The organism is Bradyrhizobium stylosanthis, from assembly GCF_001641335.1.
Lineage (GTDB): Bacteria > Pseudomonadota > Alphaproteobacteria > Rhizobiales > Xanthobacteraceae > Bradyrhizobium > Bradyrhizobium stylosanthis.
On record NZ_LVEM01000001.1, the window covers coordinates 2,408,882 to 2,454,055 of the forward strand.

42 protein-coding genes and 4 pseudogenes (1 of these 46 running past the window's edge) are annotated in these 45,174 nt (G+C 60.1%); 20 read left to right on the forward strand and 26 right to left on the reverse strand.

Annotation, left to right across the window (positions count from 1 at the left end):
- A protein-coding gene (locus A7X65_RS11665) for a conjugal transfer protein TraG (protein ID WP_063684673.1) crosses the window boundary here: on the reverse strand, positions 1-684 show its 5' portion. Its footprint begins 1,341 nt before the window's first position; only the first 684 of its 2,025 coding nucleotides appear in the window; its start codon is at positions 682-684; the stop codon falls past the left edge of the window.
- A 626-nt stretch (positions 685-1,310) separates the two neighbouring features.
- Between A7X65_RS11665 and A7X65_RS11670 the strand changes: the two genes are divergently transcribed.
- Positions 1,311-2,414 carry a Fic family protein gene (locus tag A7X65_RS11670; protein ID WP_063684674.1) on the forward strand — a complete coding sequence of 368 codons (1,104 nt, stop codon included), beginning with the start codon at positions 1,311-1,313 and terminating at the stop codon, positions 2,412-2,414.
- A gap of 222 nt (positions 2,415-2,636) precedes the next feature.
- Here the strand turns inward: A7X65_RS11670 and rlxS are convergent, their stop codons facing one another.
- Positions 2,637-4,604: a relaxase/mobilization nuclease RlxS gene (gene rlxS, locus A7X65_RS11675; RefSeq protein WP_063684675.1), complete on the reverse strand. Its 1,968-nt coding sequence runs from the start codon at positions 4,602-4,604 to the stop codon at positions 2,637-2,639.
- Positions 4,605-5,149: 545 nt separating this feature from the next.
- Positions 5,150-5,915, reverse strand: a pseudogene (locus A7X65_RS11685) (transposase); the annotation flags it as partial.
- Between the two features lie 522 nt (positions 5,916-6,437).
- Between A7X65_RS11685 and A7X65_RS11690 the strand changes: the two are divergent.
- Positions 6,438-7,268, forward strand: a complete 831-nt coding sequence (locus tag A7X65_RS11690) for a hypothetical protein (RefSeq protein ID WP_063684676.1) — start codon at positions 6,438-6,440, stop codon at positions 7,266-7,268.
- Positions 7,269-7,366: 98 nt separating this feature from the next.
- Complete coding sequence (locus A7X65_RS11695; protein ID WP_167358233.1) at positions 7,367-9,064, forward strand: alpha/beta hydrolase; 1,698 nt, start codon at positions 7,367-7,369, stop codon at positions 9,062-9,064.
- A gap of 93 nt (positions 9,065-9,157) precedes the next feature.
- On the opposite strand, the gene A7X65_RS11700 is transcribed toward A7X65_RS11695, so the two are convergent.
- The 10 genes from A7X65_RS11700 to A7X65_RS11740 form a co-directional block, all read right to left on the reverse strand.
- Positions 9,158-9,697, reverse strand: a complete 540-nt coding sequence (locus A7X65_RS11700; protein ID WP_063684678.1) for a S26 family signal peptidase — start codon at positions 9,695-9,697, stop codon at positions 9,158-9,160.
- Positions 9,687-9,905, reverse strand: coding sequence for a helix-turn-helix domain-containing protein (locus A7X65_RS11705; RefSeq protein ID WP_063684679.1), 219 nt, complete (start codon positions 9,903-9,905; stop codon positions 9,687-9,689). Before A7X65_RS11705 ends, A7X65_RS11700 begins: the two co-directional genes overlap by 11 nt.
- A 192-nt stretch (positions 9,906-10,097) precedes the next feature.
- Positions 10,098-10,916 (reverse strand): DUF2285 domain-containing protein, encoded by an 819-nt coding sequence (locus A7X65_RS11710; RefSeq protein WP_063684680.1) that lies wholly within the window; start codon positions 10,914-10,916, stop codon positions 10,098-10,100.
- 97 nt (positions 10,917-11,013) lie between these two features.
- A complete protein-coding gene (locus tag A7X65_RS11715; RefSeq protein ID WP_063684681.1) occupies positions 11,014-11,337 on the reverse strand; it encodes a DUF736 domain-containing protein in 324 nt (107 codons plus the stop codon).
- Between the two features lie 1,384 nt (positions 11,338-12,721).
- The gene (locus A7X65_RS41625; RefSeq protein WP_156527732.1) at positions 12,722-12,871 is read right to left on the reverse strand and encodes a hypothetical protein; all 150 of its coding nucleotides are present in this window, start codon (positions 12,869-12,871) and stop codon (positions 12,722-12,724) included.
- A 349-nt stretch (positions 12,872-13,220) separates the two neighbouring features.
- Complete coding sequence (locus A7X65_RS11720) at positions 13,221-14,180, reverse strand: ArdC family protein (protein ID WP_082884916.1); 960 nt, start codon at positions 14,178-14,180, stop codon at positions 13,221-13,223.
- A 534-nt stretch (positions 14,181-14,714) separates the two neighbouring features.
- The gene (locus tag A7X65_RS11725; RefSeq protein WP_063684683.1) at positions 14,715-15,251 is read right to left on the reverse strand and encodes a cysteine hydrolase family protein; all 537 of its coding nucleotides are present in this window, start codon (positions 15,249-15,251) and stop codon (positions 14,715-14,717) included.
- Positions 15,252-15,284: 33 nt separating this feature from the next.
- Positions 15,285-16,097, reverse strand: a complete 813-nt coding sequence (locus A7X65_RS11730; protein ID WP_245323398.1) for an acyl-homoserine-lactone synthase — start codon at positions 16,095-16,097, stop codon at positions 15,285-15,287.
- A 19-nt stretch (positions 16,098-16,116) separates the two neighbouring features.
- Positions 16,117-16,845, reverse strand: coding sequence for an autoinducer binding domain-containing protein (locus A7X65_RS11735; RefSeq protein ID WP_063684684.1), 729 nt, complete (start codon positions 16,843-16,845; stop codon positions 16,117-16,119).
- Between the two features lie 154 nt (positions 16,846-16,999).
- Entirely contained in the window at positions 17,000-18,523 is a 1,524-nt protein-coding gene (locus tag A7X65_RS11740) for an aldehyde dehydrogenase family protein (protein WP_063684685.1), read from the reverse strand.
- 191 nt (positions 18,524-18,714) lie between these two features.
- Here A7X65_RS11740 and A7X65_RS11745 point away from each other — a divergent pair, with 191 nt between their 5' ends.
- On the forward strand, positions 18,715-19,779 hold the full coding sequence (locus A7X65_RS11745; protein ID WP_063684686.1) for an alcohol dehydrogenase: 1,065 nt from the start codon (positions 18,715-18,717) through the stop codon (positions 19,777-19,779).
- A 49-nt stretch (positions 19,780-19,828) separates the two neighbouring features.
- Here the strand turns inward: A7X65_RS11745 and A7X65_RS11750 are convergent, their stop codons facing one another.
- From A7X65_RS11750 to A7X65_RS11775, 6 genes are read right to left on the reverse strand one after another with little or no spacing between them, the layout of a single operon-like run.
- Positions 19,829-21,010, reverse strand: a complete 1,182-nt coding sequence (locus A7X65_RS11750; RefSeq protein WP_063684687.1) for an ABC transporter substrate-binding protein — start codon at positions 21,008-21,010, stop codon at positions 19,829-19,831.
- Positions 21,007-21,780 (reverse strand): ABC transporter ATP-binding protein, encoded by a 774-nt coding sequence (locus tag A7X65_RS11755; protein ID WP_063684688.1) that lies wholly within the window; start codon positions 21,778-21,780, stop codon positions 21,007-21,009. The genes A7X65_RS11750 and A7X65_RS11755 overlap by 4 nt, the downstream gene beginning before the upstream one ends.
- Complete coding sequence (locus A7X65_RS11760; RefSeq protein WP_063684689.1) at positions 21,777-22,538, reverse strand: ABC transporter ATP-binding protein; 762 nt, start codon at positions 22,536-22,538, stop codon at positions 21,777-21,779. Before A7X65_RS11760 ends, A7X65_RS11755 begins: the two co-directional genes overlap by 4 nt.
- Complete coding sequence (locus A7X65_RS11765) at positions 22,535-23,386, reverse strand: branched-chain amino acid ABC transporter permease (RefSeq protein WP_063684690.1); 852 nt, start codon at positions 23,384-23,386, stop codon at positions 22,535-22,537. The genes A7X65_RS11760 and A7X65_RS11765 overlap by 4 nt, the downstream gene beginning before the upstream one ends.
- Entirely contained in the window at positions 23,386-24,300 is a 915-nt protein-coding gene (locus A7X65_RS11770; protein ID WP_063684691.1) for a branched-chain amino acid ABC transporter permease, read from the reverse strand. The genes A7X65_RS11765 and A7X65_RS11770 overlap by 1 nt, the downstream gene beginning before the upstream one ends.
- Before the next feature lie 51 nt (positions 24,301-24,351).
- Positions 24,352-25,287 carry a polysaccharide deacetylase family protein gene (locus tag A7X65_RS11775; RefSeq protein ID WP_063684692.1) on the reverse strand — a complete coding sequence of 312 codons (936 nt, stop codon included), beginning with the start codon at positions 25,285-25,287 and terminating at the stop codon, positions 24,352-24,354.
- An 83-nt stretch (positions 25,288-25,370) separates the two neighbouring features.
- On the opposite strand from A7X65_RS11775, the gene A7X65_RS11780 reads away from it, so the two are divergent.
- The 5 genes from A7X65_RS11780 (at position 25,371) to A7X65_RS40520 (ending at position 29,680) form a co-directional block, all read left to right on the forward strand.
- Entirely contained in the window at positions 25,371-26,066 is a 696-nt protein-coding gene (locus tag A7X65_RS11780; RefSeq protein WP_063684693.1) for an isochorismatase family protein, read from the forward strand.
- Positions 26,056-26,820: a maleate cis-trans isomerase family protein gene (locus tag A7X65_RS11785; RefSeq protein ID WP_063684694.1), complete on the forward strand. Its 765-nt coding sequence runs from the start codon at positions 26,056-26,058 to the stop codon at positions 26,818-26,820. The genes A7X65_RS11780 and A7X65_RS11785 overlap by 11 nt, the downstream gene beginning before the upstream one ends.
- 36 nt (positions 26,821-26,856) lie before the next feature.
- Positions 26,857-27,489: a MarR family winged helix-turn-helix transcriptional regulator gene (locus A7X65_RS11790; protein ID WP_156527734.1), complete on the forward strand. Its 633-nt coding sequence runs from the start codon at positions 26,857-26,859 to the stop codon at positions 27,487-27,489.
- Between the two features lie 75 nt (positions 27,490-27,564).
- Positions 27,565-29,079 carry a 4-hydroxyphenylacetate 3-hydroxylase family protein gene (locus tag A7X65_RS11795; protein WP_063684696.1) on the forward strand — a complete coding sequence of 505 codons (1,515 nt, stop codon included), beginning with the start codon at positions 27,565-27,567 and terminating at the stop codon, positions 29,077-29,079.
- A 100-nt stretch (positions 29,080-29,179) separates the two neighbouring features.
- A complete protein-coding gene (locus A7X65_RS40520) occupies positions 29,180-29,680 on the forward strand; it encodes a flavin reductase family protein (RefSeq protein WP_082884895.1) in 501 nt (166 codons plus the stop codon).
- 40 nt (positions 29,681-29,720) lie between these two features.
- Here the strand turns inward: A7X65_RS40520 and A7X65_RS40525 are convergent, their stop codons facing one another.
- Entirely contained in the window at positions 29,721-29,987 is a 267-nt protein-coding gene (locus A7X65_RS40525; protein WP_082884919.1) for a metal-sensing transcriptional repressor, read from the reverse strand.
- Positions 29,988-30,822: 835 nt separating this feature from the next.
- On the opposite strand from A7X65_RS40525, the gene A7X65_RS11815 reads away from it, so the two are divergent.
- From A7X65_RS11815 to A7X65_RS43825, 6 genes and pseudogenes are all read left to right on the forward strand, one after another.
- Positions 30,823-32,799, forward strand: coding sequence for a carbohydrate porin (locus A7X65_RS11815; protein ID WP_063684700.1), 1,977 nt, complete (start codon positions 30,823-30,825; stop codon positions 32,797-32,799).
- A gap of 14 nt (positions 32,800-32,813) precedes the next feature.
- The gene (locus A7X65_RS11820) at positions 32,814-34,547 is read left to right on the forward strand and encodes an ABC transporter permease (protein WP_063684701.1); all 1,734 of its coding nucleotides are present in this window, start codon (positions 32,814-32,816) and stop codon (positions 34,545-34,547) included.
- A gap of 13 nt (positions 34,548-34,560) precedes the next feature.
- Positions 34,561-35,865, forward strand: coding sequence for an ABC transporter ATP-binding protein (locus tag A7X65_RS11825; RefSeq protein WP_063684702.1), 1,305 nt, complete (start codon positions 34,561-34,563; stop codon positions 35,863-35,865).
- Between the two features lie 366 nt (positions 35,866-36,231).
- Positions 36,232-36,483 (forward strand): annotated as a pseudogene (locus tag A7X65_RS43815) (hypothetical protein); the annotation flags it as partial.
- A pseudogene (locus tag A7X65_RS43820) lies at positions 36,365-36,622 on the forward strand (IS256 family transposase); the annotation flags it as partial. The pseudogenes A7X65_RS43815 and A7X65_RS43820, both read left to right, overlap by 119 nt.
- Positions 36,623-36,708: 86 nt before the next feature.
- Entirely contained in the window at positions 36,709-37,008 is a 300-nt protein-coding gene (locus A7X65_RS43825) for a transposase (RefSeq protein ID WP_430642908.1), read from the forward strand.
- Here A7X65_RS43825 and A7X65_RS42620 read toward each other — a convergent pair.
- The gene (locus A7X65_RS42620; RefSeq protein ID WP_167358183.1) at positions 36,893-37,147 is read right to left on the reverse strand and encodes a hypothetical protein; all 255 of its coding nucleotides are present in this window, start codon (positions 37,145-37,147) and stop codon (positions 36,893-36,895) included. The two genes, A7X65_RS43825 and A7X65_RS42620, sit on opposite strands and share 116 nt — an antisense overlap.
- Positions 37,148-37,693: 546 nt before the next feature.
- Between A7X65_RS42620 and hspD the strand changes: the two genes are divergently transcribed.
- The 5 genes and pseudogenes from hspD to A7X65_RS43100 form a co-directional block, all read left to right on the forward strand.
- Complete coding sequence (gene hspD / locus A7X65_RS11835) at positions 37,694-38,149, forward strand: small heat shock protein HspD (RefSeq protein WP_063684703.1); 456 nt, start codon at positions 37,694-37,696, stop codon at positions 38,147-38,149.
- Positions 38,150-38,219: 70 nt separating this feature from the next.
- A complete protein-coding gene (locus A7X65_RS11840; protein ID WP_063684704.1) occupies positions 38,220-38,540 on the forward strand; it encodes a hypothetical protein in 321 nt (106 codons plus the stop codon).
- A gap of 19 nt (positions 38,541-38,559) precedes the next feature.
- The gene (locus A7X65_RS11845) at positions 38,560-39,063 is read left to right on the forward strand and encodes a hypothetical protein (RefSeq protein ID WP_063684705.1); all 504 of its coding nucleotides are present in this window, start codon (positions 38,560-38,562) and stop codon (positions 39,061-39,063) included.
- A gap of 82 nt (positions 39,064-39,145) precedes the next feature.
- The gene (rpoH, locus tag A7X65_RS11850) at positions 39,146-40,036 is read left to right on the forward strand and encodes an RNA polymerase sigma factor RpoH (RefSeq protein WP_063684706.1); all 891 of its coding nucleotides are present in this window, start codon (positions 39,146-39,148) and stop codon (positions 40,034-40,036) included.
- 96 nt (positions 40,037-40,132) lie between these two features.
- Positions 40,133-40,249, forward strand: a pseudogene (locus tag A7X65_RS43100) (SOS response-associated peptidase); the annotation flags it as partial.
- 420 nt (positions 40,250-40,669) lie between these two features.
- Here A7X65_RS43100 and A7X65_RS11855 read toward each other — a convergent pair.
- From A7X65_RS11855 to A7X65_RS40550, 5 genes are all read right to left on the reverse strand, one after another.
- Positions 40,670-42,400, reverse strand: coding sequence for a recombinase family protein (locus tag A7X65_RS11855; protein ID WP_145658384.1), 1,731 nt, complete (start codon positions 42,398-42,400; stop codon positions 40,670-40,672).
- Positions 42,401-42,684: 284 nt separating this feature from the next.
- Positions 42,685-42,882, reverse strand: coding sequence for a hypothetical protein (locus tag A7X65_RS41630; protein ID WP_156527735.1), 198 nt, complete (start codon positions 42,880-42,882; stop codon positions 42,685-42,687).
- A gap of 328 nt (positions 42,883-43,210) precedes the next feature.
- A complete protein-coding gene (locus tag A7X65_RS11860; protein WP_063684708.1) occupies positions 43,211-43,630 on the reverse strand; it encodes a hypothetical protein in 420 nt (139 codons plus the stop codon).
- A 7-nt stretch (positions 43,631-43,637) separates the two neighbouring features.
- The gene (locus A7X65_RS41635) at positions 43,638-43,895 is read right to left on the reverse strand and encodes a hypothetical protein (RefSeq protein ID WP_145658380.1); all 258 of its coding nucleotides are present in this window, start codon (positions 43,893-43,895) and stop codon (positions 43,638-43,640) included.
- Between the two features lie 948 nt (positions 43,896-44,843).
- A partial coding sequence (locus A7X65_RS40550; protein ID WP_156527736.1) for an amidohydrolase family protein occupies positions 44,844-45,174 on the reverse strand: 331 nt, incomplete at its 5' end.

Genomic DNA, 45,174 nt, shown 5'->3' on the forward strand with positions numbered 1-45,174 from the left:
GATATTCTGGACATCGCGCACTTCGGCCGCACCTTTGCGAACCTCGAGCAGGGGATTGTAGCGGGCGCTATTCGGATCGGTGGGGTTGAACAGGAGACAGTGCGAGAAAGTCGAGCGCCACCCTGCTGTCAGTTGCCAGTTCTCGCCCTTGATATCGTGAACCACGGCCGAGGAAGCCCACGAGAGAAGCGTCGGCAGTACGAGCCCGACACCCTTGCCGGAGCGCGTCGGCGCAAAGCACATAACGTGCTCTGGCCCATCGTGACGCAGATAGTTCTTCTCGATGCGTCCGAGAAATACGCCCTGGGCAGCAAAGAGCCCCGCAGCCTCGATTTCCTTTGAGCTTGCCCAGCGCGCGGATCCGTATGTCGTCACCAGTTGATTTTGGCGCGCACGCCACACCGAATTGACGATCGCAAACAACGCGCCAGCGACACCGCCGGTAGCGGCGATCACGCCGCCCTCTTCGAATATCTCCGGCGCGTAAGCCTCGTAGGCGAACCACCATTCGAACAATCGCCAAGGCAGATAGACGGGATAGCCGGTTATCAGAAACCACGGCTCACCCAGCCGCGGCTGAAATCCGAGCGCCGCCGCGGTCCATTGCGTCGCTCCCCATGTAGACGCGACAACGATACCGAAGACGACCGTGATCTGGCCGACGTAGATTTTTGCCGGAAACATTTCCGCCCCACTCAACTCTCGCGAACGAGCGCGGCGAGATGAAAAGCGGGAGTGAGCCGAGCATTCAACCTGAATAAAAATCGGCTCCGGCGAAGAGATCCTCGTGGATCAAACGCATCACGGAGTGATCGTGGATGGAGCAGTCTCGGCGTGCTTCAGGAAGCGGCTCAATAGGCCGTGAATGTCATGATCAATTTGGACCAATAATCCGACTTGCTTTGATTTGCTCATGCACTGGCGCTCGTGGGCATTGAGAGGACGAATCGATCACGTTGATCGATCGCAGATGTTTGACTGCGTTTAGACCGAGTGTCCGAAAACGGCGGCGCCTTAAACTCACTTTGCGAAACGAGTATCAGCGGCGCGAACGAGCTCGCGCGCAGCCATAGCCATCGATGGTCGTCCGTGGTGGCGAAATTTGCGCCAACGTCGTCTGTCGTGCAGCTTTGGGAGTGTCGAGCGAAGCCCGAGAGCGCGGCGGCAAATAGAGGCCAAGGGATCCAGCCGGCAAGATGGGCGGTCCCTTCCATGCGGAGATTAGGCCCCATATTCTCCGCATATTTTGCGGATAATAACCTTGCGGTTGCGGAGAAAAGCCGCCATATTCTCCGCATGGAGTGCGGAGAATGCCTGATTATATCCATCAACTACCTGATTGGCCTCACTTTTCCTGGGATTCCGATGCCCTGGTGAAGCCGCTCGCGGCCGTTCGGCTGCGCCAAGGACAGCTCATCGGCCGGATGCAGGCGCTTGGCTTCCCCCAGCAGGAACAGGCTGTCCTGACGACCCTGACAGAGGAAGTGCTCAAGTCCAGCGAAATCGAGGGAGAGAAACTCGACAAGGAAGCAGTTCGCTCTTCGCTCGCCCGCCGCCTCGGCATGGACGCAGGCGCCCTGCCGTCGGCGGATCGCAACGTCGAGGGGGTGGTCGAGATGATGCTCGACGCCACCCAGAAATTCAAAGCCGAGCTTACGGCAGAGAGACTTTTCGGCTGGCATGCGTCGCTGTTTCCGACCAGCCGCAGCAATATGAAGAAAATCGCTGTGGGAGCCTGGCGCGATGCCTCGGCAGGACCGATGCAGGTCGTCTCCGGCGACTATGGGCGCGAGCGCGTGCACTACGAAGCACCGGTCGCCGACAAGCTCGACGCCGAGATGACTGCGTTTCTCGACTGGTACAACACCGAAGAGAACATCGACCCGCTCATCAAGGCTGCGATCGCGCATCTCTGGTTTGTGACCATCCATCCCTTCGAGGATGGCAATGGACGCATCGCGCGCGCCGTCGCCGACATGTCGCTTGCCCGCTCTGAAGGGATACCTCAGCGCTTCTACAGCATGTCGGCCCAGATACGCGTGGAACGGAAGACCTACTACGACATGCTGGAGAGCACGCAGAAGGGTGATCTCAACATCACGCCGTGGCTTGAGTGGTTCTTGGGCTGTCTCGACCGCGCCTTCAGTGGCGCCGAAACCATTCTCGCGGCCGTGCTCGAGAAAGCGGACTTCTGGAAGCGGCATGTCACAGCACAGATCAATGACCGACAGCGCGACATGCTGAACCGCCTACTGGACGGCTTCGAAGGCAAGCTGACATCGAGCAAATGGGCGACGATCGAGAAGTGTTCGCCCGATACCGCCCTGCGCGACATTCAGGGTCTCGTCGATCAGGGCATTCTCGCCAAGGACGAGGGCGGAGGCCGCAGCACGAGCTACTCCCTCGCCTTCTGAAGGCCGTCGCAAACGAGCACAGCGATCAGCTGCGCGCTTGGCCACGGCGGCGGCCGAAGGCCCCTCGTCGCGGAAAGAGCGGGACCAAACGCATCGGCTGATTACACTATTTCAGCAAGAATAGTATAGCCAGCCGCGATATCAGCACATTGCAATCAACTCAGAAGACTTCTCGCGAGCGGATTCGCAAGAGTTGAACCGTCTGGCGAACTTCGTCGCCTCTCAGCGTCCTATCCCTCGCTTGATCCCAATCGACCAGGAGATGCCTTCCCCGCCAACGCTTCCGGAGACCATTTGCCCACGCACCCGCTCCAACACTGGTCGCCACGGCACCAGCGCGAACTCATGAGATCGCTCGATCAGGGCGAACCGCCCGCTGTTCAGCGTCAGCATGCGCCGGTAGACGCCCTCGATCTTGCCACCGGCCTTGACGTCGACATGTTCAAGGCCACTGCGCGCGGATATGTCGGCCGCGGTCCTTGCCAGCTCGCGCGCCTCAAGCGTCTGGAGCATGTTCCGGGCAAAACGTATCTGGCCGGCTTCCTCTCGCGCCAACCCCTGCTCGATCAGCCATTGCCGTCTTGTTCGGAGCGCTGTCTCCACCTCCGCCCCAAAGCCGGTCGACGCGAGCTCGGCCGGCTCCTTCCCAACAAGCGTGCGATCGAGCCAGGTAGAACCCAGCGCCTGCGGCAGATCCTCGAGCCGTTGCCATGACAGCACCGCGGCCCGCACCGGATTGTTCCTTTGCTGCAGCTTCTCGTATTCAAGCGCCCGGTCCAGATAATCCCGCCCCACGTTCCAGCTGCCATCGGCAAGGCGGCTGACCATCCCTTCGCGCCGCATCGCCTCCAGGCGCCGCACGTGCGATCCGACATATTCACCCGATGCTTGCGGGTCGAATTCCCGATGCAGACGGTCGCTGTAGATGCCGTCATGGCGAGCGGCGACGCTAGCGATCGTCCGATCGATTGCGCGCGGTTCAGCGGCGCGCGACCTGAGCTCCAGAATCGTGTTGCGGACAGGCGCCTCTTCGTTGGCACGAAGGCTACCGAGTTCGGCATAATGCGTCCGCCCGTCCACCCCATCGATCACGACATAGCGGCGCTCCGTCAGTTCGTCCGCAAAACCTTCGCCGACGACCCGCCCGACCAGACGCTGACCGTCTCGCTCCGGATCGAAGATCGAATAGTCGCCAGCCGCCCGCGTAATTCCCGCCGCGGCCATCTCGCGGTGCATAGTCTTGACGATGTCGCCGCGTTCCCCCATGCGTCTGAGCTTTGGCTCTAACTCAGGGTCGATCCGCCAACGCCCGGGCTCACACTCTTCTGCCAACCCCATCCGCTCCAGGGTTCGCAGCCGTCCGATCCGCGCCGTTTGCCAGACTGGCTCCCGTCCAGACAGAGCCCCAAGCTCCAGAGCTTCGCTGGGGGCATCTCGGAGGATGCTCCTGTCAAGACGCGTGAACCGCTCGGCCGTGATCTCCTGCTGGAGCTTGCGCGCGACCTCGATCTCCGTTTCCGGACCGAACTCTCGCGTGATGAGTTCGGCGGCCCGCGACCGAAAGCCGTGAGCGATATAGTCGCGTGCGATGACGAGGTCGTTTCCTTCCTCATCCTTGCCGCGCAAGACGACGTGCGTATGGGGATGACCGGTGTTGAAATGATCCGCGGCGACCCAGTCGAGCCTAGTGCCGAGATCCTGTTCCATCTGCCGCATGAGATCGCGGACGAACGGTTTCATGTCCGCGAACTCGGCGCTGTCCTCCGGCGCCACGATGAAGCGAAACTGGTGACGGTCGCCAGCGCTGCGTTCCGTGAAGGCGTTGGCATCGGCGCGGTCGGCCTCGCCGGCATATAGTTCGCCTGGTGTGCCCTCGCGCGTGACACCGTCGCGTTGGACGTAACGAAGGTGCGCGCGAACGGCACCTGTCTCCCCTGACTTGATGCGGACGATCCGGGCCTTGATGACGACACGGCGCTGCCCCTGGCTCCGTCCGCGTCCGGCCAGCACTGCACCTTGCGCATGGCCGCGGCCTATGCGGCTGCCCGTAAACGACGAAGCGCTTCGCGCACCCGGACCAGCCTTGGCTGCTTCCTGGCGGATGCGTCGAAGATAGCTGGTCGCTCTCTTGACTCGGCGGTTGCCGATCCGCCCAAGCTTTACGTCGAAATCGTCGTCGATCTCTCGCATGGCATGCGTCCGCCGTTTGGAGAAATTGCCGATATGTGAAGCCGACGCGCGTTCGCCAAGACGCAGACGCAATTGCGCACCGCCATTGCACTGGATCGAACATGGCGACAGCAGAGATCCAAGATAGCGCTAAAATCTAGGATGTGCAGACAACGGCTTAGGCGCCCCCTAGGGCCAGTGCTTTTATCTTGCCCTCTTAATCGGTCGTCTGATCCGCTTCATCTCAGCCATTGTCGCTTCCTCTCTCTGCTGTGACAAGACCTTTGCGTCGACGCCACAAAGCCGCATGACGAGCGAGAGTCCGGGTGCGCCGTGCACTCTTGCGCGCTCATCGACGGCACAAAATCGCTGCAGCAAGGCAGCGCGGGCGCCGTCGCGGCGCATCTTTCCATCGGTGTGACGGAGCCACATCACAGGCACTCCCGCGTGGTCCAGGCGCCCCGCAAAGGGCATGGCCACAGGCAAGATAACGTGCGTTCCGTCGTCGTGGATCTGCACCAGGTCTCATCCGCCCGTGGCGGAGCTCCGCGTTCGAAACAAGATGGTCATCGCCTCGATCTGCTCCTCACATCGCGCTTGCAAGGCTCAGGCGTGAGCCCCAGCAGCTTGCGCTCCTTGGCCTTGGCGCGCGCCTTGAGGTCCGCATCAGGCACGTCCGGATTGCCGCAATAGAACGTGCCATTCGCCCACATCGCGTGCATGATGACAGCGCAGTTTGCGCACCACCGCGACCGTTGCCTTACGGTGCGAACTCGGTTTGGCGAGCGACAGCCCACAGCTTTTGACCTTGTCCTGCTTCTTGTAGTGGGTCAGAAGCCCGCTCGTCGCCTCGTACAGCGCGCGCCACACATCGCCGTCGCCCGCCTTGCTGATCCACCCCTGCATGTCGATCGAGGCGCCGACTGCCAGCGCCGCGAGGTCAGGCCAAAATACGCCGCGACGTCGCGCGGGCGCCCGAATCAAGGAGGATCGTCAATTGCGGTCATGAAGCTCAAGGCCGCAATGGGGCCGGCGCCCGGAAACTGCATGAACCGCCGGCACAGTTCGTGGCCGGCGCCGCGTTTCACCACCAGATCATGCAGCCGGCAGTATTCTTTCCACAGCGCCGCGCCCATTCAGCATGCCGTCGATCAGCTCGCTGACCAATGCGTCACCCTCCACCGCCTCGCGCATGGCCTGGGCAAAACCGCCGCGCCCGAACCGGTTTAGGCGGATGCCAACGCCTTCAGCGAGTGCCGGACCGCGTTCTCCCGGTTCAAAAAATTTGCGCTTCAGATTGCGCTGGAGGGTCAACAACAGTTGCAGCCGGTAGCACGGTTAGTATTCGGACCTGGGCGTGCCCCGCCTACGCGCTTCTGCGACCGGCGCAAGCCCCCTACCTTTGCACAATCAGTGCTTGAACATTCTACTTGCAAATCTTGTGACTGTGTTTAGCCTGTTCTTCATATTCCGGTCATGGCGCTTCGGGGGGAGCGGTCAATGCCAGACGACTATTCGGTATTTGATAGAATGCGTTTTGGGCTTCATGCGGTCGTCAACCAATTCAGAAGCCAGCCCACCAATGAACAAGTCAACGCGGCAATTGCATCGGTAGAAGCTGCATCTAGAGGAGAAGCAACCGCAGCTCGAGGCATGTGTTTGGTAATCTTTCCAGGCACCGATCATGCGGACGTTTGCCGAAACGGAATGACAGACGATGACTGCCAGGCCCTCGCAAAATCCCTTGGAGGGTTCTGTCGCGCCGTTAGGCCAGGTTCGGTCTGTCCACAATAAATTGCGTTTCTATATTGCCGCTCAGCACAAGAGCGGAGCGGTGGCCGTGGGGATGGCACGATGCGTATTGGCTTCAAATTGCGTGTCCTGTCTTCCGGCGTGCTTTCGATGCTGCTGGCTGGGTGCGCGGCGATTCTGCCGAATTTCGACGTCCCCAGCGACATGCATGGAGCTCCCTCGACGGGCACCATAGTGCAGCGGATAAAGTGCGAGCTCATCGATCTCATTCGCGATGACGTTCCTGAACCGTACAAACACCGGACTGTCCTGCTCGCCCTCGACTACGAGGTCGCAATGCTCCTTAGTTTGGACGTCAACGACACTGGTGGGCTGGCACCATCGGTCAACCTTCCTTACAGCAACTTTGCCTTCAATATCGGAGCCAATCTCAATCAATCTCGGGAGGACACCCTCAACATCAACTTGAGCTACAACATGAGAGAACTCGCTCACCGGTGGGACAAGGACCGAGATCTGTCAATCTGCCCGGCAATGGACACGAATTTGGCGGGAAATCTCGGCTTGAAGCGGATCGTGACCGCGGCACTCGAGACCCCCGATATGGTCGAAAATGCTGACCTCTCGGCGACGGGCGGAGAGTTTGGCGGAATTGTCAATTTCACTCTCACCCGCAATCTCAATTCCACGGGGCCTACCTGGACACTCACCCACTTTGTTGGCCCCGGTAATCTTGCCTCGCTATCCAGGGTCAACACCGACAAGTTGAGTTTTGGCTTTGCCGTAGGCAAAAACGCAGGGAAGCCATTTAAGTCCCATGAAGTCACGCCCCGAACGAATTTTGCAGGAGCAAATCGGGTGCTTCAGCAGCAACTCCTGAACAATTTGGGTACGCAGCTGAGTGGAATTCGTAACCTTCCAAGGGTCCCCTAACGAGCGAACACATAGCCAGGTCTGACGTCATGTGCGTATTCTTGCACACTATCGCGAACTGCTTGGAGCTAGGACGTCCACGGTGGAGGAAAGACGCCATGACGTCGTTTTGGAAGGCATTTTTTCTCGTTGCAACGATCTTTGCCCTGCCAGCTGGCGATCCCGTCCTGGCGCAGGGTAAGCCGCCTGAAGCCTCGCCGACCGCCGCGACAAACATTTCGGCGACATCTTGTAAGACACCACTTGCCCAGCTTTCTGCGGCCGGTTTTACCCTAGCCTGTAACAAGAGAGTGCCGACCGGAACGTTTCTTGGCGCCTATCTTATGGGGGGCGCTGATGGTCTCAGCGAGTGCGTGAACCGCTGTACGGCGGACGGCCGTTGCGTCGCCTTCTCGCTCGATAATCGCGACAGCGCGAAACGCGTTTGCAACCTCTATGGCTCGATCGAAAGCCAGTCCGATGCGCAGGACTGGATACTTGGGCTCCGCATTCCCGAGAAGCCGGTGTTTCGGACCTCCCCGATCGGCCGCGGTGCCGATGTCAGCTGGTTTCAAGATTCACCTACACCGCTTTCCCCCGTGAAGAAGGGAACCTTGGATAATATAGTGGTCAAGAATTGGAGCAACTGGAAGAGCACTCCCGGCCCCTTTGGCCAATCCTCAACCATATTTCACTCGGGAACGATCGCCTCCATCACCGGAACAAAAGCCCCGACAGATACGGGATCATGGATCAATATCCCAGCTCCGACAGATCCAAACATCGTAGTCATCGACGGCAAGCCGCTAGTCCCAAGCTCGGAGGTCAAGAACCGTCAGCCAGTGTATTACGCGACCGATCGCACGTTGAAGCCGGGTCCGCTGACGGAAGCATCGTTTACTGATGATCCCGCACTTCAGCTCACTTTTGGCTACGCTGTGGTGAGCATCCCGAGCAATCACGTGATTGGCAATGTCGAAAGGCCTAAATTCAAATGGTACAAGCTCGGCGTCGAGGCCGAGACCGACGCAAACGCCTTCCGTGTGAAGGTTATTGCCCCCCTTGATCGTACGGCATTCCTCGGCCAATTGAGGACCGCCTCCGACAGTATCATGCTGTTCATCCACGGTTACAACGTTTCCTTTACCGACGCGATCTTCAAGGCCGCCCAGATCGCCTTCGATGCAAATTTTGCCGGGACAGTCGTGGTGTTCTCGTGGCCGTCGGCCGCCAATCTGTTCATGTACGACAAGGATTGGCAGACGGCCGAGGCCGCCTCACCTCGCCTCGCCGAGCTTTTGCAACTTGTCTCATCCGAGATTGGAAAGAAGAACATCTACGTTGTCGCCCACAGCATGGGTAACGAAATTCTCGTCAACGCCTTGCAGCAGAGCGCACTGAGCAAGGTGCCGATCGCGATTTCGGAACTCGTCATGGCGGCTCCCGACGTGGACAAGAACGTCTATATCAGCAAAGCTGACCAGATTCGCGAGGTAGCCAAGAACATCACGCTCTATGCTTCTGCTGCCGACAAGGCTTTGCTGGCATCGGGCGACAAGACCTTCGGAACGCGCATAGGATTTGTTGGGCCGAGCGGTCCAAGTATTTTCCCCGGAATCGAAACAATCGACGTGACTGCGGTAGGAGATGACATGTTCGGTCTCAACCACAGTACATTCTCGGCCAGCCGAGCGGTCCTGGATGATGTCGGGCGCTTATTGCGATCGCTTTCTCATCTGTCTCCTGATAACCGAACGCCAACGCTCCGTCTGATGCCGGATAGGCAGCACGTTCAGTATTGGCTGTATCCGCCTTGATGCCCCCTGGTCAGTTCATTTCGTCCAACGCCGGCAGCTTTATTGAAGCCGCGTGCGACAGTGGCTTCAATCCCGGAGCTTCAATGGCAGCAGTCAGCCCTCAGGAGCCCACGTCCAGATTGACTTAGCGACACCCAGAATGTCGCACCGCATTACCGGTCCGAAATATCTGGAATCGAACGAGGACGGATGCGGCTGCATCAGGAAAAACTCGCCCTCGACGAGCCTGAAGCAACCCTCCCAGGACGGCAGCGGTCGCCCTTCCCGGTCCTTCTCCGAGACTTCGGCGGTGACCTTGCCGTTGATGGATATCGATCCAATCGGGTCTTTGGCGCGGCAGACTTCGTCGCCAGCGCCCGCCACGACCTGCTTAAGGAGTGGCACCGGCGCCGGCAGGATCTCATGGGCGAGGATCAGGAGTTCGATTGTCGGCGGCGGCTTGTAGACGGCGAGTTCACCACGCGCCGGCACGCGCGGTTCGACGTAATAGAAGCCGAGCGGCGCGCTGCCGGAGGCGTTGTAGATCACCACCGGTTCCTGGGGTGCGAACGACACCAGGGCAGCGATGGTGCCCGCGGACATGGCCGACAAAGCGGCCAGTTGGCGCCACGGTCTGTTGCGATCAATCAGCATCGGAGGTCGACCTCCGCTTGCTGGCTTCCGAATATTGGACGAGGTCTTCGATGTGGTAGCGGACGTAGCGCCCATGCTTGCGGTAGGCCGGCCCTCGCCCGTCGACGCGCATTTTCTCGAGTGTGTTCTTGGTCAGCCGCAGCCAGGCGGCAGCCTCCTTGGTATTGAGGAAAGGCTTGTCGGCAGCCTTGTCATCCTGTCCCGTCATTGCAGAAGTGTTCCTTCTTAGCACACGCAACCCTTGGGTGTGTGAAGAAGCGTCGTCCGATCGGGAGCGGTTTAGGGAGTGGCGAAGTTTCGCCCGGCTAACTTCGCCACTGTGCAGGCTTAAAATTGATCTAACAAGCGAATGGCAAAGCCAGCTAGCCCAAGCCCCGGCTAGTCCAGGGCCAGTTCAAGCCTAGCCCAAGAGGTCGCGATAACTGCCATTCATGAGCTCGGTGCCTTTGGCGACGAGCCTGCGGGTTCGGTCCTTCAAAAATTGACTATGGCTGCGCCATTCTTCAGTGACTTTCTTCTCTCCGAAGACCGCAACAGCGATCTGCCGATAGGTCTTGCCGCGAAGGCTTTCATCGAGCGCGATCAGCGCGTGCTGCAAACGCTCGTCATTCGCAAATGGCGGCCTTTGCACCTTCTGGAAACCTGGCTCGGTGAAGCGCTTCAACTGCTTCAAGAGTTCGGTCTGGGCGGAGATATCGGCGAGGTCACGCAGTTCAAACACCGGCGCGAAGGGCGCAGTGAGGATGGGCAGGCCGTGGATTTCGAGGGGGATGTGAACCCCGCCGCCTTTCATCAGCACCAGCGGAACACCGTCGGCACCGATGACGGCGTGGCGGTCCACTCGGAAATTTCCCAAGGCAAATGGCGCGGTTTTGCTCTCGGGTCTTGGCCTTGTCGCGTTCAAGCGAACGACCCGTTTGAGCGCATTGGCGTGCCAGAACACGGGTGTCTGGTCGGCACCGAGACGGGGGTCAGCGAACGCGAAAAGGCCCCATTTCTCGGCGCGGGGGAAGCGCCGTCGCAGGCGCAAAAGGCGTGTGCCATCGATCAAGGTGATCCATGGCAGATGCCGGGGCACGGAGGCGCGCCAGTCGGTTCTGTAGTCCTCGTTTCTGCGCAAGAACTCCCACGCCCAGTCGCTACCATCGTAGGCGGCAGGATTGCAGACAATGGCAATATCGCCGGCGTCGCGGTGTGCATGCGTGGCGGGATTGGTCAATGAAAGCCCCAATGAGAACGTCCCACCTTTAATCGTTCTGGCCAATTGGGGCTAGAGAGCAGCCCCCGCGCGAGTTGCTCGCGGGGGCCGCTTGTCGTCAGTCGGCCGGATTCCAGATCAGGGCGAAGACGCTGTCGTCATCCTGGCCCGCGGCTCGTCCGAGATTGGCGTAGAGCTTGTGGGGACCGAACTCGGGCGCTGCCAGCGACAGGCTCACATAGTCCTTTCGGCTGTTCTCGCCGCGCCGGATCCAGCCTGCTCCGATCTCGACGCCCTGGGTCACGACGCGGAAGTCGGGATGGGTGTCGGCGCTCTTGTCGCGATTAGGGATGATGTCGATGTCGGCCCGGATGGAGACGGTCTTGAGCTGGCCCTTGTAGCTGCCGTTGTCGTTCTTGGTGACGTATCCGATTGCGGTCATGGTCTTGTCCTTTTGTTGCTCCCGAGAAGCCGATCCCCTCGCGATGGCATGACCGTGATGGGAAGCGTAGCGCCTTCGAACCCGCGGCCTTCCCGCGGGGCGTAGCGCATGCGAAGCACCTGAGCTGACAGCTTTTTTGAAGCGTAGCGGCCGCGAGGAGCCGGACTTGTCCGGCGGGGAAAAAAGCTGGCGGCATGGGTTTCGGCAGGCGGGGCGCTTCCCATAGGTCCCTCAGCCACGCGCAGTGAGATCGGACCCGCAGGCAACAAAAGGACACCATCAGGACTATCCGATCGACTGTCACCGAAGCTACGACCAAAACAAGGCCAGGTCTCAACGTGTTCTGCATACAGGCTCGGCGACCAAAGACCCTCGCCAATGAGCGTCCGATCCCCACCCCGACCTCACGACATGCCCCCGGGGTATCGAGATCGGAGCAGTCTGATCGGGTGTGGTAAGAACCGCGGAAAGGACTATGTGAGCCTGTCGCTGGCAGAGCCCGCGTCCGGTCCCCGCAATCCATCCGACCCCGATGATCGTCATGACAGGGAATGATAATCCCCTCCCCGGATCTGGCGATCGCCGTCTCTGACAAAGCTCGGCCCCAGGCAAGTCTGGCGGGGGCCGCTCTCATCTGCGGTCCCGTGAGACGAGTGCGAACACGTTCATCGCTCGCGCATGCGCCAACGCAAAGGCTCTGTCGGAGACTCGAACGCGAACGGACAAGGTGCGCCGGTGTCAATCAGACAAATCCAATGTACACTGTTTCCCATGCAAGCCGATTCCCGGTTTGCTTTCCTTTGAGAATTGACGGAGGGCACATGGCCAAGAAAGCGAAGAAGGCGAAGAAGGCTGCGGCGAAGAAGACCGTGAAAAAGGCCAAGAAGAAGTAGACCTTCTTCTGATGATCTAGCTTTCATTCCAGCCAAGTTGCCGTTTGCGCATTGCCGCACTGAAGATCCTCGGCGTTGGCCGGAATGATCGCTCAAATCGATGAGCCGGATCGGGCGCACTGGGCGTCGCGGTCCGGCTTTTCGTTTCTCCAGCGTCGGCGAGACGCGACGCGCGACGTACACGCTGCCTCCCCGCTCTCAAGCCGTGCGGGAGCAAATCCAAAGTTTGCAACATAAGTTCACTTGTGACCTTCGCCGAGCTTACGGGTGCGGATTCTGAGGAAGTGCAACTGGCCAGGCTCTCGCGGGCGGAGGAAGTACGCCGAACGACCGAGGAATACGCGCAATACCTCCGTGAGGTCATCCGCAGGCTCGGCCGCAAGTTCAACTGAGATCGGCTGCATTGCTTCGACCGAACAGCTGTTTCGCAATCTTTTGGCGAAACCGGATCGCGAGTTGTCTGTCGAAATCGCTATCCAGTAAGTTTCGCCCTAGTTGAACCCCCTCACGACCACTGCGAGGCATGAGACCAGAACGGCTGTCGAGGTCAGCGTCGAGACGCTGACGACGATCTGCGCAAGGCAGATGCGCCTCAGCTTGGTCGTGTGAGGCTCGGGAAAGACCTTCGACAGGTCAGCCATGGTCGGCTCCATGATGCGGTGCATCGTACCGCCTGGATCGACTCTTAGTGCGAGTCGCCCGGGTCCCTTCCGCCTATATTTGCGGTCACCCGGATTGACTCGCGCGCGACTCGGAGCCGGTCGAATAAGGGCGCAGCGCAAGCGCTTGCGCCCGAATCGTCGACCTCAGCCCCCACGTAAACAAAGGATTAATGATTTCGCAGGGGCGCGCAAGGAGAAGGGTCTTGCTGGGTCGTATTGGCCGATCGGAAACGCCGACATCGTTGCCGCGCGCTTTGGAGAGCGCGCGAAGCCAAGAGCGAGGCGCGAGCGGAGCAAGCGGCGACGGCGGGGCGCGTCTGCGCCCCGTTCAGGGCGCCCTCGCCTCCACGGCAGCGACGCGATTGTTTGCGCCGAACGCGAGCAGGAAATCGGCCGCTTTGGATGCCTTGCTCGCGGCCTGAAATATTGCCCGATTGTCCTCGCGGAGCACGCTCAGCCATGAGCCGAGGTAATCGGCATGTCGGACGGTCGGTTTGATGGTGAGCGCGGCGCAGATAAAGGCTGCGGTCAGTTCGGCGACGAGTTCTTCCTTGGCGTAGGGCTTGGAGCCGAACGGCCCCGACAGGTCGCGCTCGAGGCGGCTGGGGTGACCGGTCCAGTGTCCAAGCTCGTGAAACAGCGTCCGGTAGAAGTTGATCTGCTCGAAAAAGGCAGGCTGCGGCGGGATATGAACGCAATCCATGGACGGGGCGTAGAAGGCCTCATTGCCGCCGATGCGGATATCAGCGAGTGTTGCGGCCGCCAGCGCCTCGGCCTGCGGCACGATCTGACGCTCCGGCGCGGCTTGTGGCTCCGCGCGCAGCTCGTCCGGAAGGTGTTCGCATTGATCGACGTTAAAGACGGTATAGCGGCGCAGGAACGGGATGGCCGCTTCGCCCACTTCCGCCTCGCCATGGCTCGACTGCAGCGTTCCATCCTGCCCGCGCTTCGGAATAAAGCGATCGGCGTAGCAGACTGTCACTCCGTGCTCCCCCTTGCGCACGGAGGCGCCAAGGTGCGATGCCTGATTGAAGGTGAGCCAGCGTTGGGATGTGAAGCCGTTCTCACAAAGCCTCCCCCAGAGGATCAGGATGTTGATCCCGGAATAGGCTTTGCTTGTTGCCGCGTTCCGGGGCAGCGAGAAGGCATGGCTATCGCCTCCCCCTCCCCAAGGCCGGGCCCAAGGAAAAATGCCCGCCTCCAGATCGGCGATGATTTGCGTTGTGATCTCCTCGTAGAGGTTCCTTTTTGGCTTGGCCGTTGAAGCGCTCTTGTTCTTTCCGCTCATGACAGTCTCCATTCGCCTTCTTCCGCGCCCTGCCCCCGGAAGGCGGGGTGGGCGGCGAAGGGCGACCGGACAGCCCCGAACGCCAGAGGCGGGCCGCACCGGAACGGCCGGAGCGAGAGCGGAGGACCGCGCCACGGACAGAGCGTCCAAAGGGAGCCGAGACGGGCGCGGTTGCGGCCTGCCGGTTCGGGGCTATACGGGAGCGCCGTCCACCCCGCCTTCGGGGGGCAACTTAAATGCGCGGCCGCTTGCGGCCGGCTCCGCACAAAGCGATCTAGCGTGTCCGCTCAGAGGGATATGGGAAGCGCCCCCGTCGTTCGACGGTTCTAATTTTTTCTCTCTGAACGTGCTTTCCTTCGAGCGCAGTACAGCTGCGTTTGAATGAGCGGTCCTTGGCACGCGACGAACTTGAACACGACCAAGAGCAGCTGGACGTGGTCCCTCGCGTCAGGGATCGAAGCCACAAGGCCGAGACCTGACAGGGCTCGGTCCACGAGAGCCCGGCCGCAAGCGAAAGCTTGCGGGCGCGCCCACTCAAGAGATCAATTGCTGGATCCTGAGCATCATCGCTCGATCTTCGAGAACCGCAGCCCATTCGACCAGGGCTTGGCGGACAGTGGTGGCGATGATGCCATGATGTGCCAGTCGATTCAGGACGAGCTGGCGATCTGTCTCCCTCCGTGCAAACGCGAGATCTGAAAGCAATCGTACGTCGTAACCTCGCTTCGCCCCTTCAAGCGCTGCGACCAGCACTTCCTCCTCTAGAAAGCCGCCGCCGAGAAAAATAATGCCGACGCCAGCCTCTTCGAGGTTTGCGGCAAGTCCCGGATCGCGCCATGGCGACAGAGCGTCTGACTCGAAACACTCGATCGAGCCAGCAACGTCCGCTGGCAGCAGGCCTGTCGGATATTCTCCGACGGCGATCGATCTCGCGCCAAGAATATCTTGGCAGATCGGGAGCAGAGCAAGGCTCGCATCCTGCTCGACAGCCAAGGCCTCGGCCGTTCCCGCTCGATTTGCGCGCGCGGGGTTCAGCAAGACGATGCGACTCTGGCGGGGATCTGCCAGCAAGATACGCTCCCTTAGCGCGTGGCATTTCTGCGGTCACGCTGCCTTGCGGTCCTCAGGTTGCTTGCGCACGACCGGCCCTTCGATCCCTGCCTGCCGATACATCGCCTCGAGCGCCTGATCAGAATCGTTGAGGTACCCCGCAAGGGCATTCGTCTGACCAAGCTTCCGCGGCTCAGTCAGCCGCGCAAGTGGCCAGCCCGCTCGTCTGAGGATGCGCTCCATTCGCACGTCGGTGACAGTCACGATCGCGCTTGCGCCCTTCGATCGCATCGTTTCGAGCATTGCGGCGAAAAGTACGAAAGTTGCGCGATTGAACCCGTGCGGGCCGAGCTCTGTCGCGCGGCCGGTGTCGACGCAGAACCGCGAACTCTCGAGCACGAGCTCGCTCTTCGGCGCCTCCTTGTCCCCTAGCAATATTGGAAAGGTGTCCGCGAGCATGGTCGGTCCGGTGGTTGGAAGCAGCCTGACGCACCCCAGAACGTCTTGCTCGTTTGAGACGACCAGGACGTAGGTCGGTGCAAGCGCGTCGTAGATGTCGATTTCCAGATCGCCTGAGACCGAGACCGTCCAATCCAGACGCTCCCTGAATACACGACGGCGCAAGCGGAACATCTGCACCAAAAGGTCGAGTTGAGATCCAGTCTGACGATGATCGATCGTGATGGCGTACATGGCGAGCTCCGTTGAGGGAGCGATCACCAGACCAGAGAGCGGCATCTGCAGCGCCTGTGCTATTTGACAGGTTCGCGATGAAACGGAAGCGAGCGCCAACCAGAGCAAAGCAAGGCGTCGGTTTTTCCACAAGATAACCGATAACGAGACGCTCTTACGCGTCGTGAAGGTCATTCGGATATGCCTGACTGCGTCAGGGCAACAGTCGTTGCCGTATGGCGAGCGCAACGCAATGGGCGATCGAAGCCGCTCCAAGCTTGCGGCGAGCATTCTCGAGGTGGAACGCAACGGTGCGTGCCGTGATAGCAAGTATTTCGGCCGTCTCGGACACTGTTTTCCCAAGAGCCGCCCATGCCAGGCATTGCCGTTCGCGTTGACTGAGAACCTGGACGCGCTGCGGGTCTTCGTTCATTGCCAACCGCCCGCGCAGATGCGTGTGGAAATAGAGACCGAGCAATTGGACGACGTCTTGCGACGTCGCCAGCAGGTGGCCTTGCTCCATGAGAGAGTCATCCGTCGCAACCGTGAAGGCTGCCATACGGCCGAAGCCCGCCCTGATCGGCACAGTGATTCCCGCCTTGATTCCGAACCGCATTGCTTCGTCAAAGAAGCGAAGTTGCTGCCGGTCCCTCGGACGTATTGATCCGGAGGATGCTCCCCAGGTGAACATCGCGTGTTCGGTCCGCGCTCGCAGCACGACGGGATCGAGCCGTTGATATTGAAGGCGCAGATATCGGTTCGTCCAGGACCGAGGGTAGGACGAGATGAGCTTCAGCGAACTATCGACAATGCTGAGATAGGCAAACCAGCGAAAGCCGAGGCCATGGCATGCTCGCGTGGCAATCCGTTCGAACTCGTTTTCGTCCATGGCTGTCTGGAGAGCGTCTACGAACTCCTGGAAGATGTTTTCCGTCCAGTCCATGGCTGCCTGGATCCGATTGTTACGCCTCACGCTAACGGCCGATCCTGCGAGATCGTCTACGATCCCGAATCCTGGCCATTCGCATACGAGGCATGGCCTCAAGCCGCGTGGCTTGAGGCCCATTATCGACGTCTATTCGACAGGATGAGGGTACTTAGAGGCGAATGCAGCCGTCCCAGGGAGACTCCCCACCCCAGTTGACGCATACGCTCTGCCTTCGCATGTAACCTTTCCAAGCATCCGATCCGGCCGTGCGTCCGCCGCCCGTCTCTTTCTCGCCGCCAAACGCGGCACCGATATCGGCGCCGGTCGTACCCATATTCACCCTTGCGATGCCGCAGTCGCTTCCCGCAGCCGACAGGAACAGTTCGATATTGGTAAGATCCGTGCTGTGAATGCCCGAGGACAGGCCTTGCGGCACGGCGTTGTTGATCTGAATGGCCTCTTCGATTGTGTCATAGGTGAAGACATAGACGATAGGAGCAAAGGTTTCCTTCTGGACGGAGGGTAAATCGTGCGGGAGACCTGTGATCAGCGTCGGCTCGACGTAGTAGCCGGGGCGATCAATCCGCCTTCCGCCAAACGCGACTTTTCCTCCTGCGTCCCTTGCGTCTCGAACCGCCCTTTCAAAGAGGAGAACCGCATCGCGATCGACGAGCGGGCCAACAAGCGTTCCTTCCTCCCTGGGATCGCCGACCTTGATTTGGGAAAAGGCCTCCTTCAAGAGCTTGATCAGAGGCTCTGCGACCGAACTTTGGACAATGACACGCCTTGTGCTCGTGCAGCGCTGGCCGGTCGTGCCGACAGCACCGAAGGCGATGCTCCGTGCAGCCAATCTGAGGTCGGCTGTCTGATCGACGATGCAGCCGTTGTTGCCTGAGCATTCGAGCAGATAGCGGCGTCCCAACTTACTGCCGACGACATCTGAGATTCGACGCCCGACGGTGCTTGATCCCGTAAACGAGACCAAGGCGACGCGTGTGTCATAAACGAGAAGCTCGGCCACATTGTTGTCGCCTGGGATAATGAGCGAGAAGACACCGTCAAGCTCGAGCTCGTTCATCGCCATATTGCAGATCCGCTGCAGGCCGAGCGCCGTCAGCGGTACCTTGGGACTGGGCTTCCAGATGACGGTGTTGCCCCCAATGGCCGCGAGGAAGGCATTTTGCGCCCAGACGGATGCGGGAAAGTTGTAGGCCGTGATGACGCCTACGACGCCCAGCGGCAGCCATTGGTCGTACATTCGGTGTTTGCTCCGCTGCGATTGCTGGACAGAGCCGTACATCATGCGGGATTGGCCTGCCGCCATTGTGGCCATGTCGATGACTTCGCGGACCTCGGCTTTGGCCTCACCGAACGCCTTGCCCGTATCGAGGACAATGAGCGCCGCGAGGTCATCGAGGTACTCTGCGGCGAGTGCTCCGATCCGCGCGACGAGTTCTCCTCGCCTCGGTGCTGGAACGACCGCCCATTCTCCTTGAGCTGCTTGGGCGCAACGAATGACGCGTTCGTAGTCGCGCTCGTTCGCACCAGCGATCTGCGTCACGACTTTGTCCTGAGCCGGATCGACCGCATCGAACGGGATCCTGTCGTCCGTCGGGCTCCATCCATCGCCATGCGCATACGCCCCAGAGTTCAGATAACCGATATCGAAGTTCTTCAAAGCGCGCTCAAACATCTCAGCCCTCCATTTAGTTATTTAAGTTACCTAATGATCTTGCTATAGACCTGCCTCCGAGATGTCAATCGGACCCACTGTGCGCACTCGCAGCTCAACGTTACGGCGTGCCGGAAAGCTCAGAGATCCAAGAGCTGCCCCTGGGGTTGGGGACGAGGCATCGTTCAGGCTCACTCACAACGGAGGAACACTTGAAGAGTCTTGCGCTGACCCAATACCGGGCTCCCCTTGAATGTCTGGAAACAACGACCCCCGCCCCTGAGGGCAACGAGATATTGCTCAGGGTCAGGGCCTGTGGCGTCTGCCACACCGACCTCCATATCTGGGAAGGCGGCTATGACCTCGGCGGCGGAAAAATGATGAAGATGTCTGACCGAGGACAGAAGCTGCCGCACACGATGGGCCACGAGGTCGTCGGCGAAGTCGTTGCAGTGGGTGAAGACGCGAAGCGTCTCATCGAAACAGGCAGGACGTACCTGGTCTATCCCTGGTTCGGCTGCGGAGAGTGTCACGTCTGCAAGAATTCGGACGAGCATCTGTGCCCAACCCCGCAATATCTCGGCGTTTTGCGCCCAGGCGGTTATGCCGATCACGTGCTGATCCCCCACCCCCGCTACCTCATTGACACTCCCGCGATCCCGCCGGAACAGGCCGCGCCCTACGCATGCTCGGGGCTGACGGCGTATTCCGCCCTCAAGAAACTTGACCCCGGCCGATTGAAGAAGCCGATCCTGATCGTCGGCGCGGGCGGGCTTGGCCTGATGTGCCTCTCGCTGTTGAAGGCGATGGGCCGATCTGGCGCGATCATCGCAGATATTGATCCCAACAAGCGGGAGGCCGCGCTCGCCGCCGGTGCGATCGCGGCTCTCGACCCGACGAAAGACGACTTTTCCAAGCGCCTCACCGAAAGCTCCGAAGGCGGCATCCACGCGATCATCGACTTTGTCGGATCCCCGGCGTCCTGGGATCTCTCCATGGCGACGCTCGCCAAGGGAGGCAACTATGTGATCGTCGGCCTCTTTGGCGGCGAACGGACACTGTCGCTGGCAACGATGCCCTTGAGATCCATTACTATATCAGGGTCTTTTGTTGGCAGCCGAAGAGACCTGATCGAGCTCATGAGCCTGGTGCGGACTGGCGTCGACAAGATGCCGATCGTGACCCGACCACTTGAAAGCGCTTATGAGACGCTGTCCGATCTGAAGGAGGGCCGCGTTGTCGGGCGGGCCGTTCTGGTACCGGATCGCCCGAGTTGAGCCAAGACAGACGGACGGTGCCGATAGGCCGGCACCGTCCGGAGAGGCCTCAGTCAGCGGTGAGCTGGTCAAATAACGTCCAGCGCCCACCCTTGGCTTCCAGCACATAGATCGGCTTGATCGCGTCGCCATTCTCACGGAACGTGATTTTGCCACCGAGAGCTGGATATTCCTTCATCTTCCGCAGCTCGTCCCTGATTGCGGTGCGCTCGGGGGCAATCTTGGACGGTTCGCCTGTCACGCCGGCACGCTTCATGGCCTCCGCGTAGAGGTAGACAATGTCGTAGCTGGAGATGTCAGTCTGGTTCGGCACAGTCCGACCGATCTTGGCAACCTCGGCCCTCTTTGCAAATGACTTCGCAAAGGTGCGAACAGCATCATTGAGATCGCTGTAGAAGGGCGAACCAATGATTGTCCCCTCACCCGCCCCCCCAAACCTGATCGGCAGGTCCGGATCGCCCACAGTCGTGCCTGCGAACAGGCGGGCATCGACACCCTGCCGCTTCATCTCCTTCGCCAGGTTGATCATTGCCTCAGGCGGCGCACCGACACCGACGATATCGGGCTTCAATTGGGCCAGTCTCGATACCTGTGCCGACATGTCGAACGCCTTGTAGGGAAAATCGACGAAGCCACTGACGGGGACGGCCACCTTGACCAAGGCTTCCGGGAGAACGGCGGTTCCGACCGCCTTGGAAACAGCATCGTCGGTGGCGTAGGCTATCGCCGCTTTGCCCATAATAAGATTTTTGGCCCGCATCGCCTTGAGAACGATCTCGATGACGAGGCCCTCGTCGACCGTATTGCGGAAGGCGTATTTAAACGGAGCCGCCACTCCGGGCGCAGATGATGACATCGACATCTGGACAATTCCAAGCCGCTCTCCCGCCGAGAATGCCACGCGAGCTTCGCTCGAGCTGAACGGGCCCACAACAGCGAGAGCCCTTTTGTCGCGGGCGAACTGTTCCACCGCCAGCACCGCCTGCTTTGGATCGCCGCCAGTATCGAACTTCACAATCCTGATCGGCATCCCATTGATGCCACCGGCACGATTGATCTCATCGGCCGCCATATCCACCGCGATTTCGTTCGCATTCGCCACGCTCACGAACGTGCCGGTGTTGGACATCGCCAGGCCGATCACGAGTTCCTCGTCGTCATGTGCGGACGCTGACGTCACGAGCGCCGCCGCCCCCATCAAGAGCCCCGCTAGAATGCCATTGTATCTCATGAACGCCTCCCTACTGATTTCCTTTTGTGATCCACTTCCATGACCTCGCGTGATGTACCGCCGAGATAGGCTTCCTGAAGGCCAGTGCTGCCGGCGACAGAAGCGGCGTCGCCCTCGAGGGCCACGCGCCCGAGTTCCAGCACCGTGGCGCGATGAGCAATCCTCAAGGCGTTTGCGGTGTTCTGCTCAATCAGGAGAATGCTCAGCCCTTCGCGATTGTATGCCTGGATGAGCTCAAACAGCCTTTGCACAAACAGGGGCGATAGGCCGAGTGATGGTTCGTCCATCATCAAGAGCTGCGGCTTTGCGAGCAACGCGCGGCCGAGCGCCAGCATCTGCTGTTCTCCGCCGGACAGGCATGACGCATTGTGATTTCGACGTTGTGCAAGATTTGGGAAACGATCGTAGATTCCACCGATCTCCCGGCGCACAGCAATCTTGTCCCGCCTCATATGGGCCCCCAGGAGCAGGTTCTCCTCGATTGTCATGGACACCAGGATCCGACGCCCTTCCGGCACCAGGACGAGACCCTCCTCGATGCGCCGGTAGATCGGCCAGCGCGTGATGTCCTGGCCCGCAAAGGTGAGCTTGCCGGCTTTTGGCGAGACCGCTCCAAGGATCGACTGAAGCAGGGTGCTCTTGCCCGCTCCGTTAGCACCGACGACGGTGACGATCTCTCCACGCGCGACTTGTAGGGAAACGTCGGAAAGCGCCTCGACCCGCCCGTAACACGCTGACAGACTTTCGGCCTTGAGAATCAACTCGCTCATGTCGCCCGCTCCGTGCCCAGATACGCTTCGCGTACCTGCTGATCGGTCCTGACCTGGTCGAACGGTCCTTCGGCGATCTTGCATCCGAAATTCAGCACGACGATCTGTTCGCAGATCGATCGGATGAAATGCATGTCGTGCTCAATGATCAGGAGCGTCGTCCCCCGCTCTCTGAGAATGTCGAGGTGACGGTGCAGTTCGCGTGTTTCAGAGGCATTTAGCCCGGCAGCAGGCTCGTCCAGCATGAGAAGTGATGGCGACGAAAGGATTGCCCGGATCAGGTCCACGCGCTTGCGAACACCATAAGGAAGCAATCCCACCGGCTCGTCGGCATACTGGCTCAGACCAAACGCAGAGAGCTCAGCCTTTGCCGCACGGATCCACTCATGATCGCGCGCGAAGCGAAACGGTCGCAGCACGTCAAGTGGCCGCTTCAATTTGACGTGCTGTCCGATCAGCAGATTGTCGATCACCGACAGACGGGGTATCAGGCGGATATTCTGAAAGCTTCGAGCGATACCGCGCCCAATGCGATGGCGCGATGGGAGGTCGACGATATCGACGCCGCACATCCGGATGCTTCCGGACGTCACCGGGTACACGCCGCTGATGAGGTTGAACACCGTAGTCTTGCCGGCGCCGTTCGGGCCGATTAGAGCCGTTGCGGTTCCATCGGGGACGTCAAACGAGAGGTCGCGCACGACTTCGAGCCCGCCGAACGTTTTAGACAGACTTTGGATCGATAGGAGCATGGTCATGAATTAGTTGATCCGCTTTGCGCCCTGGCCTGAGTGCGCTGGCGCGACAGCCCACGCGTGAGCAACCCTTGTGGACGCAGGGCCATGAAGACGATGATGAAGAGCGCGAAGATCGCGTATCGCCATTGCGAACTGGATCTCAACGCTTCGGGCACGAGCGTGAAGATCGCGGCACCGACAAGCGGCCCCCAGACCGACTGGGTTCCTCCGAGCAGCACATAAAGCACCGTGTAAGTGCTCAGCATCACGCCAAAATACTGGGCCTCGATGTAGTTGAAGTAATGCGCGTACAGAGCCCCACCTACCCCGGCGATGCCGGCGCCCACGGTCAGCGCAGCAACACCGAGAGCCTTCACGTTGAGGCCGAGGAGGTCCGCGACCAGGGGATCGTTCTTGACCGCCGCGAAATAGACCGTCAGGCGCGTCGTCGACATCAGCCACACGAGCGAAACGACCAATGTAGCCGCCGAGACCACGACAGAGGCCTCAATGTGGGTTGCGACGGGATAGCCCGCGGCACCACCGACGATGTCGAGATTGAGAAAGATCGCAGAAATAACCTGTCCCAAGGCAAAGGTCGCAAGAGACAGGTAGATACCTTGTGTTCTGAGCATCGGCATCGCGACTGCGAACGCCAAAATGGCCGCTGTCGCGCCACCCGCCCCGATCGCCGCCGATGGCGGCCATCCACACGCATTCGTCAGATAGGCCGCCGCATAGGCGCCGATCGCCATGAACCCCGCAATTCCGAGGTTAAGCTGCCCGGCAGACATCGGAAGGTAGACGCCATAGGCCGCGATCGTGTTGAGGGCGAGAAGGACGATGATTCCGGTCTGATAGCCCGACATCAGAGCTTCTCCCTGGCAGCAACCGGACCAAAGAGCCCCTCGGGCTTGGCGATAAGCAACGCGAGCAACAGGCCATAGACGCTGATGTTCACGAAATCCGCGCCAAGGAACTGCGTCGAGAGGATCTCAACGAGGCCGATCAGCAACCCACCGGCGACCGCTCCCCAGATATTGCCCATGCCACCAATGATCATCGCGCTGATACCTTTGAATCCGATGCTTTCGCCCATGGACGAGGATACTTGCAGGTAGCTGATCGCAAAGAGGATGCCGCCAATGCCTGTGAACAGCGCGCTCAGCACGAATAGGCGAGACACAACGGAGCCGACGTTCACACCGAGAATCGTAGCGGTACGACGGTTCTCTGCGATCGCCCTCACCTGACGTCCGAGATTTGTAAATCGCAGGGACAGGGACAGTGCGATGACGAACGCAAGCGAGAGGACCAAGCTCAACAGCTGAGCGCCTCCAATGATGATCGAGCCGAACCTCCAGTTGAAATCGACGATGAGGGCCGGAAAAGATTGTTGATCAGACCCTAACCAAAGGATGATCAGGTTCTCGAGCAGCACCAGAAAGCCCAACGAGCTGACGAGAGGAACCTCGGGATCGCTGTCGCTGCTTGGCCGATAGGTCAGGAGATAGACCGCAACGCCCACGGCTGCGCTTGCCGCGAGCGCAATGCCGAATGCAATTGGCCAGTGCTGCCCACCTCGGAGCGCCGCCCACGAGACCATTCCAGCAATCATGAAGATGCCTGGAATGGAGAAATTGAGAAAATTGAGGACGCCAATTGCAAGCGTAAACGCGACGGCAATCATCACGTAAACGCCGCCGAGCATGAAGCCATTGACAATTTGCTGAGAAATCACGGCCGCCCGTCTCCTGTGACCGGCGTTGATCCAACGCAGCATCGCGCATTCATATCGAGTACCTCCAAGTCGGTAATTGTTCGCTTCTCGCGCTCAAGACGCGGCCGAAGCACGCGATCCCGCGGCATCGGGGCTTAAGAGCGTGCCCTTGGGCAGCGAAAGGGCATGAGTGGCAATCTTGCCGGCTGTCGTGATCCAGACCTTGTCGCGGTGAGATGCGATGTGCGCGAGCGCTCGACGCAAGTTCCGCGTTCGGTGCGGCTGTCCCATGACGAAGGTATGGAGCGCGACCGAGAACACGAGCGGATATTTTTCGGAGTCCTGGAGTTGCTGATCGAAGGCGTCGACCAATAGGTCCGCAAATTCCGCGTCGCTCACGCGCCGATTAAAGACGGCGGGTAGATCATTCAGCTCCATGGACGGATACGGCACGCTGAGGATCGGACCAAGATCGGTCCGAAACAACTGTGGCTGCTCGTCATAGAACCAGTCGAGCATGTAGCCGAAACCTTGCTCGACGAGCAGCTCCGGGGTCCTCGTGCTCTGCGAGATGAAGGGACCGAGCCAGCCCTTCGGTGCCGCCCCCTCCTCCTTCTCGAAACGGTCGCGAACTTCCCGGAGCATGGCGCGCTCCTCGTCCTCGCTCATATCGATCTGCCGCTCGGAATTCGTACGCCCGTGGCCGACAAATTCATCGCCCCGCTGTCGGAAAGCGGCCATCACTTCGGGGTAGGCATCGTAAACAGCAGTATTGGCGAGCACCGAAAGCGGGATATCGAACTCTTGGAAAAGATCGATCAGGCGCCAGACTCCAACCCTGTTGCCAAAGTCCCTGTACGCATAGCCGCGATGGAACGGCGGAGCTGGCATGGTCGTAAAGTCCGGCCCCGGATTTCGACCGAACTCAAAGGCCTCGATATTGAGTGCGAAGTAGACGGCAAGCCTCTTGCCCGCGGGCCAATCGTAGGTCGGACGCTTCGTGATTGGCACGAACGGATAGCGGTCCATCTTTGTATCAAACTTGGCCATGGGCCCTCCTCGTTTCCTCTATTGACCGTCACGCTAGCCGAAGATATTTAGTTTTGCAAACTAATTTATAGTGGAGAACTGACATGCGACCTTGGGACGGCATCATCACCGACGAAGATCGACGCGCTTACGACGCAGCCGGGTTCGGCCGCTCGGCCGGCATCGGACAAAGGCCCGCACTTCTCATCATCGACGTGCAGTATCGAACGACCGGCTCGGTGCCACTGCCATTTTGGCAAGCGGTCGAGGAATTTCCGACGTCATGCGGCGACGTCGCATGGCAGGCCGTGGGACACATCAGCAAAGTACTGGAACTGTTTCGACGGAAGGGTTGGCCGATTCTCTATCCTCATGTCGCCCCGAAAGTTCAACAGGATGGCGGCCGGCTCGCTGCAAAAGTGCCGTCCATCATGACCGTCCCACCGAACGGCTACCACTTCGTGAAGGAAGTCGCGCCCATCGACGGGGAGATCCTGGTGCCGAAGAAGCATCCGAGCGCTTTCTTTGGGACCACGCTTGTAAGCCATCTCGTGGATCTCAAGATCGACAGCCTCATCATGACCGGGTGCACGACTTCAGGCTGCGTCCGCGCCAGCGTGGTCGATGCCTTCTCCTATAATTTTCACGTCGCAGTGCCACAGGAGTGCGTCTACGACCGTAGCCCGATCGCACATGGCGTGAACCTATTCGATATGGCCCAAAAATATGCCGATGTTGTCCCAACCAGCGATCTGCTTCAGTCCCTCGAGAACCTCACGGAGCGCGACGATGTCCAATGATTTTGAATACGGATCCGGCGGCATCGTTGGTTTCGCCCCGCCGCAATCGAATCCGACCGTGGAGCCCGAAATGGCCACCCTTATGCCGCCTGATGTACTGACCTTGACCACCCGGCTCCGCGGCGACACCGTCGACGCTCGCAAGCGGTTCTCCGACTACCTCTTCAACCTGGGAGATAGTCTCGAGGGATTCGGGGCGATCAAGCTCGGCGCCTTAGGCTTCGCCTGCACGGCAACGACTTATTTGCTCGGCCAAGACGAGGTTAGGCGCAAGTTCGACCAGCTCTCACGGCTGTACGGCTACCCTATCCTCTCCTCAGCGGAGGCCATAGAGCTCGCACTCGTCGAACTCGAGGCGCGGCGCATTGCTCTGTTTGGCCCCTACCCAGCCTGGTTGCAGGAAGCATCCTTTTCATATTGGTCACAGGCAGGCTTTGAGCTGAGCGCGAAAGGAGGCATTGACCTCGGCTCCGGTGACACGCTTAGCATCTACAGGCTGCGCGCCTCCAAGGTCGTCGATGCGGTTCTGCGCCTCGACTGGCGATCGGCCGACGCGATCGTCCTGACCGGAACCGGCGCCCCGACGTTGCGGGCCATACCCGACATCATCCGTGCCACGGGTAAGCCGGTCCTCTCCTCCAATCTTTGCCTCGGCTGGGCAGTCCTCAAGGCGATTGGCCACAGGGCGGCGCTCCCTGTCGGGGTGGGTCAAAGCATGCTAATCGACGACTGGCCCGAGCGAGCGGTACGGTAGCGATTCGCCCAACGAGGGCTCCAAGGAACGGTTGAGATGGCAAAGTCGACGGAGCGCGTAACGAAATCCAAGCCAGGCGCAGCAACCACCAGGCCCCGCGCTCCGAAGCTCCCGCCAACGATTTCCCGGGCAGCCCTCATGGTCGACGGGAGCGATACGCTGGTGCGCAGCATCACCCACCAGCACTTCGTGCTTTCCGGCTTGCTTGACACCATTCGCGGTGGATTTGCCTCCCTGGTCGGTCTTTCCTCCTTTCAATATGTGCTCATGCAGGCCGTGGGGCGGTTTTCGGATCAAGCATGGACAGTCAGATCGATATCGCGCGAGATGCACGTCACAGACGCCTATGCGAGCGTCGAGATCGCTGATCTTGTCAAGCAGGGTTACCTCGCCAAGGTCGTCAATCCCGACGACAGGCGCGTCAGCTTTCTCGAACTCACCGACAAGGGTGTTTCCTCGCTCTCGGCCATTGCGCCCATCCAACAAATGGTAAATGACGCGCTCTACGGCCATCTCAACAGCCATACCGCACTCACCTACTCCAACGAGTTGAGCGTCCTGATATCCCGCGCGGAGAGCGCAATTTTTGTCCTCAACGATGTCGCGGCCGACCAGCGCCAGGCCGCACTGAAGACTCACCTTAGACGTCGCCGACCGACAGTTCGGTAACCTCTCACGGAGCCGGCTTGACTCCGGACCCGGCTTAAATTATTTAGTTTACCTAAATAACTATGGAGACGCAAAATGCTTCGGACCGGCGCCAACTATCTTCGTTCACTAAGAGACGGCCGCAAGATTTACCTGGGTGGCCAACTCGTGGACGACGTGACCAGCCACCCTGCCTTTCGCAATTCGGCCCAGAGCTTCGCGCGGTTGTTTGACCTGAAGTCCGATCCAGCGCATTCCGCCTTTCTCTCCTTCTCGGAGGACGGCCAACGCCATAGCTTCTATTTCAAGCAGCCTCGCAGCCGCGAAGATCTCGAATTCCGCATGGCCGGGCACAAAGCCTGGGCTGATGCCAGCTATGGTCTGTTCGGTCGGTCTCCCGACCATGTCGGTTCGTTCATCACGGGAATGACTTGCCGGCCTGAAGTATTCGACATCCCGAATCACGGTTTCAGGAAGAACCTGCTCGACTACTACACCTATGTCCGGGACAACGATTTATACGTGAGCTATGCGACCCACCCTCCCCAAGGCGCGCGCAACTACTCGTCGGACGCCAGCTCGTCGTTCTTCAAGTCGCCGGCCCTACATGTTTCGTCCACGGATGGTGAAGGGATCACGCTTCACGGCATGAAGACGCTCGCCACCGGAGGCGCGTTCTGCGATGAGATCTGGATCGGCAATTTGACGCCGCTGGCGCCGGATAGGATTAAGGAGGCCGTGACCTGCGCCGTACCTGCGAACGCCCCCGGGCTATCGCTGTGGTCCCGTCGGTCCATGGAACAGGCTGCGCCAAACGGGTTCGACTATCCCCTCTCCTCCCGCTTTGACGAGAGCGACTGCATGCTCGTCTGTGACAACGTAAAAGTCCCGTGGTCCAGGGTCTTCACCATCGAAAATGTCGATCTGAGCCGCGCGATCTACATGGAGACGGGAGGCCACTATTTCGGCAACCATCAGTCGAACGTTCGCTTCTGGGCCAAACTTCAGCTGATTGTGGGCCTAGCGAACAAGATCGCCAAGTCTGCTGGTGTCCGCGGAATTCCGGCAGTCCAGGAGACGCTCGGACGGCTCGCAGCCATGGAGGCCACGATCGCCGGCTTGATCGCTGGTCAAATCGCAGATCATGAGCAGGTTGGCGATGGGTATGTCGTCGTCAACAAGCGCTATATGTATGCGGCGCTCAGTTGGTGCCAGGACAATTATGGGCTGATCTGCGCAACCGTCAGAGAGCTGATGGGAGGGGCGATCTTCCAGATGCCGGCCGACATCTCGATCGTCGAGAACGACAGTATGAATTCTCTCTTCGAGACATATTGGTCGACCGAACACGAGAGCGCGTTAGACCGGATGAAGCTCTACAAGCTGGCCTGGGATCTACTCGCCTCGGAATTCGGAGCCCGGCACGTTCAGTACGAGAATTTCTATGCGGGGCCTCCATTCCTTGTCCGAGCCCATAGCATGCGGCTCGCGCCTTGGGCCTCACTCGATCACACCGTCGACAAGCTGATGGCAAGCTACGATCTGCCAGCAAATACGACATCGACCCATCAAACTTCGCAAAAAATCCAAGCAGCCGCCCCTGCCGAATAGCAGAGGTCTGACCGACCGCGCGTTCAAAGCGACCGCGAACAGGTCGAGCCAAGTGAAACCAAGCGCAATCATTTGCAGCGAGAACTGAGAGTACTCAGCCATGAGTTTTGACCATCGACGGCTTCGTGACGCGCTTGGCCATTTCCCGACCGGCGTTATCATCGTAACAGCGCGGACCGAAGCTGGCGAGCATCTCGGTATGACCATGAGCTCATTCAACTCGGTCTCGCTGGCGCCCCCTCTCGTGGTCTTCAGCATTCACTTGGGGGCGGCAAGCCTGGCGAAATGGCGGCTATGCCGTCGATACGCAATCAACGTTCTCGGTGAAGAGCAGGGCCACTTGTCCGATCGCTTCGCGCGCGCAAAATCTGCCAAATGGGACGACATCAGCCCAATCGAAGGGCAATTCGGGACCCCGCTCCTTCCTGAGGTCCTCGTTGCGCTGGAATGCGAACAATATGCACGGCACGACGGGGGCGACCACGAGCTCTTCGTCTCCCGGGTACTCGCGATCCACGAAGGTCCGAAACACTCTCGCTATCCCCTCGTCTTTCAGAGAGGTCGCTATTGGTCGCTTCAAAAGGACCAATGCGTATCGTGAGCTCCGCGCAGACGAGCGGTGGTTCCCCTGATCAACTGCCTCAGAGGTACTTTGCCATCAGCTTGAACTCCTTCAGCGCAGCCCTGCCTTTTGGACCGGCTGCGGGGAATGAACGTTCAAGGTTATGACTGAGATGATCATGAACCAGCATCTTTTTAGCGTTCTCGATTGCCCCCTCCACCGCCTGCAATTGCTGGGCTATCTGCGCGCAAGGGCGATCCTGTTCGATCATCTCAATAATCGTTTCGAGATGACCGTGGGCGCGCTTCAGGCGGCGGGCGATCGAATGATGAGCATGATCCGTCATGACGTCTCCTATCCTCCCTGGAGGATACGACATATCCTCCAGGGAGGATAGGAGGATGTGCTTGACTCCGGGAGATCACAGGCCTATTGGGCCGATGACTGTCTGGAACATTTCCGTTTCCGACAGAACACAGTCAGACGAAGAGCTATGGGCAGTACCATCTGTGGCGCCGCGCTCCCCAACGGAGCAACGCTGCCAAAGAACATGAGCATCCGCGACGGCCGCAGCAGCGACAGGACGAACGATCGAACCTAGACGATCGCGATCTGCTCACTGACCTGCCGCTTCAAGCGGACGTGGAGGTGAGCGATGTTAAAGACAATCGCACGATTTCATTTGGTCGATTTCCGTCGCGTTATGCGCGGAGCAAACGGCCCCCTACCCGCCAGCGACAATGTCCGCGTTCACGGCGCCGAACGATCGCGTCGGTTTGCACGTCCGCAGCTGTTCTGTCGCTGGTCACGTGACGAAGATGGATTGATGTGCCGGTGGTCCGCTGAGGTGACCGAGGCGCCGGAATTGCGGCGCCTGTCGCCAGCATCTCGCCCCCTCTTCCTCGACCGGATCGGGCACCTGAGCCTTCGCCAAGGGGACGACCCGATGGGCAATACAGTTGTTGCAGCGCTGCGGCGTCTGGCGGCGGCGGCGATCCTTCGCTTGGCCAGCCGAACACTTCGCTGCGCCATGATGCTGCACGGACAGAGGCGGATTTCTCACCAAGGTCTTCGAACGGTCCTGTCCGGGACGCGCTGGCTCGGGCGGTTGGGCACTTGGCTCGCTCTGGGAGAGCGACGCGAGCACTGATCGGCGACACACCGAGGTACGGAGGGTTGAAATGAAGCGATTTGTGGCGGTTGGAAGCGTGCTCGCCGGCCTGGGGGGCCCTCAGGCGCATGCTGGTAATCTGGCGTCAGAGGTTCCCTCGGTGCGCCCCATCTATCACTGGACTGGCTTTTACGTCGGGGGCCATTTTGGCTATGGCGATGCGGACTTCGGGCGCGCCACGAATCCATTCCCAGAGCAAGGGGTGCTGCTGCCGCACAGCGCAACCGCGCTCAGCGGCGGGTTGCAACTCGGGTATAACTGGCAGCTCGCTGGCCGCGTCGTGATCGGCATTGAGGCCGACGCCACGTTCCCAGGGCCAGTCGATGGCCTGGCGCTCGCGCGCTCGCCCGCGCCGTTCAACACGACAATCGATTATGTCGGCACCGTGCGCGGCCGCGTCGCTTATGCCCTCGACCGCCTCATGCCTTACGTCACCGGCGGCGTTGCCTGGGGACACACACACATCAACGTCAATGACGCTGATGGTGTCACGCCGTTATTTCCGGTCGGCCACTACCAGGCCGGATGGACTGCGGGTCTTGGTCTCGAATACGCCCTCAGCGGCAATTGGACCGCGAAGGCCGAATACGAACATGTCGATCTCTCGCGCAAGACGTACGATCTCAGCGGCTTCGGCCTCGGCAGCGTCAACGTCGATCCGCGCATCCATCTGTTGAAGCTCGGCCTGAACTACCAGTTCGGCGACACGCCCTGGATGCCGGCGGCCGCCAAACCCAGGCTGCCTGGCTCCGACGGCTGGAACGTCCACGCGCAGTCGACCCTGCTCCCGCAGGGCTATGGGCCGATCCATTCGCCCTATGCGAGCCCGCAGAGTCTTCCCGGCGGCGGCCAGTTCCAGGCGACATGGACGACCACGGCATTCCTAGGCGCGCGCCTGTGGGACGGCGGCGAATTCTACTTCAATCCCGAGCTGGCGCAGGGCTTCGGCCTCAACGGCACGCTGGGCCTTGCCGGCTTCTCCAATGGCGAGGCACAGAAGGCCGGCGCGGCATTCCCGAAAATCCGTGCGCAGCGTTACTACCTCAAGCAGGCCTTCGGTCTCGGCGGCGAACAGGAAGCGGTCGAAGATGCGCCGAACCAGCTCGCTGGGAAGCGCGATATCGACCGCGTCACGCTCATCGTCGGCCGCTTCGCCGTCGGCGATTTCTTCGATGGCAACTCCTATGCAAAAGACCCGCGCGCCGATTTCATGAACTGGGCGATGTGGTCTTCGGGAGCCTACGACTTCCCGGCCGACCTGCCGGGCTATACCCGCGGCGCCGTGGTCGAGCTCAACCGCAAGGACTGGGCGATCCGCGGCGGCCTGTTCCAGGTGCCGTCCGCGCCGAACAGCGACATCCTCACCTTCAAGACCGGCGGCACGGTGGTCGAGTTCGAAGAGCGTCACGCCATCTTCGAACAGCCTGGCAAACTGCGCGTCGGCGTCTTCGCCAACAGCGGCAATACGGCGAACTACAACGAGGTCGTCGCACAGGCCGCCGCCAACCCGGCGCTCGACATCAACGACATCGCCACCGCCAACCAGCGCACCCGCTCCAAATACGGCTTCTACGTCAATCTCGAGCAGCAGCTCGTCACCGACGTCGGACTGTTCGCCCGCGCCAGCTGGAACGACGGCCAGAACCAGATCCTGTCCTTCACCGACATCGACCGAAGCCTGTCGGGCGGCTTGTCGATCAAGGGCAGCCACTGGGGACGTCCTGGTGACACAATCGGCATCGGCGGTGCCATCAACTGCCTGTCAGCCGCGCATCGCGACTTCCTCGCGGCTGGCGGCACGGGTCTCTTAATCGGCGACGGCCAGCTCAACTATCGTACCGAACGCATCCTCGAGGCCTACTACGCCTATTCGGTCGTCAAGAGCGTCACGATGACCGCCGACTATCAGCTCGTCGTCAATCCCGCCTACAATGCGGATCGTGGTCCGGTCTCGATCTTCTCGGGCCGCCTGCACGCGGAATTTTAGACAGAGAACCGCCTATGCGGCTGAAGGTCATTCGAACAGCTACTATCGAAGCGGAACCGCGCCCAAACATCTGGGACATCGTGGCGCTGATCCTGGTCATTGGGGCGATGGTTCTTATCGTCTATGGCGTCAAGCAGACCACCGCACCGCTATCAGAGCTCGAGCGCACTCCACTCTCGCTCGATCCGGCGACTCTGCCGCTCTACGCATTGCGCACCACGATACGGATGCTGGCCGCCATCGTGTGCTCGACGATCTTCACGTTCATTTACGCCGCCGTTTCAGCCAAGAGCCGGCGGGCGGAGATGGTGCTGATCCCCCTTCTCGACATCCTGCAATCGGTACCAATCCTTGGCTTCCTGACCTTCACGGTCATCTTCTTCCTGAACCTGTTTCCGGGCCAGGTACTAGGCGCAGAGCTCGCATCCGTGTTCGCGATCTTTACGAGCCAGGCCTGGAACATGACTTTCAGCATGTACCAGTCGCTGCGCAACGTGCCAAAAGACCTTGAAGAAGTCATACAGAGCTTTCATCTGTCCGGATGGCAGCGCTTTTGGCGGCTGGACGTGCCCTTCGCGATGCCAGGTCTGATCTGGAATGCGATGATGTCGATGTCCGGGGGCTGGTTCTTCGTGGTCGCATCGGAGGCGATCAATGTCGGCAACACCACTGTGACCCTGCCGGGCATCGGTTCTTACGTTGCGCTGGCGATCCAGCAGCGCGATCTCTCGGCGATCTTCTACGCCATTCTGGCGATGTTCCTCGTCATCACCGCCTATGATCAATTGCTGTTCCGGCCCATCATCGCCTGGGCCGACAAATTCCGCTTTGAGCAGACGGCGTCCGGCGAACCACCGACTTCCCTGATGGTCGACTTGTTTCGCCGGACCCGGGCCCTGCGTGCGGTGACGTGGCCCTTTTCCGCCATCAATCGCGCGATCTGGAATTTGCGCATTTCCCTCCCTCAACTGGGGGCACCGGCAAAGAGCAAAGGCCGGCCGTCTCGACTGATCGATGGTCTTTGGGTTGCCGCTATCCTCGCAGGCACGGCCTACGCCGCATGGCTGACCTATCGCTATCTCTCCGCCAGCCTTGGGCTAAACGATGTTTTCATCGCGATCCGTAACGGGCTGATCACGCTGTTGCGCGTCATCGTCCTGATCAGCCTCGCAACCCTGATCTGGGTGCCGATCGGCGTTTGGATCGGCTTGCGTCCAAAAATAGCCGAACGCATCCAGCCGCTGGCTCAATTTCTCGCGGCGTTTCCAGCCAATCTCGCCTTTCCGGTCTTTGTCGTCGGCATTGTCAGCTTCAGGCTCAATCCCGATGTCTGGCTGAGCCCGCTGATGATCCTGGGCACGCAATGGTACATCCTGTTCAACGTCATCGCCGGTGCCAGCGCCTTTCCGAGCGATCTGCGCGAGGCCGCGAACAGTCTTCATCTCGGCGGATGGCGGTGGTGGTTCAAGGTGATCCTCCCGGGCATCTTCCCTTACTATGTCACTGGCGCCATCACCGCTTCCGGCGGCTCCTGGAACGCGTCGATCGTTGCCGAAGTCGCGAGCTGGGGCGACACACATCTGAACGCCACGGGACTGGGCGCCTATATTGCATCTGCGACCGAAGCCGGTGATTTCCCGCGGGTGATCCTGGGCATAGCCACGATGTGCATCCTGGTGACGCTATTCAATCGACTGGCCTGGCGACCGCTCTACGCCTTCGGCGAGCGCCGCCTGCGGCTTGGCTGACGAGGAGACAACAATGCTCGATCAACCGTCTGCGCTCATCGACATCCGCGGCGTCTGCCGCTCATTTCCGAAAGGCAGCGGCGAACAACTGCTGGTGCTGGAGAGGGTCGATCTGACGATCCGCAGCGGCGAGATCGTCGGCCTGCTCGGCCGCTCCGGCTCCGGCAAATCCACGCTGCTGCGGATTATCGCCGGCCTGCTCGCCCCGTCCACGGGACGCGCGACCTGCCGGGGCGAGATCATCGCAGGACCGCCGAACGGCGTCGCCATGGTGTTTCAGTCTTTCGCGCTGTTTCCCTGGCTGACGGTGCTGCAAAACGTCGAGCTCGGGTTGGAGGCGCTTGGTGTCGACGCGACCGAACGGCGCAAGCGCGCCCTCGCGGCGATCGACCTGATCGGCCTCGACGGATTTGAATCGGCCTTTCCCAGGGAATTGTCGGGCGGCATGTGTCAGCGCGTCGGCTTTGCCCGCGCGCTGGTGGTGCATCCCGACCTGCTGCTGATGGACGAACCCTTCTCGGCGCTCGACGTGCTGACCGCCGAGACGCTGCGTACCGACCTGATCGATCTCTGGATCGAAGGCCGCCTGCCGATCAAGTCGGTCCTGATGGTGACGCACAATATCGAGGAAGCGGTGCTGATGTGCGACCGTATCCTGGTGTTCTCGTCGAACCCTGGCCGTGTCGCCGCCGAGATCAAGGTCGAGCTGCCCCATCCGCGCAACCGGCTCGATCCGCATTTCCGCCTGCTCGTCGACAGCATCTATGCGCGTATGACCCAGCGCTCGGAGCCCAAGGCGCCCGCGATCGAAGGCATCCCGAGCACCGGCGTCGGCATGACCTTGCACCACGTATCGTCCAATGTGCTGTCCGGGCTGATCGAGACGCTGGCCAACGCGCCCTACAACGGACACGCCGACCTGCCGGATCTGGCGAGCCAGCTTCAGCTCGAAGCGGACGAGATCCTTCATCTCGGCGAGTCGCTGCAGCTGTTGCGGTTGGCCCAGCTCAGTGAGGGCGATTTAGTGCTCACCGAAGCAGGCAAGCGCTTCGCCCATCTCGAAACCGACGCGCGCAAGAGGCTCTTCGCCGAGCATCTCGTCACTTACGTGCCGTTGATGGGATTGATCCGCCGCGTTCTGGACGAGCGTCCCACGCATACCGCACCTGCGGCGCGCTTTCGGAACGAGCTCGAAGACTACATGTCGGAGGACTATGCCGCCGAGACGCTTAAGACGATCGTCTCTTGGGGGCGCTATTCCGAGCTACTCGCTTATGACGAGCAGTCCGAGACCTTCAGCCTGGAAAACCCGGGCTGAGAATTCCCAGTACCGCCAGGTCAAGGAAGTGAGTGATCAAAAGCGTTTCTCGTCCTGTTTGCATGGCGGTCTAGCACCGGTTTGTTCGATTGATTGCAAACGGGCTTGGGGCGCGCGCCATCAGAGGCACGGATCAGGGCTCGCGGCTTTGTCTTGGGAGCAAGGGCGACTTGCCCGATACCCAAAATTGGCCAAGTTGACCCCAAACCTCCGCTTTGCCTGGAGGCGCGGACAACGTTCAGCATTGGCGGCTGATCATCACTTGGAGACCGCATTTTCTGATGCCCGAGAACCACACGCTCGTCGAGAAGTTCCTTTGCCGATCTATTGTGCGAGATGATCGGCTTTGGGGCCTGATGTAGCTGGATGTCGAAAGCCAAACCGGGGCCGCTTATGGCGAGAAGACCCCGAGCGTCTGGCCCAGCGCAATGGCTAGCGCGACCGAATCTGGGAGACCCGCGCCGGCGCAGTCGAACTGCGCATCCCGATGCGCAAGGGCTCCTACATCCCCCGCCTGCTGGAGCCGCCCCGGATCGCCGAGAAGGCGCTGACCGAGTGGTGCAGGAGGCCTATGTGCAGGGCGTCTCGACCCGTTCAGCAGACGACCTGGTGCAAGCGATGGGCAGGACCGGCATCTCAAAGAGCGAAGTCACCCGGCTCTGCGGCGAGATCGACGACAAGGAAGGCCTTCCTTGCCGGTCAGATCGAGGGTGACTGGCCGTATCTGTGGATCGACGCCACCTACGTGAAGGTGCGTCAGAATGGCCGCATCGTATCTGTCGCGGTGATTGCCGCGGGTGGCGTTAACAGCGACCGGCAGGCGCAAGGTTCTCGGCATGGAGATTGGACCGTCCGAGAACCGAGACGTTCTGGACGGCGTTCCTGCGCAAGCCCGCTCGCCGCGGCCTGCGCGGGGTCAAGCTCGTCGTCTCCGATGCTCATGAGGGCATCAAGCCGCCGTGGCCAAGGTGCTCAATGCAATTGGCAGCGGTGCCGCGTGCGCTTCACGCGCAGCGCACTGGCCCATCTAGTCTAGAGCGGCCGGCGCGTCGTCTCGGCCTTCATCGCTACCGCGGCCGCCCAGGACGATGCCGAGGCCGCTCGCCCGGAGATCGGTGTGCAGGAACTGGCGGAGCTTTGTGATGTCGGCGCGCTGGTCAATCATCACCACGTCGGACGTGCCGGTTGTCAGGGCGAGATAGCCGATGGTGGCGAGACCGAATGCGACCTTCAGTCCGCAGGCGCGAATGACGATTGCGGGCGCCTTCTCTTTTTGCGACAATGCTACTCCCTGCGGGTGCCTGGGGCCTGGATGGTCCTTCAAAGCAGATCCCCCAGCGCGCAAGCCACCTTCCGCCCATTCCCCATCTAGATTCGATGCGGTGGAGGAGCTGGAAACCGCCCCCCGCTGTTCAAGATGGACACGCTGCTGTTGCCAGACAGCAATGAACCCAATGTCCTTCTTCCGTCCGACCTCGACGGGACTGCACCCCGGGTGAGCTAATGCTCCACGCGCGCCCGTCTATGGATCGCGCAGCTTCCCTGGCGCTCGAGGACGGCGAACCTGCGCCTCACCGCGCGGCCGAATTGCGGGCCCGGGTCCTAACTCGCTTCAGCACTCGTTAACGAAACGGGCGTCAGGTCGGTTTAGCGGGACCAAAGCCTAAAAAATTTTTAGCCCCCTCTTGAAACCAAAAACGAGTTTGCTAATTTTTTCGTCGCCACCGAACGGTGGTGTCCGGGCGCCGCATGGGTCCGGGCCGTTGAGACGGGCACCGGTCGTGTCCGGTGCCGCTCGTAACCATCTTGCTCTTTGGAGGATTTGGCTATGCGCACTTATGATTTCTCGCCCCTTTGGCGTTCGACGATTGGCTTCGACCGCCTTTTTGACCTCGCCGAAATGGCTCAGCGGGCCGGCGAGGACAACTATCCACCCTACAATATCGAACGGCTGTCTGAGGACCGCTACCAGATTTCGCTGGCGGTTGCTGGTTTTGCGCCCAACGAGATCGCGATCACGGCCGAACAGAACGTGGTCACCATTGAGGGCAGCAAGGCGGAGAAGGCCGAGCGCGACTTTCTCTATCGCGGCATCTCGACCCGCAGCTTCAAGCGGCAGTTCAACCTGGCTGATTACGTTCAGGTGAAGAGCGCCGCATTCGACAATGGCCTGCTCAAGATCGAGCTGGTCCGGGAAATTCCGGAGGCCATGAAGCCGCGTCGTATCGCAATCAACGGCATATCGACCGACAACGTCCAGAAATTGGAAGCGAAGGCAGCCTAAGCAGGTTCCGACCGGCGCCGCGCGAGGCTTCGCGCGGCTGCTGCTCGTCGTCAATGCAAAGGAGGATACCATGCGGCCGACGACCGCTGACGACAACGTCTTTGACTTCAATGCGCTCCTGCATCCCGGCACCACGTTCGAACATCCCAGGGATGTCGTGTGCCACACCGGCCTGACGACGGCCGAGAAGCGGGCAATTCTGGCATCCTGGGCGTCTGATGCATCGGCGATAGCATCATACCCGTCGCTCCGCTCGCCCGCCGGACTGAAGAAGCCCGTATCGATCGACGAAATCATCGAGGCGCTGTGCGAACTCGACGGCGGGCCCCGAAATCCTCCGGGTGGAAAGCCCTGTCGGCTGCGCTCGACCGAACGTGCCTTAGCGGCCTAAGCCGGAAGGGGGACGAGCGATGATCGAGGGAAACCTTGAACGCCTGCGTGCCCATCGCGCCAATATTCGGCGCTACCGCAGGCTACTCGCGACGCGGCTGTCGGACCTGGAGCGAGAGTATATCGCACGCCGGATGAGCGAAGAGCAGCGTTCCATGGAGGCTCTTTTGCAGGAGATGTTTCCCGATCGCCTCTCGCCGCAGATGGCTAGCCGACGAACAACGAGCCTGGAGATCGCCGGGTTGCTGCATCCAGCCGAGGCGTTCGCTCGTCCAATGGACGTTGTCGATGATTGCGACCTCACATCGTACGAGAAACGGGCCATTCTATCGTCCTGGGCGGCGGATGCCTGCGCCGTGAAAGACAATTCCGAATTAGACGAGACAATCATCGGCACTGTGAGCTTCGACGACATCGTGGACGCCCTGCGCCTTCTAGAGTTCGATTCGAATCGAAAGACCGATGGCTCCAATCGAAAAGGGCGACGTGGCAGCCATGAGGCGGACGATAGTCCCGCCCTGTAGATCGATGCTTCTTATCGCTCTGCCGCGACTCTGACGAGAGCGCGGCAGAGACGGGAACATTCTTGAGCACTGCGAGAAGGAAATGTCTCAAACTGTATCTCAGAGATTGCCGTCGCTCGGCCCCGGGCTGACGAACTATCTGGCGGAAATTCGCAAATTTCCGATCCTCACTCGGGAAGAAGAGACCACCCTTGGGAGGCGATGGCGAAACCACGGCGATCGTGAAGCGGCTTATCACCTGGTGACAAGCCACCTGCGCCTCGTTGCGAAAATCGCCATGGGATATCGAGGTTATGGGTTACCCATTGCCGATATCATTTCCGAGGGCAATGTCGGCCTGATGCAGGCCGTGCGACGATTCGATCCGGAGCGGGGCATCCGCCTTTCCACCTATGCCATGTGGTGGATCAAGGCGACGATTCAGGAGTTTGTGCTTCGCTCCTGGTCGCTGGTGAAGATCACGGCGGACGCTGCCCAGAAGAAATTATTCTTCAAACTGAGGCAATCCAAGAGTGCAATATCAGCCTTGGAGGACGGGGATCTGAGGCCGGAACAGGTCAAGACGATCGCCACTTACCTCAAGGTACCCGAACGTGAGGTCGTGAATATGGACCGTCGCCTGCGTGGCGACCTGTCCCTGAATTTGCGTCACAACGATGCCGGTGACGACGGCGATGCCCTCGAACGGCTGGTTGATCCGTCGCCGACTCATGACGTAGCGTTGGCCGACAATCAGGAACTGGCTCAACGGCGCCAAGCCTTGGCAGCAGCCATTGAGAAGCTAAGCCCCCGTGAAAGGCATATCTTCACAGCACGCCACTTGAGTGAAGATCCCCCGAGGCTCGAAGCGCTTGCCCTGGAGTATGGAATATCGCGGGAGCGAGTCCGCCAAATCGAGCAAAGGTCATTTGAAAAGGTACAGTCCGCGATGCTGGCAGCAGAAAGCCGATCTGGCGTGACTGTACGATGCTAACGCCGTTAAATCTTTGTCTGATGACCGCGAACGGCATGGCCGCGGCCGGGGCAATCTGCGCGGCACGTCATATCTCCGCATTTGAAACCGCTCGCCTGGCGCAACTGGACGTCGGTCCGGAAGGTCCGGGAAGGTGAGACGACCAACGACATCTACGCGTTCCTGACGACGGAGCCGAACGCCGAGGTCGGTGCCATCCACCCCAAGGCAATCCATCTGCGGCTGCGTGGCAGAGTTCGCAGGTGAGCGTCCCAGAGAGACTTGAGAGGCCATGCTCTAGGCTGGCCTTCTGTCAAGCAACTGGGACATACCAACGGGAGGTTCCGGAGGCGCAAGCGCCGTAGAAGACCCAAAAGCATCTCACCAAGCCCTGACGACCAATTGCTGGCAGAGGTGGACTCGCGAGCAAATTGCACCTTAGGCCGGTGGGCGCGTGCCCCAAATTCGGATATCACAAAATATCGCTTGCTCCGTCGGGCAAAACAGGAGTTTATGGGGTGCTGGTATCTTCAATGGGAGCCAGCATGATGACAGACGATACGTCTTCCGAGCTTGCCAAGATCGCCAAGCTCAATGGCGACTTCAGGAGAAACTACGGAACCCTGCTCGGAGCATTTTTATATCTGCGCTCCATCAGTGCCGCGCGCGGCCGGTCCTGGCTTTGGGGCGGCTTAATTTCCGTCGCTTTTTCGGGTGGCCTGACGTGGCTATTGCGGCACGCCGGGGGTTGGCTGGACGGTCAATGAGTTCCGCTGCCTCCCTTTTCCTGGAAGCCTGCGATGCCCAGCCCTCCAATCGCTGACGGAGCGCACTGATGAGAATAGCGAAGGTCTCGCACCTGAATTCGCCGAACACACGATTCGAGATGCGAGTCCGCCCGTCCCTCGTCGCCCGTAGACTTACCGTCGGCAGGAGGAAGTAGTCCTTGATCCCCGCGTCGGCGGGATTCAACCTGACAATCAGGACCAGATCAGACTTCCTGTACTTGAGCCGCTGCATCTCCCATCTTGGGTTTGGGCCCGGATAGCTGTTGCCGTCGGAAACTGCTCGCGCGAGTGTCACCGACACGGTTACGATGCTGCTGACAGTTAGAAGCCGCAGCTCTTCCAGAAACGTGATGCTCCGGTGGCGCCGTTCGAGCTCGGCAATAATGTCTCGTGCAACTGAGGAGATGATGCGATTTGTCCTGGCTGCCGTCTCCTTGAAGCAATAGCGAGCCTTAGGTTCGAAACCGACGCGCCGAAAGACCTCGGCAAGGGATCCGAAGCGTTGGGCATAAGTCTTGTAATGAGGTATCCCCTTCGTGGTCATCATCAACTTCAATGACAGGTGGCCCTTCTTCCGCAACACTCGAGAAAGCCGGTCGAGCATCTCTTGATCTGCGATCACTCGCCCGTACTCGACCTCCTTAAGGCGGCGTTGCGCTCTCGCGAACAATTTTGGCTCGATGACCCGCTGGAACGCATTGTTCCGGCGGACCCACATTTCCGAAGGATTGATGACTTGCTTCTCGCCGAGCTTCTGCGAACGCCGATTGTATACCAAGTGACCAATGTACGCCTCGTTTTGGAGAGTGTTGCTGATGGTGAGCGAGGTCCAGAGCTTGCCGCGCGCATTGCGAATGCCGGCAGCGTTCAGCTCGACAGCGATCTGGGTTCTGGTCTTCCGCTCAACGACGAAGTCGTTGAAGATGCGCCGTATGACCTTCCGTTCGGATGCCGGGCCGGGAACGAGAATCGTGTGTTCACTCTTCAGGTTCTTCCGCTCGCCAAATTCGAGTACGCCCTTGGGTCTTTCATTTTCGCTGAGAAGCATGCGGCGTAAACCATATCCAGCGGGTCCCCCGCGCCAATAGCCCAATGTCACGACGTGGCACTGACCGAGGAAGACCTTCTTGGACAGTTGCTTGCTGTAATCGGCTGCAGCAACGCGCTTGATGTTCTTGAGGACGATTGAGGCAAGGCTGCCGTCGTTCTCAAAGTCATCCGCGCAATAGTGGATTTGGATGCCGGCACGCTTGCAGATGAACTCGTAATAGGCGCTTTCGTCCACGTCCTGAAAGCGTCCCCAGCGCGTAATATCGTAGACGAGCACGCAGCCGAAATTGGCGCGCCCGAGCTGAACGTCGCGTATAAGATCCTGCAGCCCTTCACGGCCGGTGATACGCAGACCACTTTTGCCGGAATCGGAATAGGTCCGGACGATTTCGATGCGGCGCCGGGCAGCGTAGGCAGCGATCGCTGCCGATTGGTTCTCAATGGAGTACTTCTGTGCGTCAGTGGACATGCGGACGTACTGAGCCGCCCGAAGCCCGAGCACGGCCTTCGGTAGTTGAGATCCGTGAACCACTAGAGCGTTGGTCATTCGACGCCTCCACAGTGTAGGCCGGGACGGTGCCTTACGAACTCCAGCGCGGATTTCATGCCGGTTGCTGGCCGCTCGTCGGGGAAAGGTGCCCGGCGCTCGCGATACAAGTCGCAGTCGCATTTTCCTACGAATAGTGACGTTTGGAAACTGCAATGGGACTGGGGAAAGCTATTCCGTGGACTGTGGCCGCTGTGTGATTGATCGCGGCCGGAGCCTCCTTTTCCGAGGTTCATCGGCTCGAGGGTCGCGTCGGGAAACTTCACACACTACGCATTCCATGATCACAAAGACGTGCGGGAATACATGATTGCGGCGGCTCTGACCGACGCTCCCAAATCCATCTTCGGGCTGGCGATCGCATTACCGAAATGGCCGCTCTTACGCGCGAGCCCTGCGGGCATCCGGTTGTTAATGCGGGTGTTGGCGGCCAAACGATCCAATAGGCGACGCGGTTGGCAACGCGCGTCCTCGGCGGACATGGTGCTTTCCTGGTCGCTCTTACGGTAGGGGCAAACGATATCGGATCGGCGTCGGCGCAAACCGATTTTGTTGCGTCAATTGATGCCGTCAAACCGCTCTCGCATCGACCGCTTGTGGCTCTTGCAGCGACGTCCGATGCGGCGACGAACCGGGCAATTGCCGCTGCAGCGGCTGCCCGCGGCGTTGCCTTTGTCGAGCCTCAGCTTCCAGCAACGGCCGACCGATGATGCCGGATAAGTCCATTATCGAGCTGCAGCCTACAGATCATGGATTCCCGCCTTGAAAGGGGCGATCACCCAAAAGTGCACCGGGTACTAGACGAGGCCGCTACTGAGCCTTTTCTTCATTTTCCACTGCAAAGACCTCGTAAAATTGTCCCGGCATCGTTTGGGTAAACAGAATTTCCAAGGCGACAATATCGGCATAGCCGTTGCTATTGTTGCCGACATTGATCAGGTCAACGATGGTCGTGCCCTTACCGGTGTCGAAGTTCGAGGCTGGTGCGCCAAGAATCCGGATGAGGCCCTGCATGCTGGGACCCTTAGTGCGGATAACGACTTTGATCTGTGCCGCGTTCTGCCGGGAAAGTCCCGAAGCCCGGAAGTCGACCCTTTGCCACTGATCGATGTCCCCCGTGGCTCCGCGCATCGTTTCCATCCAAGGGGCGACTGCCGCATTGGCTGCCGTGACGAGCGCAAACAAGGCAATGAGGCCGAGCCGCGCTTTTCGACGCATAGCAACGATCATTAGCCCTTCATCCGAAGAGAGCTTTTACTGCTGCTTCATTCCAAGTTGCTCTGCGCAAACGCTGCCGAGCTGAACGCCGGTCGAGGCTACTGTCCTTGTCTTCAGTATCGAGACTTTTAATCGTTCCGTTCGGCAGTGCGACGACATTGACCTTACAAGCATATGCCCGCGAACTTCCTGATGCGCTCGTTTGTCCATCACGTGAGATCGAAATTGAACTGCCGCTCGCCAGTTGCCAGCTATAAGCAGTGTCGCCGCTATTCATTTTGAAGGTACTCGCGGGTGGCCCCCACCGGACGATAAGAGCATCAACATTCTTCCCGACGTAGTCCTGGCCAACTTTGCGCGAACATCCGCGCCAGTCGCGTAACACTCTTCCCAGCGCTACAGAGAGCACTGCAATTCCAAGCCAACGCATTTTTCCCCCAGAGCCATATCCAAACGCAACTATGGCGGGAGATCAAGGGTGGCTGCCCATTCCACTATCGCGAGAGTCAAATCATCCATTCCTATTGGCCAACAACGTCCGCATCACCCAATCCCTTGTGGCTGTGGAAATCGTCAGGGTTAATCCGCGAGTCTGTCTCAGAGGACGATCTTATGGGACGGCTTGCTTGGCGATAGCTTCCGCTTCTTAATAGTCTTGCGACCGGGCGCCGCACGATCGGCCCTCATCTCCAGCATCAGTCTCTGCCGCCACTTTTCTCGGACATCCGTTTAGCTCCCGAAGGCGTCGATGAAACTCGCTGTCCCCGACCCTCCTGCGTCTTCTGCCCGATCAGCGCTGACAGCACGATCTATTTTTCTGTCTTCGTACCGGGCGCGCTGTTCTCCGCCGGCGACGGCCATGCGCTGCAGACGATGGCGAGTCTGCCCGACAGCGATCGAGGCCGCGCTCACCGGCACCTTCGAATTCCACGTCCAGCGGGATCTTCACCTCGCCTCCCGCGCGCGGAAACCGCGGTCGACTGGATCACGATGGATCAATCAAGACCTCCACGATGCGGCCAAAGGCGGCTCTGCGCGACATGATCGCGCTCATTCGCGAGAGGAGCGGTCTCAGCGCGCAGGACGCCTATACGCTTTGCTCGATCGCCGCGCACTCAGGCTGACGCAGATGGTCGACGGCAACAAGGTCTCCACTGCGTCCTGGCAAAATCCCGCACTCCCCGAGCGCGTCCTTCGGACCAGGCGCCGTGCGAGCTGCGCTTGATCAGACCAGGCTCGACTTGCCGCGGCTCAGCAGCTCACCCGCGCCCTTGTCGCCGACGATCCTGCCCTGCTCGTACACCACGCGCCCCCGGGCGATGGTGGTGACGGGCCAGCCTGTGATCTCAAAGCCTTCCCACGGCGTGTAGTCGGAGCCGTGGTGCAGATCGGACTGCTGAATTTTCTTCGTCAGCTTGGGGTCCCACAGCGCGATGTCGGCATCGAAGCCGACGCCGATCGAGCCCTTGCGCGGATAGAGGCCATAGATGCGGGCGTGGTTGGTCGCGGTCAGCTCGACGAACTTTTGCAGGGTGATGCGGCCCTTCGAGACGCCC

Excerpts from the sequence above, each read along its gene's own strand:
- A7X65_RS11670 (WP_063684674.1), top strand. The coding sequence starts at position 1,311 with ATGCCTGATTATATCCATCAACTACCTGATTGGCCTCACTTTTCCTGG.
- rlxS (WP_063684675.1), bottom strand. The coding sequence starts at position 4,604 with ATGCGAGAGATCGACGACGATTTCGACGTAAAGCTTGGGCGGATCGGC.
- A7X65_RS11690 (WP_063684676.1), top strand. The coding sequence starts at position 6,438 with ATGCGTATTGGCTTCAAATTGCGTGTCCTGTCTTCCGGCGTGCTTTCG.
- A7X65_RS11695 (WP_167358233.1), top strand. The coding sequence starts at position 7,367 with ATGACGTCGTTTTGGAAGGCATTTTTTCTCGTTGCAACGATCTTTGCC.
- A7X65_RS11700 (WP_063684678.1), bottom strand. The coding sequence starts at position 9,697 with ATGCTGATTGATCGCAACAGACCGTGGCGCCAACTGGCCGCTTTGTCG.
- A7X65_RS11705 (WP_063684679.1), bottom strand. The coding sequence starts at position 9,905 with ATGACGGGACAGGATGACAAGGCTGCCGACAAGCCTTTCCTCAATACC.
- A7X65_RS11715 (WP_063684681.1), bottom strand. The coding sequence starts at position 11,337 with ATGACCGCAATCGGATACGTCACCAAGAACGACAACGGCAGCTACAAG.
- A7X65_RS41625 (WP_156527732.1), bottom strand. The coding sequence starts at position 12,871 with ATGGCTGACCTGTCGAAGGTCTTTCCCGAGCCTCACACGACCAAGCTG.
- A7X65_RS11720 (WP_082884916.1), bottom strand. The coding sequence starts at position 14,180 with ATGAGCGGAAAGAACAAGAGCGCTTCAACGGCCAAGCCAAAAAGGAAC.
- A7X65_RS11730 (WP_245323398.1), bottom strand. The coding sequence starts at position 16,097 with ATGACCTTCACGACGCGTAAGAGCGTCTCGTTATCGGTTATCTTGTGG.
- A7X65_RS11735 (WP_063684684.1), bottom strand. The coding sequence starts at position 16,845 with ATGGACTGGACGGAAAACATCTTCCAGGAGTTCGTAGACGCTCTCCAG.
- A7X65_RS11740 (WP_063684685.1), bottom strand. The coding sequence starts at position 18,523 with ATGTTTGAGCGCGCTTTGAAGAACTTCGATATCGGTTATCTGAACTCT.
- A7X65_RS11750 (WP_063684687.1), bottom strand. The coding sequence starts at position 21,010 with ATGAGATACAATGGCATTCTAGCGGGGCTCTTGATGGGGGCGGCGGCG.
- A7X65_RS11755 (WP_063684688.1), bottom strand. The coding sequence starts at position 21,780 with ATGAGCGAGTTGATTCTCAAGGCCGAAAGTCTGTCAGCGTGTTACGGG.
- A7X65_RS11760 (WP_063684689.1), bottom strand. The coding sequence starts at position 22,538 with ATGACCATGCTCCTATCGATCCAAAGTCTGTCTAAAACGTTCGGCGGG.
- A7X65_RS11765 (WP_063684690.1), bottom strand. The coding sequence starts at position 23,386 with ATGTCGGGCTATCAGACCGGAATCATCGTCCTTCTCGCCCTCAACACG.
- A7X65_RS11770 (WP_063684691.1), bottom strand. The coding sequence starts at position 24,300 with ATGCTGCGTTGGATCAACGCCGGTCACAGGAGACGGGCGGCCGTGATT.
- A7X65_RS11775 (WP_063684692.1), bottom strand. The coding sequence starts at position 25,287 with ATGGCCAAGTTTGATACAAAGATGGACCGCTATCCGTTCGTGCCAATC.
- A7X65_RS11780 (WP_063684693.1), top strand. The coding sequence starts at position 25,371 with ATGCGACCTTGGGACGGCATCATCACCGACGAAGATCGACGCGCTTAC.
- A7X65_RS11785 (WP_063684694.1), top strand. The coding sequence starts at position 26,056 with ATGTCCAATGATTTTGAATACGGATCCGGCGGCATCGTTGGTTTCGCC.
- A7X65_RS11790 (WP_156527734.1), top strand. The coding sequence starts at position 26,857 with ATGGCAAAGTCGACGGAGCGCGTAACGAAATCCAAGCCAGGCGCAGCA.
- A7X65_RS11795 (WP_063684696.1), top strand. The coding sequence starts at position 27,565 with ATGCTTCGGACCGGCGCCAACTATCTTCGTTCACTAAGAGACGGCCGC.
- A7X65_RS40520 (WP_082884895.1), top strand. The coding sequence starts at position 29,180 with ATGAGTTTTGACCATCGACGGCTTCGTGACGCGCTTGGCCATTTCCCG.
- A7X65_RS40525 (WP_082884919.1), bottom strand. The coding sequence starts at position 29,987 with ATGACGGATCATGCTCATCATTCGATCGCCCGCCGCCTGAAGCGCGCC.
- A7X65_RS11815 (WP_063684700.1), top strand. The coding sequence starts at position 30,823 with ATGAAGCGATTTGTGGCGGTTGGAAGCGTGCTCGCCGGCCTGGGGGGC.
- A7X65_RS11820 (WP_063684701.1), top strand. The coding sequence starts at position 32,814 with ATGCGGCTGAAGGTCATTCGAACAGCTACTATCGAAGCGGAACCGCGC.
- A7X65_RS11825 (WP_063684702.1), top strand. The coding sequence starts at position 34,561 with ATGCTCGATCAACCGTCTGCGCTCATCGACATCCGCGGCGTCTGCCGC.
- hspD (WP_063684703.1), top strand. The coding sequence starts at position 37,694 with ATGCGCACTTATGATTTCTCGCCCCTTTGGCGTTCGACGATTGGCTTC.
- A7X65_RS11840 (WP_063684704.1), top strand. The coding sequence starts at position 38,220 with ATGCGGCCGACGACCGCTGACGACAACGTCTTTGACTTCAATGCGCTC.
- A7X65_RS11845 (WP_063684705.1), top strand. The coding sequence starts at position 38,560 with ATGATCGAGGGAAACCTTGAACGCCTGCGTGCCCATCGCGCCAATATT.
- rpoH (WP_063684706.1), top strand. The coding sequence starts at position 39,146 with ATGTCTCAAACTGTATCTCAGAGATTGCCGTCGCTCGGCCCCGGGCTG.
- A7X65_RS11855 (WP_145658384.1), bottom strand. The coding sequence starts at position 42,400 with ATGACCAACGCTCTAGTGGTTCACGGATCTCAACTACCGAAGGCCGTG.
- A7X65_RS41630 (WP_156527735.1), bottom strand. The coding sequence starts at position 42,882 with ATGTCCGCCGAGGACGCGCGTTGCCAACCGCGTCGCCTATTGGATCGT.
- A7X65_RS11860 (WP_063684708.1), bottom strand. The coding sequence starts at position 43,630 with ATGATCGTTGCTATGCGTCGAAAAGCGCGGCTCGGCCTCATTGCCTTG.
- A7X65_RS41635 (WP_145658380.1), bottom strand. The coding sequence starts at position 43,895 with ATGAATAGCGGCGACACTGCTTATAGCTGGCAACTGGCGAGCGGCAGT.